The sequence below is a fragment of the Brevundimonas denitrificans genome, assembly GCF_030160755.1.
Lineage (GTDB): Bacteria > Pseudomonadota > Alphaproteobacteria > Caulobacterales > Caulobacteraceae > Brevundimonas > Brevundimonas denitrificans.
In genome coordinates this window covers 1-55,022 of the sequence record NZ_BSOY01000011.1, presented here as the reverse complement: position 1 = coordinate 55,022, position 55,022 = coordinate 1, and the positions used below count along the sequence as shown (strand labels likewise).

The window sequence follows — 55,022 nt, the reverse complement described above, 5'->3', positions numbered from 1 at the left end:
CGGGTGCGGCGCTCGGAGAGCAGGTCGGCCTGTTTGAGGCTGAAGTGATCGGCGACGGTCTTCTGGATCTCGTCGACGGTGATGCGGCGCTCGGGCCCGCCGCGCAGGGCCGAGCCGAGCAGGACCTGGGTCTCGTCGACGCTGAGCGAGGACAGACGGGCGCCGGCGACGGCGGCCAGGGTGTTCACGGCGCCCTCGAGCTCGCGCATCGAGCCGGGGGTGCGGTCGACCAGATGCTCGAGCACCTCGGCCTGGGCCTCGCCGGAGACGACGCCGAGGGCGGCGAGGGCGGCGATCCGGTTGCGGGCCACGGCCAGTTTGAGGGCCCGGTCGGCGGGCTCGACCGGGCAGGTCAGGCCCGAGGCCAGATGGCTGCGCAGGCGCGGCTCGACCTCGGTCAGGGCCATGGGCGGGCGGTCGGCCGAGAGGACGATGCGTTTGCCGTCCTCGATCAGGGCGGTCAGGGTCGAGAGCAGCTCTTCCTGGGTGCCGGCCTTGCCGCCGACGAACTGGACGTCGTCGATCAGCAGCATGTCGGCGTTGCGCAGACTGTCCTTGAAGGCCGCCATGGTGCGGTCCTGGGCGGCGCGGACGAAGGTCGAGAGGAAGCGTTCGGCGGTCAGATAGACGACCCGGGCGTCCGGTCGGAGGCGCTGGGCCTCCCAGGCGATGGCGTTGAGCAGGTGGGTCTTGCCGTAGCCATAGGGGCCGCAGAAGAAGATCGGGTTGAAATGGCCGTCGGCCCAGGCCGCGGCCTGTCTGGCGATGGCCAGGGCGAAGGCGTTGCCCTGCCCTTCCACGAAACTGTCGAAGGTCAGGCGGTCCTGCAGGCCGGCGGCGCGCACGGCGCGGGCCCCGTCGGCGACGGGCGGCACGGTGGCCATGGGGATCGGCTGGAGCGGAATGACGGCGGCGCCCTCGGCGCGGCCGGCGGCGACCTGGGAGGCCGAGGGGGTCGAGCCCATCTCGGCGCGGCAGCGGACGTCAAGGCGGCGCGACAGCCCGTCGAGACCCAGCCACAGCTCATTCATGCGGCGCAGGGCGTTCTTGCGCACCCAGTCGCGGGCGTAGGCGGTGGGGGTGACGAGGATCAGCTGGCCGGCGCCGTCGGCGCGCACGGCCGAGGGGGCGATATAGGAGCTGAAGGGCCCCTCGCCGATCTCGCTGCGCAGACGGCCCGCCGCCTCGGTCCAGATGCGATCCGGATCCGTCATCCCCGCCATTTGCGCGCTCCCCGTCATCGTCAAAGCCACCCTTGGAAACCATCAACCGACGCCCTTCTGAGACGCCTGGAACCGGGACGACTTCTCCTGTCCCGCGTAGCTGGCGCCGCGCGGGTGGGGTCGAACTCTTGAACAGGCGTCTCACGCCGACACGAAAACACGTTCCGCGCCGTCTTCATTCCGTATGGGAATGGAAGTGCGTCAGCGCCCCGAACTTACCCCCGGCGAGGGGGGCGTCAACGCTGATTCGCGACTCGATTTGCAGTTAAAATTGTTGACTCCGCTAAAGCCAAACACAGTCAACGAAAAACCGTATTTCGCCACAGACGCGAGCGCTGATCGGCCTCACAGAGGTTACCGGCGCACGTGCAAACGGCGAGGGAGCCTTCGCGCCCTCGCCGTTGGAATCGCTGATATTTACCATGACAGCCCTGTGAAAGGCCGTCCGGGGTCCGAAAAATCAGGCCGCCGCCATCTTCTTCAGCTGGGCGGCCAGGCGGCCCACTTTCCGCGAACCCGTGTTCTTGTGAACCACGCCCTTGGAGACGGCGCGCATCAGCTCGGACTGGGCCTCGATGAAGGCCGTCTTCGCCGCACCGGCGTCGCCGCCCGTGACGGCTTCCTGGAATTTGCGCAGGAAGGTGCGGACGCGCGTGCGGCGCGCCTTGTTCACTTCGGTGCGGGCAGCGATCTTGCGGATCGCTTTCTTGGCGCCGGCATTGTTGGCCATCAGTCAAACCTTACGAACGGAAACGCCGCGGAGCACGGTCCACGGCGGGGAAATCTCGAAGAGCGCGCGGCTATAGCGGAAAGGGCTTGGGGGGTCAACGCGGAGTCAACGCCAATGCGTCCTTGAGCAAGGAGAAGCAATCCGCGCACATCCACTCGTAGTCCGCGCCCTTGTCGTAGTCTGAGGTAACGGCCCAGCCGGTATGCAGGGCGCCAGATGAGACCGCCGCCTCGGCGAACGTGTCCCCGCAGCCGGCGCAGTGATCGTGATCCCACCCTTCCCGGTATCGTGTGTAGGGCTTGAAGACGAAGGCCTGGCCCCGCAGGTGCGCGGCGCTCTGGTAGCGCCAGTCGTCCTCGATCGCAGTCATTTCCCCCTGAACACCGGCTTCCGCTTCTCCACGAAGGCCGCCATGCCCTCCTTCTGGTCCTCGAAGGCGAACAGGCTGTGGAACAGGCGGCGTTCGAACTGGACGCCCTGGGTCAGGGTGGTCTCCAGCGCGGCGTTGACCATTTCCTTGTTGGCCATGACGGCGAGCGGGCTTTGCGCGGCGATCTTCGCGGCGATCTTGCGGACTTCGTCCAGCAGGGTCTCGTGCGGGACGACGCGGGAGGCGAGGCCGGCGCGTTCGGCCTCGGCGGCGTCCATCATCCGGGCGGTCAGGACCATGTCCATCGCCTTGGCCTTGCCGACGAGGCGGGTCAGGCGCTGGGAGCCGCCGATGCCGGGGGCGACGCCGAGGTTGATCTCCGGCTGGCCGAATTTGGCCTTCTCCGAGGCGACGATGAAGTCGCACAGCATGGCCAGTTCGCAGCCGCCGCCGAGGGCGAAGCCGTTGACCGCGGCGATGATGGGCTTGCGGAAGCGGGTGATGCGGTCGTGGCCGAGGGCGAAGAAATTGCCCGTGTACATCTGGGCGTAGGTCTGGTCCGCCATCTCCTTGATGTCGGCGCCGGCGGCGAAGGCCTTGTCGCCCGAGCCGGTCAGGATCAGGCAGCGGACGCTGTCGTCATGCTCGACCGCGTCGAGAAAGGCGGCCAGATCCTTGAAGAGCTGGGAGTTGAGCGCGTTCAGGGCTTCGGGCCGGTTCAGGGTCACCACCGCATAGCCGTCGGCGTGGCGTTCGATGAGCAGGGTGGAGAAGGTGTCAGACATGGGGGCGCTCCGCGTTCGGGGACTGTCTATCCGTCCCGGCCCTTCGGCGGAAGATCAGCGGCGCGGGATCAGCGCCAGCGTCAGGCCTGCCCGCAGCAGTTCCGCGCTCACCACCATGGCCAGCAGGGCGTTGGCGGCGATGACCTGGCCGCGCGCGCCGGACAGGTCGAGGCTCCAGCCGAACAGGGCGGCGAAGGCGAGAGCCGCCGCCGCCGACAGGGCCAGGCCGATCAGCAGCATAAGGGCGACATGGCTGGCCTTCAGCGCCGCGTCCAGGGTCGGGCCCTCGTCCAGCACGCGGGCGCGGCGGCGGAAGAGCCAGGCGATCAGGCCGGTGGCCACGGTCTCGGCGAGGACGATCACGGCGAGGGCGCCGAGGAACCACAGGGCCAGGCCGCCGGTCTCGCCGCGACGCATCTGCTGCAGGAAATGGCCGAAATAGACGCCCCAGACGGCGAGGCCGACGAGGAGGCTGATCCAGAGGTGGGTGCGGCGGTGGGTCATGGCCCGCTCCTTACCGCGTCAGCCCGACCATGTCCGCCAGCTTGAGGACGGTGTTCCAGTTTCGGCCGGTGCCCATGCCGAGCAGGCGGGGCGTGGCCTTCTTGAAGATGCCGCTTTCGCCCTGTCCGTTCGGAAACCAGAACCAGAGGACGTCATCGATGGCCTCGACGCATTCGCCGCCCTCCGCCAGTTCGCGGCAGGCGTCGAGGGCGCCGGCCCTGATCCCGTCCTTCATGACCATGGCCACCACCCTGGCCGGATGCGCGGCGGCCTCGTCGGGAAAGGGATTGGCGGCGACCAGGCTCGCCCACTGGTCGGGCGTGCGGACCATGGCGGCGACCTTGAGGCCGAAGGTCTTCTCCATGGCGGCTTCGATGTCGTGCTCGAGGGCGTCCGTCGCCTTGCCGCTCTCGACGACGAGGTTGCCGCTGGCGAGGAGGGTGCAGGGATTCTTCAGCCCCATGTCGGCGGCCATGGCGCGCAGGTCGGAGACCGGGGCGCGGACGCCGCCGGTGTTCATGCCGCGGAACAGGATGATGCGGTGGGTCAAGGAGGAGTGGCTAGTGGCGAGTGGCTAGTGGCTAGTGGCTAGTGGTTGGTGGAGCCGGGGTAGTGGATCAGGCTACTCTCCACTAGCCACTCGCCACTAGCCACTAGCCACTAGCCACTAGCCACTAGCCACTAACCACCAAGCGTCACCGTCGCTGACACCCTGGGCACCAGAAGGTCGAGCGGCCGCCCTGCACGGTGCGTTTGATCACGCCCGAACAACCCTCCGCGAGACAGGGCTGGCCCTCGCGGCCGTAGACGTCGAAGCGGTGCTGGAAATAGCCCTGGCCGCCGTCGGCGTTGGCGAAATCCTTGAGCGTCGAGCCCCCGGCGAGGATGGCCTCGTTGAGCACGTCGCGGACCACGGCAGCGAGGGTTTCGAGGCGGGGCTTCGAGACCTTGCCTGCGGCGACCAGCGGAGAGACGCGGGCGCGGTAGAGGGCCTCGCAGACATAGATGTTGCCGAGGCCGGCGACGTTGCGCTGGTCGAGCAGGCTGACCTTGATGTTCTGCTTCCTGCCCGCAAAGGCCTCGGCGAGGCGGGCGCCGGAGAAGCCGTTGCCGAGCGGCTCGGGTCCGAGGGCGGCGAACCATGGATGGGCCTCGACTTCGGCGGTGGGGATCAGGCCCATGAAGCCGAAGCGGCGGGCGTCGGCGAAACCGACGCGGGTGGTGACGGCGTCGCGCACGGCGCAAAGGCTCATGTGTTCATGCTTGCCGGCGATGGGCGCGGCCTCCTCGAACTCGCCAAGTTGTTCGCCGTCGAGGGTGAAACGGCCGGTCATGCCGAGATGGCTGACCCATGTCTCGCCGGTCGAGAGCGGCATCAGCAGGTATTTGGCGCGGCGGTCGATCCGCTCGACGGTCGCCCCCTCCAGCCGTTCGACGAACCGGTCGGGGAAAGGAAACCGCAGGTCGGGCCGGTTCTGGCGCACGCGGGTCAGGCGCGCGCCGGTGAGCACGGGCTCAAGGCCGCGACGGACGGTTTCGACCTCGGGGAGTTCGGGCATGGGAGGGACCAGGCAGTAGGCAGTAGGCAGTAGGCAGTAGGAGCGATGAAGCAGAAACCGGTCGGAGGGAAGCTGCCGCGAGCGGGCGGCGCCCCTTCCCGCTTTCCTGCTGCCTAATGCCTACTGCCTGATGCCTGACCTTCAGGTCTTGTACCGATCATGGCACGACTGGCAGCTGGCGCGGACGACGGCCCATTGGGCGGCGAAGGCGGCGGCGTCCTCGCCAGCGGCCAGTTCGGCGAGGCGGTCGGCGGCGGCGGCGTAGTCGGCGGCCCTGGCCTCGAAGCCGGCGCGGTCGCTCCAGATTTCAGGTTTGGCGTTGGTCCGGACGCCCGCCTCGGCGCCGCTGCCGGCCGGGAAGGCGCCGGGGACCGCATGGGCCCAGCGCGACAGGGCGCGGGTCGGGAAGCGCTGGCCGGCGATCGGCTGGCCGGCGTCGATCGCCGCCTTGATGGAGCCCATGGCCACGCCCGACAGCATCATCGCCGCCTGACGCGCCTCGACCGTATCCGCCAGGGGCGAACGCGCGTCCTGGGCGCCGGCCGCGCCGCCGAGGCACAGCAGGCCGATCACGGTCGCCGTCATGATCCGCTTCATCTTTGTTCTCCCCGTTTGCGGCGAGGCTCCGCCGGGGCGAGGCGGGTGTCAATGGGAGGGGCTGGGAGGCCAGTGACTGGTGGTTAGCGGCTTGGCCGGCGCCGGTGTCGTGGCGCGGTCCGCGCCGCCCTTCCGCCGGCAGAGAAGCTGCAATCACTAACCACTAGCCACTAACCGCTTTTCCGGCTTACCTCCGCCCAAAGAGGGAGAGGAACCCGGATGACCGATACACCCGCGAGGGCGCCCGTGAGCGGCGTCAAGCGTATCGAACTGACCCTGCGCGCCCTTGTGCTGGGCTGTCTGCTGGCCGTCGTGTTCACCGCCGCCAACACCTATCTGGGCCTGAAGGTCGGGCTGACGTTCGCCTCGGCCATCCCGGCGGCCGTCATCTCCATGGCCATCCTGCGGATGTTCAAGGACTCGACCATCTGGGAGAACATGACCGTCCAGACCGTGGCCTCGGTCGGCGGAGCCATGAGCTCCATCATCTTCGTCCTGCCCGGTCTGGTCATGGTCGGCTGGTGGCTGGAGTTCCCGTTCTGGGAGTCGGTGCTGATCTGCGTCTTCGGCGGCGTGCTGGGCGTGACCTTCTCCATCCCTCTGCGCCGCGCCCTCGTGGTCGACGCCGGCCTGCCCTATCCCGAGGGCGTCGCCGCGGCCGAGGTGCTGACCGTCGGCTCGCGCGGGGCCGAACAGACCGAGAGCGCCGTGCGCGAGAACGCCTCCGGACTGTGGGTCGTGATCTGGGGCTCCATCGTTTCGGCCGGCTACGCCCTGCTGGTCGCCGGGCGGGTCTTCGCCGGCGAGGCGGCGCGGTTCGTCAAACTGCCGGCCTCGCTGGGCGGCGGCGCCACGGGCATCGGCTTCGGCATGCAGTTCGCCCTGCTGGGCGCCGGGCATCTGATCGGCCTGAGCGTGGGCCTGGCCCAGCTGTTCGGCCTGATTCTGGCCTGGGGGATCGCGGTGCCGATCCTGACCTCGCCCGAAACCATCGCCTGGCTGACGGCCAACGGCATCCCGTCCATCGCGACGACCCTGCCCGCCGGCGTGGGCGCCGAGGAGCTCGCCACCACGGTCTGGCGGCGCGAGGTGCGATTCATGGGCGCCGGCGTCATCGGCGTCGCCGCCATCTGGACCCTGATCAAGCTGTCGGGGCCGCTGATCGGCGGCCTGACCTCGGCCCTGGCCGCCAACCGCCGCCGCCAGAGCGGAGAGGTGCTGGACCGGACCGAGCAGGACATTCCGATCAATATCGTGGCCGGCCTGTCGGTCGCCTGCCTGATCGGCATCGGCTTCATCCTGGCCTGGTTCGCCCAGGGCAATCCGACCCTGGCGAGCTCGACGGCCCTGCTGGTCGGCGGCGGCCTGATCTATGTGGTCTTCATCGGCTTCGCCGTGGCGGCCATCTGCGGCTATATGGCCGGCCTGATCGGCTCGTCCAACAGCCCGGTGTCGGGCGTGGGCATCCTCGCCATCGTCATCGCCTCGGTGCTGATGCTGGGCGTGCTGGCCCTGGCCGGCCTGCCCGCCGATCCGTCGGTGGTGGCCTTCGCCCTGATCGTGACCTCGGTCGTCTTCGCCGTGGCCGTCATCGCCAATGACAACCTGCAGGACCTCAAGACCGGCCAGCTGGTCCAGGCCACGCCATGGCGGCAGCAGACCGCCCTGATCGTCGGCGTCGTCGCCGGCGCCGTGGTCATCCCGCTGATCCTGAACCTGCTGAACAAGGCCTTCGGCTTCGAGGGCGGACCGGTCGGCATCGCCGACGAACCGCTGGCGGCGCCCCAGGCGACCCTGATCTCGGCCCTCGCGAGAGGGGTGATCGGCGGCGACCTGCGCTGGGACCTGATCGGGCTCGGCGCGGCGATCGGCGTGGTCATCATCGTGCTGGACGCGGTGCTGAACGGCGCCACCAGGGGCAGGATGAAACTGCCGCCGCTGGCTGTCGGCATCGGCTTCTACCTGCCGGCCGCCGTGACCACGATGCTGGTCGTCGGAGCGGTCTGCGGCTGGGTCTACGACAAGGCGATCAAGAACACCCGGTTCGCCGACGTGGGCCGCCGGATGGGCGTGCTGCTGGCGTCCGGCCTGATCGTCGGCGAGAGCCTGTTCCTGGTCATGACGGCGGGGGTGATCGTGTCGACCGGCAATGACGCGCCGTTCGCCATGCTGCCCGAGGGTTCGACCTGGCCGGCGATGCTGGCGGGGATCGCGGCCTTCGCGGTGCTGACCCTCATGCTCTACGGCTGGGTGCGGAACCGGTCGGCGAAGGTCTGATCGCCTTCGCGCCGCCCTTTTCCTGAGGCATAGAGCCGCCGTTACGCCGGTGCGTGTTCGTCACGCACTGGCGTTTCCGCGTGCGCCCCTGTAAGAGGCGCGCGCTCCCCGCACCGTCGCCTGAACCCAGCGGCCGCCCCAACGTTTCGACCGGGCCGGCCGCCTTGCACGTCTGATAGTCAAATGAATCTGCGCAACGTCGCCATCATCGCCCACGTCGACCACGGCAAGACCACGCTGGTGGACCAGCTTCTGGCCCAGTCGGGCGTCTTCCGAGCCAATGAGGCCCAGTCCGAGCGGGCGATGGACTCCAACGACCAGGAAAAGGAACGCGGGATCACCATCCTGGCCAAATGCACCTCGGTGCTGTGGCACGGCGAGACGGGCGACACCCGCATCAACATCATCGACACCCCCGGCCACGCCGACTTCGGCGGCGAGGTCGAGCGCATCCTGGGCATGGTGGACGGCTGCGTCCTGCTGGTGGACGCCGAAGAGGGCGTCATGCCCCAGACCAAATTCGTGCTGACCAAGGCGCTGAAGATGGGCCTCAAGCCGATCCTCTGCATCAACAAGGTCGACCGGCCCCACGCCGATCCCGACAAGGTCCACAACGCCGCCTTCGATCTGTTCGCCGCCATCGGCGCGACCGATGAGCAGCTGGACTTCCCGCACATCTACGCCTCGGGCCGCGCCGGCTGGGCGACGATGGATCTGGACAAGCCCAGCGACAATCTGAACGCGCTGTTCGAGCTGATCGTCAAACACGTGCCCGAGCCCAAGGTCGTCGAGAACAAGGACAAGCCGTTCCAGATCCTGAACGTGCTGATCGAGAGCGACCCCTTCCTGGGCCGCCTGCTGACCGGCCGGATCGAGAGCGGCAAGGCCGTTCCGGGCATGGCCATCAAGGCCCTGTCGCGCGACGGCAAGATCATCGAACAGGGCCGCATCACCAAGGTGCTGGCCTTCCGCGGCCTGAAGCGCCAGCCGGTGGACAGCGCCGAGGCCGGCGACATCGTCGCCATCGCCGGCATGTCCAAGGCCACGGTGGCCGACACCCTGTGCGCCCTGGAAGTCACCGACGCCCTGCCCGCCCAGCCGATCGATCCGCCGACCATCTCCATGACCGTCTCGGTCAACGACAGCCCGCTGGCCGGCCGCGAGGGCGACAAGGTCCAGTCGCGCGTCATCCGCGACCGCCTGCTGAAGGAGGCTGAGGCCAACGTCGCCATCCGCGTCACCGAGACCGGCGGCAAGGACGCCTTCGAGGTCGCCGGCCGCGGCGAACTGCAGCTGGGCGTGCTGATCGAGAACATGCGCCGCGAAGGCTTCGAACTGTCGATCTCGCGCCCCCGCGTGGTCTATCAAACCGGCGAGAACGGCGAGCGGCTGGAGCCGATCGAGGACGTCGTCATCGACGTCGACGACGAATACACCGGCGTGGTCATCGAGAAGCTGTCGGCCCGCAAGGCCGAGCTGAAGGACATGGGCCCGTCGGGCGCCGGCAAGACGCGCCTGACGCTGAAGTCGCCGTCGCGCTCGCTGATCGGCTACCAGGGCGAATTCCTGACCGACACGCGCGGGTCGGGCGTGCTGAACCGCGTGTTCAGCCACTATGAGCCGCACAAGGGCGCCATCGAGGGCCGTCTGAAGGGCGTGCTGGTCTCGAACGGCGACGGCGAGACCGCCGCCTTCGCGCTGTGGAACCTCGAGGACCGCGGCATCATGTTTGTCGGCGGCGGCGAGAAGACCTACCAGGGCATGATCATCGGCGAGAACGCCCGCTGGGACGACCTCGACGTCAATCCGATGAAGGCCAAGCAGCTGAACAACATCCGCGCCGCCGGCAAGGATGAGGCCGTGCGCCTGACGCCGCCCCGCCGTCCGTCGCTGGAACAGGCCATCGCCTATATCGAGGAGGACGAACTGGTCGAGGTCACGCCCAAGTCGATCCGCCTGCGCAAGGCCGTGCTGAACCCCTCGTTCCGCAAGAAGCGCGTCCGCGAGGAATAGGGCAGTCTCGCTGGGCCGCCGATGTGGCGGTCCGCGAGCGGGAATCGGCCAAACCGGGCAGACCCAAGGTCATTTCGGGGCGGACGAAACAACGCCCCGCTCATGGTGTTAGCCATTCGGTGCGAGCCCTCCCCGCTCGCGTAGACAAGGCAGACATCATGCGAAAGACCGCGCTCCTTACTGGCGTCGCCGGCCTGCTCCTCATGACCGCTCCCGCGTTCGCCCAGGACGGCACGGCCCCGCAAACCCAGGAACCCGCCCCGGCCGCCGCCGCCCAGCCCGCCGCTGAGCAGCCCACCCTGACCCTTCAGCCCGGCTCCGACGTCAAGGGTTCGGACGGGACGGTGCTGGGCCAGCTGGAAGGCGCCCGCAACACTGAAGCCGGCCAGGAACTGACCGTGCGCGGGGCCGACGGCGTTCTGCGCGGCGTCCCGGTCTCCGGCGGCGTGCGCCAGGACGGCGAAGGCGTCGCGGTCGGCTGGACCAGCGCCCAGTTCACCGCCGCCCCGTCGATCACCGACTCGGCCGCGGACGTGGCTGAACCGGCCGCTCCGCCCATGCCGGAAGAGCCGGCCGTGACGCCGTCGACCCCGACGCCGTCGATTCCGGCCGCGCCGGACGCAGCTTCGAAAGCGGCCGCTGCGCCGGCCCCCGGTGAAGGCGAAACGACCACGCCGGACAAGCCCGGCGCCTGATACCGGCGCACCGGACAAGAAAAAGGGCGGCTCCGCGAGGAGCCGCCCTTCGTCGTTTCAGGCGTTGTGTCGCTTAGGCGCGACGCTTCACCAGACCCAGCAGGAACAGCAGCAGACAGGCGCCGAGGAAGGCGACCAGCAGGGTCACGACGTTGAAGCCGCCGACCGGTTGTCCCAGCAGATTCTCGGCGATGAAGCCGCCGATCAGGGCGCCGACGATGCCCACGATCAGGTTCGTGACCAGGCCGTGGCTGCGGCCCATGACTTTTTCAGCCAGCCAGCCGGCCACAATACCGATGACGATCCAGCCAATGATTCCCAAGCCCATAGTGTCTCTCCTGACATTCCCAAGCGCGATCGCTCTGTCGCGGTAATGCGCTGGTGCGGCAACGGTTGCGCGTCCGGTCGCAAAACGCTGCTCATTGACAATCCCCCGTCACGCGAGCGCGGCATGGTGCTTGCCACTTGAAGGGCGAGCCGTCCCGCTTCGGGACAGCCCGCCAACAAGGGGAAATGGGGCCATGGCCACCGATATCGACCTTCACCTGGGCCGCCGCCTGCGCCGTCGCCGGCGTCTGCTGGGCCTGACGCAACAGCAGCTGGCCACCCAGGTCGGCATCCGCTTTCAGCAGATCCAGAAATACGAGTGCGGCGCCAATCGCATCTCGGCCGCGCGTCTGTGGCAGTTGTCCGAGGCGCTGGAATCGCCCGTCAGCTACTTTTACGACGGTCTGGAAGAAGCCATCGAGCGCCGGGAGGCGGCCAACCAGGGCGGCGAGATGTTTTCCCGCAAAGAAACCCTCGACCTGATCCAGGCCTATTATCAACTGGGCGAGCGCCCGCGCCGCCGCCTGCTCGACCTCGCCAAGTCGCTGCACGCCGAGGGCGACGCTGCGTGAAGAAGTGGCGAGTGATTAGTGGCTAGTGGCCAGGAAATGGCGTAGCGGCGCCGGCGGTACGAAGCCGGGGCTGGTCCTGCGCGACCCTAGCCACTAGTCACTGGCCACTAACCACTGGCTTGCCTTCCATGACCGAGTACGAACTGTTCGCCATCGACCTGGCCCGCGAGGCCGCCCGCGTCTCCCTGCCGTATTTCCGCGGCGCGTATGAGGAGGCGGACAAGGGCGGCCCCGGCGCCTTCGATCCGGTGACCCAGGCCGACCACGAGGCCGAGGCGGCGATCCGCAGACTGATCGCGGCCCGCTATCCCGACCATGGCGTCATCGGCGAGGAATATGGCGAGGACCGGCCGGACGCCGATCACGTCTGGATTCTCGACCCCATCGACGGCACCCGCGCCTTCATCGCCGGCCTGCCGCTGTGGACCAATCTGATCGCCCTGCGCAGCGAGGGCCGGCCGGCCGTCGGAATCATCGGTCAGCCGTATCTGGATGAAATCTTCCTGGGCGGTCCCTCGGGCGCGCGCCTGCTCAAGGGCGGGACGGAGACGCCTCTGGCCGTGCGGTCCTGCGCTCGCCTGACCGAGGCGCTCATCGCCACCACCGATCCCGACCTGTTCACCGGCGCCGAACTGGGCGCCTGGACCCAGGTGCGGGCCGCCGCGCGCCTCGCCCGTCTCGGCTGCGACGCCTATGCCTACGCCATGCTGGCCGCGGGCCGGATCGACCTGGTGGTCGAGAGCGGGCTCAAGGTCTGGGACTGGTCGGCCCTGGCGCCGGTGATCGAGGCGGCGGGCGGCGCGGTCTCCAACTGGCGCGGCGAGACGCCGGACGGAAGCGGCCAGATTCTGGCCGTGGGCGATGTCGGCATCCGCGAGCAGGCCCTGGTGACGCTGAGGCGCGCGGCGCTGTAAAATTCCGTTGGGTCCCGGCTTTCGCCGGGATGAGCGGAATTCAGGAATCAGGCCGCTTCGTTCGGCTCGGACGCGCTGACCGGCTCGGGCGCCGGGGGAACCGCCACCGGGGACAGGTCCTCGACCGGCGAGACATAGGCCCCCATGGCGTCGAACTCGTCGAGGAAGACCGCGCGCATGTCGTCGGCCTCCATGATGATCTCGTGCTTGGCGCCGGGAATCTCGACGTAGCGGCCCCGGCCAAGGCGTTTGGCGGCCCATTTGTTGGTCTGTTTCCAGACGCGGTCGTCCTCGGCCGCCTGGACGATGGCGACAGGGATGCGCACCGCCTTCAGCGCCTTGGGCTTCAGCGAGCGTTCGCCGGCGTCCAGGGCGAAGGCCAGCCAGCCCCAGGTCGGGCCGCCGACCGCGAGGTGCGGGCAGGCGTACAGCTGCTGCCGCCACTGTTCGTAGCGGCTTTCGTCGGACGTGAGGGCGTCCTTCTCGAAGGTGTGGTCGAACGGATCGTCGGCGTCGTCGAGCACATAGTCCCCGGCCTTGCCGTGGCGCAGGTTCCAGCGAACGGCCAGTTTGACCGACCACATCGACCGCTTGCCGGTCTTGATGCGCAGCATGGGGCTGGACAGGATGGCGCCGGCGAACCGGCTCTCGCCGCCCTCGAGCGTCATGAGGTTCAGCGTCCCGCCCATGGAATGACCGACCATGACCCACGGTTTGGGCGCGCGCGTCTCATAGGCGTCGAGCAGGCGGGCGTAGTCGTCGAGGAATTCCTCGACCGCACGGGCATGGCCCTTCAGCCGATCCGGCAGCAGACGGGCGGAAAGCCCCTGGCCGCGCCAGTCGTGGGCCAGGACGCACCAGCCGCGGGCGAGGAAATTGCCGATGAGCTCATAGTATTTCTCGATCGGCTCTGTGCGGCCGGGGCTGACGACCACGGTCCCCCGCGGCTTTTTCGCAACCAGGGTGGACGGCGTCCAGAAGGCGGCGCGCAGGCGCAGGCCGCCGGCGCCGCGGAACCATTCGCCCACGCCGCCGGGAGGCGCGGACGCGCCCGGGACCCCCATCAGGGGCGCATTGGCGGCATAGGCGGCGGCTCGGTTCACTCTGGCTTCCTGAATCTCAAGGTCATGCGGTCACTCTCGCCGATCTCATCGTATTTCGACCGATCGAAGGCCGGATTCGGCGGCGAACCGCGCGGCGCCGTCAGCCCCATGGGCGGCAGGGTCTCGACGCCGAACGGATGATCCTTGGTATCCCTTTCATTCGCGTTGATTTCCGAGGCGGCGACAAAGGCGAAACCCGCTTCCGCCGCCAACTGCTTCACAAACGCCTCCTGGACGTATCCGTTCGCAGCCGCGGGATCCTGATCCTCTTCCGGGCCCAGGCGATGCTGTTCGATACCCAGCACCCCGCCGGGACGCAGGGCGGCATAGGCGTCGGCGAAGGCCTTTTCGGCGATTCCGGCCGCCATCCACGCATGGATGCTGCGCATGAACAGGACCATGTCCGCCGAGCCCGCCGCCGTCACCGGACCGGAGGTCGGTCCGAAGGCGGAAAGCTCGATTTCGCCGTACAGGCGGCGATCATTGGTGAACCGCTGCTGGAAGGCGGCCATCAACGCCACCTGGGACGGGTCGGCGCCCGGCCCGGTCTGGAAGCCCGCGGCGACGTATTTGCCGGCGCCTTCGGCGAGGTAGGGGGCGAGGATTTCCGTCCACCAGCCGCTGCCCGGCCAGAATTCGACCACCGTCATGCGCGGCTGAAGGCCGAAGAAGCGCAGCGTCTCCATGGGATGCCGGGCGGCGTCGCGAACCTTGTCCTGGGCGCGCCACGGGCCGGCCACGGCCCATTCCAGCGAGCCCTGGGGCGGCCCGTCAGGCGTGGGCGGGGGTTCGGCGGTCTTTTCCTTGCGGCCGCAGGCGGCGAGACCGGTCAGCGTCAAGGCCGCAGCGCCGGACAGTACGCCCCGACGCGACAACGGCAGCCGCCATCCCTGTCTCGAATTAATCATCCAGTTCCCCTGGAGGCCGATCCTGCACGTTTCAGACCAGCCGCCCAACGGCTGGCCTTAACCCTGTTCCCAAGCCCGGTCAAAACGGTTCCCGGCCCGGGCGGACATCATCCCGGCTTGCGAAATCGCAGGGTCATACGGTCGCTTTCGCCAATGGCGTCATACTCGGCGCGTTCAGCCTCCGTCAGGGGCGTGGGCCGGTCGGTGGCGTTGTTGGCGCGTGGGGCGCTGGTGCGGACCGGCGGCAGGGTCCAGACGCCAAAGGGATGGTCGTGATCATCCCTGGGATTGGCGTTCAGCTCGCTGCGGGCCTCGAGCACGAAGCCGGCGGCCTGGGCGGCCCGGATGACATGGCTTTCCGGCATATAGCCGGTCGGGGCGGTGACGTCGGGGTTGAGGCCGTCGACGCTGCGGTGCTGTTCGACGGCCAGCACGCCGCCGGGCTTCAACGCCTTGAAGAAGGCCTCCAGATAGGGGCCGGTCCGCTGCGGATTCGAGCGGTGCCAGTTGTGGAAGGCGCGGGCGACCACGATCATGTCGGCGGTCCCGTCCTCGACGCCCATGCTCTCCAGCGGGCGGCTGACCGCCACATAGGTTCCGCCGGTGGCTTCGGCATAGGGCTGCAGGATGGCGCTCCACCAGCCGCCGCGGCCCGGCTCGATCTCGACAATCGTCGATCCGGGGGTCAGGCCCCAGAAGGTCAGGGTCTCGAACGGGTGGCGATAGACGTCGCGCGCCACATCGGCGGCGGGCCGGGCGGCGGAGCCGATGGCGGCCTGGAGCGCCGTGTCTTCCTGCAGCACCGGCGGCGTCATGGCGGCGCGGCGGACCGTGCGCTGCGCGGGGGATTCATCCAGCGTCGGCATGGCGGGCAGGGTCTGGGCGGCGGCCAGGGCCGGCAGGGCCAGCGCGGTCGTCATGACAAGGGCGAGCAGGCGCATCGATGGTCTCCTGGGCGAATTTCCGGCGAACCCTAAGGCGTCTGGGGCGGGGGGCAAGCCATGACGACCGACCGGCGACAGATTGGCGCGGGGGCGGCGCCCCTTGACGGTTTCACAGCGCTTCCCACATCGGCTTTGAGGCCGCCGATTTCGGGGCCTCCAGACCGGACGGGGCCGATCATCGGGCCGACCGGGCTGAACTCCCACCGCCGTCCCGGGCCAAATCGCTGGGACGGTTCAACCTTGCTGATCCTCAGGAGGATGACCCATGCGTACCTATGATTTCACCCCGCTGTACCGTTCCGCCGTCGGCTTCGACCGTCTGGCGGGCCTGCTGGAAAGCGCCGCGCGCACCAGCCAGGAAAACGGCTGGCCGCCCTACAATATCGAGACAACGGGCGAGAACGCCTACCGCATCGAGATCGCCGTCGCCGGCTTCAAGCCGGATGAGCTGACCCTCGAGGTCAAGGAGAACCTGCTCACCGTCACCGGCCGCAAGACGGCCAATGACGACGCCGGCGCCGGGCGGACCTATCTGCACCGCGGTCTGGCCGAGCGCGACTTCGAGCGCCGGTTCCAGCTGGCCGACTATGTCGTGGTCAAGAGCGCGGACCTGGCCGACGGCCTGCTGTCGATCGAACTGGCCCGCGAACTGCCGGAGGCGCTGAAGCCGCGCCGCATCGAGATCGGCGTTCCGGCCTCGGCCAAGCCGCTGATCGAGGGCAAGAAGTCCAAAGCGGCCTGAGGCCTCACAAGACCCGCCTCAAGAAGCGAGCCTCCGCGAGGCGAGCGTCAGGCGAGCAACCGAGGGGCGGCGTTCGCGTCGCCCCTTTTTCGCGCGCGGGATCAGGCGGCGATGGCGGCCCGCGACGAGAGCGCCATTCGCTGCTCATCGGTCAGTGAGGCGGCGTCGATCCGGGCGCCCGAAACATCGGCGCCGTCCAGCCGGGCCCCTTCGAGATCGGCGCCCTCCAGTCGGGTGAAGCGAAGATTGGCCTCGATCAGCATGACCGGCATCGAGCGGTCCTTGCCGAGCGCCAGGGCCGCCAGATTGGCGCCGCGCAGGTCGGCCTTGTTCAGCAGGACGCCGTTCAGGCGCGCGCCCCTGAGGTCGGCCCCGCGCAGGTCGCAGCCGCGCAGATCCGCCCCTTCCAGCCCCGCGCCCTGAAGGCCGACGCCCCTGAGGTCCATGCCCGCGAGGCAGGCGTGTCGGGCGCTGAGGCCGGGCAGCCGCAAGCCCTTCAGACGGTCGCCCAGCGGACGCAGATCCTCGCCGTCGAACATCGCCGGTTGACCGAATACGCCGCCGCTTTCGGCCCAGGCGTTGGCGTCCAGCGCCCGTTCCGCCAGACCTTCAGCGCGGGCCCGGGCGTCGACGCTCGGACTGCGGAGCACGCCGGTCATGTCTGTGCGCGTGATTTTGGCCCGTTCAAACGCCACCCCGGTCAGGATCGCCCCCGTCAGGCGCGCGCCCTCCAGATTGCAGCCGTCCACCGAGGCGTTTTCCAGCATGGCGCCGGTCAGATTGGCCTCCTTCAGGTTCGCTCCGGTCAGCATGGCGCCGCGCATCGAACAATCGGAGAAGTCCGCCTTGACCGCGTTGAGTCCGTCGAAATGGATCCCGTCGAGGGTGGCGCCGGCGAAGGTCGCGCCGTCGGCGATGCCCTGGCGGGTCTCGTGCCTGACCGCCGCCAATCCCTTGGTCGCGTGGGGCACGGCGATGACGCCCTCGCGGAAGTCGGCCCGGGTGAGGTCGGCGTTCATCAGGCTGGCGCCGCGCAGGCAGGCGCCGCGCAGGTCCGCCCGCACCAGCTGGGCGCCGGTGAAGTCCGAGCCTCGCAGGTCGGCGCAGAACAGCACGGCGCCGTTCATTCGGGCCCCGACGAGTTTGGCGTTTTCCAGCGCGGAGCCGGTGAAGTCGGCCTCGGCCAGGTTGCGTCCCGACAGGTCCAGCCCGTTGAGGTCGACGAATTTCAGCGCCAGCCGGCGCCCCCCGGGGCGGCCCTCGACCAGACGCTCATGCGCCGCCATGAACATATCCAGGTCGCCCTGGGACAGAGACCGGCGAACGAAGGTCATGCAACGGCGTCCATGATCTCGAGGCCTCGCGCCCCGCTGGTGTTGGCGTCGGTCAGGTCGGCCTGGCGCAGACAGGCGCCGAACATCACGGCCCGCGTGAGGTCCGCCCCGGTCATGACCGCGCGATTGAGGTCGGCGCCCGAGAGGTCGGTTCCGCGCAGGCAGGCTCCGGTCAGGTCGGCAGACAGCAGCCGGTCGGCGCCGATCATCAACGGCCCCAGCTGGGCGCCGCGCAGGTCGGCGCCGTTCAGCCGGGCTCTCGTCAGGCGCGCCCCGCGCAGGTCGGCGCCCTTCAGATTGACGGAACGCAGGTCCGCGTCCTCCAGGTGGGCGCCCTGAAGCTGCACCCCCTCCATGTCGAGGCCGTAGAAGACCGCGCCCCGGGCCGACAGAGCCGTCAGATTGTAGCCGTGGATCGAGCGCAGCGCCCGCAGGTCGACGCCGTCAAAGACGGAGGGTCGCCCCTCCAGGCCGCCGGTTTCACACCACTGGGCGTGCTCAGCCAGCATCTCGGCGGCGGGCATCTTGCCGACCGGGCTGCCGGAAGAGCGCTCGTCGGTCAGGGCGCCGGCCATATTGGCCCCGTCCGTCCGCCACATGGCGCTCTTGACGCCGACCAGGACCGCGTCGCGGAGATCCGCGCCGGACAGGTCGGCGCCGGACAGGTCAGCGCCGGACAGGTCGGCGCCGCGGAAGCTGGCCTGTTTCAGGTTGGCCCGGACCATCTTGCAGTCCTTCATGATGGCGTCGGAGAAGTCCGCCGCCACGGCCACGATTCCGGTGAGTTTGGAGCGTTCCAGATTGGCCCCGGCGAGGCAGGCGCCCTGGGCCTCGGTCTCGTTGCGCGACTTGGCCTCGACGATCTTGAAGCCCAGTTTGGCGTCGGCGGCGGCGATCGTGCCCTCGCGCAGGTCGGCCTCGAACAGGTCGGCGCCGGTCAGGTCCGCGCCCCGCAGGCAGGCGCCGCGCAGGTCGGTGCGGCGCAGGCTGGCTTCGACCAGCAGGCAGTCCTGCATGTCGGCGCCGAAGAAGGTGGCGTTGTCGAGCTTGGCGCCCGACAGGTCAGTCCCGATCAGGCTGGCGGCGGCGAAATCCGCGTCGGCCAGGTTGCGGCCCTTGAGCGAGAGACCGGACAGATCGAGCCAGGCGAGGACCGCGCGGGCGCCGCCCGGCTTGGCCTGCCAAAGCCGATCGTGCCGGGCGCAGATGGCGTCCAGCTCGGTCTGGGTGATGCGCCTTCTGGCGGCTGATGGGACGGCGTTCTCCGACATGATCCCGATATGGCACGCCTCCGCTTAAGGAAGCGTTTGTAGGACCGGCCGAATTCGGCGGAACTCAGAGGGTCAGAAGACCTTGCTCGGCCAGGGCGTCGGCCAGTTCGCCGGGACTGACCCAGACGCGGGTGTAGCCGGCCTCGCCCAGGCGCTTCAGCTCGGTGGTCAGGTCGGCCTTGGCCGAGGCGGCGAACCGGGCGTCGAAGCCGGTCCCGTCGGCAGAGATCCGGACCATGGGACGGCCGGTCTCGACCCTGTGAAGATAGCCCTCGTAAAGGACCGCCGCCTCCGCCGAGAGCAGGCCGGTCTCGACCTGCAGCCCGGCCTTGGTCAGGCGATCGACGCCGCGGCCCGAGGCGAAGGGCGAGGGATCGACCGCGGCCACCACGACCCGGCCGATCCCCGCGTCCATCAGGAAATGGGAGCAGGAGGTGCGGCCCGAGGAGCGGGCGCCGCAGGGCTCCATGGTCACATAGGCGGTGGCGCCGCGCGCGCGGTCGCCGGCGGCGGGCACGGCCTGCTCCTCGGCGTGGGGCCGCCCGCCCGGAGCTGTGGCCGCCTCGGAGACGATCTCGCCGTCCCTGACGATCACGCATCCGACCGCCGGATTGGGCCAGGTCTGGCCCATGCGGTCCCGGGCCAGGGCGATGGCCCGGCCCATGAACCTGATATCGTCGGAGACCTGCTGCGGCGTGGTCATGCCCCGGCTCCGAGAGGCGGAAGCTCGGCCGCGCGCGCCGGGTCGAGATACCGCGCGCCGACAGGGTGCAGTCCGGCGTCGAGATCGATCTCCAGCGGATTGCCGGTCGGGATCTCCACCTCGACGATCCGGTCGTCCGGCACGCCGAACAGGTGTTTGACGATAGCGCGCAGGGAGTTGCCGTGGGCGGCGATCAGCACATCCTCGCCGGCTTTCAGGCGCGGGACGATCGCTTCGTCCCAATAGGGCAGGACGCGGTCCAGCGTGGTCTTCAGGCTTTCGGTGTCGGGGATGGCCTGGCCGGCGTAGCGGGGATCGCCGGCGAAATCCCATTCGCCGCCCGGGGCCAGGGGCGGGGGCGGAATGTCATAGCTGCGGCGCCAGATCTTCACCTGGTCCTCGCCGTGGGTCGCCGCCGTCTCGGCCTTGTTGAGGCCGGTCAGGCCGCCGTAGTGGCGCTCGTTCAGCCGCCAGTCGTTGATCACCGGCACATCGCGCAGCCCGGCGGCGTCCAGGGCGAGGGCTCCGGTTCGCGTCGCCCGCTTCAGCACCGAGGTGAACATGACCGAGGGCCGGAAGCCGGCCGCGGCGATCTGTTCGCCGGCGCGCCGCGCCTGGGCCTCGCCCTCGGCGGTCAGGTCGACATCGACCCAGCCGGTGAAGCGGTTGTCCAGGTTCCACTGGCTCTGGCCGTGACGCAGCAGGATCAGACGGGGCATTCGGGTCTCCGGGCGGTTGGTTGGGGGGTAGGACCGGCGGCGGCGCGGGTCAAGACGAGGAGCGGGCGATCCGGCCTCGCAGCCTTGCCGACGGCTGCGCGTTGTTGTCCGCGCGGCGCGCGGCGCCCTATAGCCGAGCTGTAACCCGCTTCTCCCAAGGCTCCCGATGCAAAAGCCCCGCTCCGACCTGCGCCCCAACACGGCCGAATACGAGACCACGCCGCTGGTCAAGGCGACGGGGTTCCGGGAATACGACGCGCGCTGGATCCTGGAGAAGGAGATCAATCTGCTGGGCATCCAGGCCCTGGGTCTGGGCCTGGCCACCTATGTCCACGAAATCCGCCAGACGCCGCGGATCGTCGTCGGCCATGACTTCCGCTCCTATTCGCTGAGCGTGAAACAGGCGCTGATCCTCGGCCTGCTGGAAGGCGGGATGGAGGTGTTGGATATCGGCCTGGCCCTGTCGCCGACGGCCTATTTCGCCCAGTTCGCCCTGGACGCCCCCTGCGTCGCCATGGTCACGGCGAGCCACAATGAGAACGGCTGGACCGGGGTCAAGATGGGCGCCCAGCCGCCCCTGACCTTCGGCCCCGACGAGATCGGGCGGCTGAAGGACATCGTCCTGAACGGCGAAGGGGTCGGCCGCCCCGGCGGCGCCCTGACCCGGGTCGAGGGCTTCCGGGAACGCTATCTGGAAGAGATCACCGCCAAGGTGAAGCTGAGCCGGCCGATCAAGGTCGTGGCCGCCTGCGGCAACGGCACGGCGGGGGCCTTTGCGCCAGAGGCCCTGCGACGGATGGGGGCCGAGGTCATCGAGATGGATACCGACCTCGACTGGACCTTCCCGAAATACAATCCGAACCCGGAAGACCACGCCATGCTGATGCAGATGGCGGCCCGGGTGCGCGAGACGGGGGCCGAACTGGCGCTGGGCTTCGACGGCGACGGCGACCGCTGCGGCGTGGTCGACGACACCGGCGAGGAGATCTACGCCGACAAGATCGGCCTGATGCTGGGCCGCGACCTGTCGGCCCTGCATCCGAACGCCACCTTCGTTGTCGATGTGAAATCGACCGGGCTCTACAAGACCGACGCGGTGCTGAAGTCGAACGGCGCGGACGTCGTCTACTGGAAGACGGGCCACAGCTATATCAAGCGCAAGACCGCAGAACTGGGGGCGCTGGCCGGGTTCGAGAAGTCGGGCCATTTCTTCTTCAACGCCCCGATTGGACGGGGTTATGACGACGGCATCGTCGCCGCCGGCGCCATCCTGGCCATGCTGGATCGCAATCCCGGCAAGACCCTGTCGCAGTTGAAGACCGCCCTGCCCGACGCCTGGACCTCCATGACCATGTCGCCGCACTGCGACGACGAGCTGAAGTATGAGGTGCTGGAGCGGATCGTGGCCGAGTATCAGGCCCTGGCCGACGCGGGCGGCTCGATCCTCGGGCGGAAGATCGTCGAGGCGATCACTGTCAACGGCGTGAGGGTGCACCTCGAAGACGGATCATGGGTGCTGGTCCGCGCCTCATCCAACAAGCCGGAGCTGGTGGTGGTGGTCGAGAGCATGCGCTCGGACGCCGACATGCGCGCACTGTTCCGTGAAGAGGTGAAGCCGCGTCTGGCCAGATACCCCGAGATCGGGGCCTATAATCAGGAGCTCTGAAGCGATCGATGGGGGACGGGTGGTCGAGGACGTGCAGCCGGTCGTGATCGTGGGCGGCGGCTTCTCCGGCGCGATGCTGGCCGCCCGGTTGGCGGAACGCGGCGTCGCCTCCAGCCTGGTCGACCGGACGGGGGCCTTCGGACCGGGACTGGCCTATTCGACGCCGTTCGAGAGGCACCTTCTCAATGTGCGCTCCGACCGGATGAGTGCGGTGGAGGGGAAGCCGGACGATTTCGTCGACTGGCTGAAGGACAACTGCCCGCAGCATGCGGACCCGGACGGGTTCGCGCCGCGCAGGCTGTACGGCGAATATCTGCAGCACCGGCTGAACGCGGCCCGGCTGGCGCATCCCGGGATGATCGAACTCGTCACCGGCGACGTCGCGGCGGTCGAGGACGACGGCGTGCGCCTGGCCGACGGCAGGGTCTTCAGGGCTCGCGCGGTGGTGCTGGCGACCGGCAACCCCGCCCCGAAAACCGTCGGGGCAGGATCGCGCCGCGTCATCACGGACCCCTGGGCCCTGGCGGCGCTGGAACGGATCGGGCCGGAGGATGAGGTGATCATCGTCGGTTCAGGCCTGACGATGGTCGACATGGCCCTTTGGCTCGACGCCAAGGGCCGCAAGGGTCCGATCAAGGTCTTGTCCCGTCGCGGGCTGACGCCCCGGGTCCACGGCGCGGGTCACGACCATCCGCAGCCGCCGACCGGGGCCATGCTGACCGGCCCCCTGTCCAGGCGACTGGCGGAAGCCCGGCGGCTGGCGTCGGACGGCGGATGGCGCGGCGTAATGGAGGGGCTGCGCCCCGTCACAGCGCGCCTCTGGGCCGAGGCGGACGCGAAAACACGCGCGCGCTGGCTAAGGCATCTGCGTCCATGGTGGGATGTTCACCGCCATCGCATTCCCGCCGGAGTCGACGAGACCATGAGCCGGCTGGAGGCCGCCGGCCGTCTCAGCATCACTGCGGGTCGGGTGGAGCGGATCGAGGCCGGGGCCGGCGGCGTGACGCTGCATCTGCGTCCGCGTGCAGGATCAGCCCGGCCCCCGATCACCGGCCAATGGCTTATCGACTGCACCGGTCCCGGCCATGCGGCGCTGGACGATCCCTTGACCGGCGCCCTGATCAGGGCGCGCCGGGCGCGGCTTGATCCCGTGGGCATCGGGCTGGATCTGGACGCGGAAGGCCGGCTCCTGACCGCCGATGGGTCGCCCGACGTCCGCCTGTTCGCCCTCGGTCCTCCCGCTCGCGCCGCCTATTGGGAAACGACCGCCGTGCCGGATATCCGCAAGCGGATCGAGGGGCTGGCGGACCGGCTGGCCCGGGTTCAGACCGGACCTCAGGCCAGCGCCAGCAGGTAGATCAAACCCAGCGCCAGACCCGTCAACGCCAGCAGCGACAGAATCACCACCGAAGCGATGCGGACCCCCGACCGGGCCACCGCCCGTGCGTCGGTGCTGAGCCCGAGGGCCGCCATGGAGAGCACGGTCAGGACGGTGGCGGTCTGCGCCAGCATCGGCAGGATGGCGGCCGGAATCAGGTCCAGCGAGCGTGCGAGCATCATCAGCAGGAAGCCGATGATGAACCACGGGACCAGTTGGTGCGGGGCGACGCCGCGCCTTGGTGACATCGCGACCGCCTCGTTCTCGCGACGGCGAAAGGCTGTGAGGATCGCCAGACCGAGACAGACCGGCCCCAGCATCAGCACCCGCACCAGCTTGATCAACGTCCCGGCCTGGGTCGCCACGGCGCCCACGGGCATGGTCGCGGCCAGGACCTGGGGCACGGCATAGACGGTCAGGCCGGCCAGGACGCCGTAGCGGACGTCGCCGAGTTGCAGCGCCGCTCCCAGCAGGGGCAGCAGCAGGACCACCCCCACGCCCAGCACGGCGGTGAAGGCGATGGCGGCCGAGACGTCCTCGGCGTCGGCGTCGATCACCGGGGCGACCGCGGCGATGGCGGAATTGCCGCAGATGGCGTTGCCGCAGGCGATCAGCACCGCCATCCGGTGCGGCAGACGCAGCAGTCGCCCGATCGCGTAGCTGACGGCCAGCGCCAGCACCACGACCACCGCCGTCCCCGCCAGCAGGCCGGGGCCGATGGCCATGACGGTGGCGGCGCTGACCGAGGCGCCGAGCAGGACCACGGCGATCTCGAGCAGGGTGCGGGCGCTGAACTCGACGCCGGGGCGGAAAGCCGCGGGCGGCGTCCAGACGCTGCGGATCGCCGCGCCGATCAGGATGGCGAGGACGATGGCGTCGATCCAGCCGCGGCCCAGCAGCCGCAGCTCCAGCGCCTGGATGGCGACAGCGGCCAAGGCGACCGCGGCGCAGGCGGCGAGGCCGGGGATCAGGGTCAGGACGCCGGGGCGGCGGGCGGGAATCATCGGGCCAGACTGCGCCGGACGGGCGGCGGGTTCCATCGCTGAGTTTGACGGCGACGTCAGCCCACGATTGGCGGGGCCTCGCGCCAGCATGGCTCAAGATCGACTTGCAGGCTGTCGGCCCACGCCGCGAGCGGCGTGTTCACATTGCCGCTGAAGCTGAGCGAATACCCGGTCGCTCCCCGCCACGCCGGCCAGCGGGTCCAGAGTTCGTAGTTCACGCCGTCCAGCACCATGTTCAGGCCGCCATCTTCACCGACGCCCCAGAGGTCGATGCGGGGTGGCGGCACCGCCTCCATCCGAAGGAGTGCGGGCTCCAGCGCCTCGCAGGTGGAGGACGTCGCCCATTGCGCACCGTCCACGGTTCGACTGGCCTTGCGGATCGCATAGCCGCGCCGTCGGCCCGCGACGCCGTGAGGTTTGTCCCAGAAGCTGTAGACGCTGTAGCTGTCGGCCGGGCGCCCGAAGGCTCCGCTCACGAAGAGCACCGCCACGGGATCGTTGGAAGACAGCCTGGTCTCGCGCGCCGCCCGTCGAAACGCGTCCTCTTCCTGCGCCGCCGCCGGCGTCGCCAGCACCACGGCGCCGGCGAGGGCGATCGGCCAGGACATGCCCCTAACCCGCCGCCTTCACCGCCGCGACCACATCCGCGACGACCGACTTGACCAGTTTGGCGTCGTCGCCCTCGGCCATGACGCGGATCAGCTTTTCGGTCCCCGACGGCCGGACCAGCAACCGCCCCACGCCCGCGAGCCGGGCCTCGGCGTCGGCGATCGCGGCCTTGACCCCCGCGTTCTCCAGCGGCTTGCCCGAGGTGTAGCGGACGTTTTCCAGCTTCTGCGGCACGGTCTCGAACTGTTTGGCCAGGTCGCTCATCGGGCGGCCGCTCTCGACCAGAACCGCCAGCACCTGCAGCGCCGACATCAGGCCATCGCCGGTGGTGGCGTGGTCATGCAGGATGATGTGGCCCGACTGTTCACCGCCGAGGTTGAAGCCGCCCTCGCGCATCCGCTCCATGACGTAGCGGTCGCCGACCTTGGTCCGCTCCAGCGTCAGCCCGGCGGCGTTCAGGGCGCGCTCCAGGCCCAGATTCGACATGACGGTGGCGACCACGCCGCCGCCGACCAGCTGGCCGCGACGCGCCCAGTCCAGGGCGACCATGGCCATGATCTGGTCGCCATCGACGACCTTGCCCTTCTCGTCGCAAATGATCACCCGGTCAGCGTCGCCGTCGAGGGCGATGCCGATGTCGGCGCGGTAGCGTTTGACCGCCTCGGCCAGGGTCTCGGGATGGGTCGAACCGCAGTCGGCGTTGATATTCAGGCCGTTGGGCTCGACGCCCACGGCGCAGACTTCCGCCCCCAGTTCGTACAGCGTGGTCGGCGCGACCCGGTAGCCGGCGCCGTTGGCGCAATCGACGGCGATGCGCAGGCCCTGCAGGCTGAGACCCTTGGGGAAGCTGGCCTTGGCGATCTCGACGTAGCGGGCCTGGGCGTCGTCGATCCGCTTGACCCGGCCGAGGGCGTCGGGCGGCGCCAGATCCGCGTCAAGCGCCTGATCCATCATCGATTCAATCTTCAGCTCGACCGCATCCGACAGCTTGTAGCCGTCCGGGCCGAACAGCTTGATGCCGTTGTCGAGGTAGGAGTTGTGCGAGGCCGAGATCATCACCCCGATGTCAGCCCGCATCGAGCGGGTCATCATCGCCACGCCGGGCGTCGGCAGCGGCCCGAAGGTGCGCACGTCCATACCCGCCGACGAAAAGCCCGCGACCAGCGCCGGCTCGATCATATAGCCTGACAGGCGCGTGTCCTTGCCGATCACCACCAGGTGACGGCGATTGTCGGCCGACATGAACAGACGGCCGGCCGCAAGACCGACGCGCAACGCCACTTCCGGCGTCATCGGCCAGGTGTTGGCGCGACCGCGAATGCCGTCGGTTCCGAAATATCTGCGTTCGCCCAAGACGTACTTCCTTTTGGGGAGCGGGGCCGCAGAAACGTTGCGAAACCGCTTTTCAAGTGTAATTCCCGGACATTCTCGCATACATCGCGCCCGGCGGGACGGTGACTTAGACTGTCCGGGGGACGTGCGCAAAGCACGTGGATTCAGTTTTCAGGGATATTAGTCCATGTGCGGCATCATTGGTGTGACGGGCGTCGGTCCGGCGGTTCCCCGCCTGATCGACAGTCTGAAACGGCTGGAATACCGGGGCTATGACTCGGCCGGCGTCGCGGTGCTTGTGGACGGGCGCATCGAGCGCCGTCGGGCCAAGGGCAAGATCAGGGAACTGGAGGCGGTGTTGCTGGCCGAGCCGCTGGCCGCCACGATCGGCATCGGTCACACCCGCTGGGCCACCCACGGGGCCCCGACCACGGCCAACGCCCATCCGCACAAGGCCGGGCGCGTGGTCCTGGTTCACAACGGCATTATCGAGAATTTCGCCGAACTGAAGGCCGAACTGGCCCTCGAGGGCCGCATCTTCGAAAGCCAGACGGACACCGAAGTGGTGGCCCATCTGCTGGACCGCGCGCTCGAGAGCGCCAATGATCCGCTGGTCGCCTTCAAGGGCGTGCTGGACCGGCTGACCGGCGCCTATGCGCTGGCCGTCCTGATCGAGGGCGAGGACGGACTGATCCTCGGCGCCCGACGGGGCAGCCCGCTGGTGGTCGGCTGGGGCGAGGGAGAGATGTACCTCGGCTCGGACGCCCTGGCCGTCGGACCGTTCACGACCCAGATTTCGTATCTCGAGGAAGGGGACTACGTCGGTATCGACCGGACCGGCGCCCGTATGTTCGACGTCGATGGCCATGCGGTCGAACGAGCGATTGTCCAGGTCTCCGCTTCCTCGGCCATGGTCGAGAAGGGCGAGTACCGGCATTTCATGGAAAAGGAGATCCATGAACAGCCCGACAGCGTCCAGCGCACCCTGTCGCACTACCTCGATTTCGTGAACGGCAAGGCCAAGACCGATTCCGCGGATTTCGCCGCCATCGACCGGTTGCAGATCATCGCCTGCGGCACCGCCTTCTACGCCGGCCAGATCGGCCGCTATGCGTTCGAGAAGCTGGCGAACCTGCCCTGCGACGTCGAGATCGCTTCGGAGTTCCGCTATCGCCAGCCGGCGCTGACGCCGGGGACGCTGGCCGTGGCGGTCAGCCAGTCGGGCGAAACCGCCGACACCCTGGCCAGCCTGTCATGGTGCAAGGCCAAGGGTCTGCGGACCGCCGCCCTGGTCAATGTCCATTCCTCGTCGATGGCGCGCGAGGCCGAGACCCTGTGGCCGACCCATGCCGGGCCCGAGATCGGCGTGGCGTCGACCAAGGCGTTCACCGCCCAGGTCGCGGCCCTGCTGGCGCTGGCCGTGGCGGCGGGCGTGCAACGCGGCGTGATCGACGCCGGGCGCGAGGCCGAGCTGGTCAGGGCCCTGTTCGAGTCGCCGCGCCTGATCGCGGAAGCCATGTCGATGGAGGACGACCTGAAGGCCGTCGCCGCCGATATCTCGAAGGCCACAGACGTGCTGTTCCTCGGCCGTGGGGCCATGTTCCCGCTGGCCATGGAAGGCGCGCTGAAGCTGAAGGAGATCAGCTACATCCACGCCGAGGGCTATGCCGCCGGCGAGCTGAAGCACGGGCCGATCGCCCTGGTCGACGAAAAGACGCCCATTGTCGCGCTCGCCCCGCTGGACGACGTGTTCGAAAAGACCGCTTCCAACCTGCAGGAGGTCGCCGCCCGCGGCGGGCCGGTGATCATGATCGCGCCGAAGTCCGCGCCCGATCCGCATGGCGCCGGCATCCGCCGCGTCGATGCGCCCGAGTGCCACCCGCTGATCGCGCCGCTGGTCTATGCCATCCCGGTGCAGCTGCTGGCCTATTATACAGCGGTCCAGAAGGGCACGGACGTCGATCAGCCGCGCAACCTGGCCAAGTCGGTGACAGTGGAGTGATCGCATCCGGACGCGAATGCGTTACGCTGCGGCGTCTCGCTGTTCAGGATCGCCCATGACCGTTTCCGCCCGCCGCCTTCGCAAGGCCGTCCTGCCCGTTGCGGGTCTGGGCACCCGGGTCCTGCCCGGCACCAAGACCACGCCGAAGGAACTGCTGAACGTCGTCGACCGGCCGATCCTCAGCTACATCGTGGAAGAGGCGCGCGAGGCCGGGATCGAGCACATCGTCTTCGTCACCGGCCGCTCCAAGGGGGCGATCGAGGACTATTTCGACCACCAGATCGAACTCGAGGCCCAGCTGCTGGCCAAGGGCAAGACCGACATCCTCGACGCCATGATCGCCGAGCTGGCGACGGCGGGCGAGATGAGCTTCACCCGGCAGATGCAGCCGCTGGGCCTGGGCCACGCGGTCTGGTGCGCCCGCGACATCATCGGCGACGAACCCTTCGCCGTCCTGCTGCCCGATGTGATCGTGGATTCCCAGCCAGGCGCCCTGAAACAGCTGGCCGAGGTCTATGCCGAGGTCGGGGGCAATGTCATCGGCGTCGAGGCCGTGCCCGAGAGCGAGACCCACAAATACGGCATCGTCGATCCCGAGACCCGCGACGGCCGCCACATCCGCATGAAGGGGATGGTCGAGAAGCCGCCCCGCGGCGAGGCGCCGTCCAACCTGTCGATCTCGGGCCGCTACATCCTGCAGCCGGAGATCTTCGGCATCCTGGAGACCCAGCCCCGCGGCGCCGGCGGCGAGATCCAGCTGACCGACGGCATGGCCCGGCTGATGAAGGACCAGACCTTCACAGCGGTCGAATACGAGGGCGTGACCCACGACTGCGGCGACAAGATCGGCCTGTTGCGGGCCAATGTCGCCCTGGCGCTGAAGCGGCCGGATCTCGGAGAGGCGGCCCGCGCGGCCATCACCGCCCTGCTGTAGTCACCCGTCGTTGGGCAGGCGCGTCGCGCCGCCGGAGATGCGGCAGACGTGGTCATTCTGCGGACGGCCGCTCTGCTGGCCGGTCGGGACGAGGATGCCGCCACGCGCCTCGCAGCTGTCTGACAGCCGGCGCAGTTCGTCAGCATAGTGGCTGGGGCCCGTGGTCGGGGCGCAGGCGGCGAGGGCGAGCAGAAGGGCGACGGGGGCGGCGACGGTCAGGGGACGCATGGCGGGGGCTTCCTTGCGATGGAGTCCCTCAAGTAAACGCCTGAAGCCGCATCCGTTCAACCGCCTCGATCAGACGCTCCAGATCATCGGGCGCAGACAGGCGATGGTCGCCGCCCTCGATCAGGTCGAGACGGACGTCCCCCCCGGTCAGACGCTCGACCAGGGCCGTGGCGTGCCTCCAGGGCACCACGTCGTCAGCCCGGCCCTGAAGGATATGAACCGGCGCGGCGATCGGCAGGGGCGCGCCCAGCAGCAACCAGTCCCGACCTTCCTCGAACATGGCGAGCGTGAGGACGTATTCGCCGAACCCCTCCTCAACGATGGTGATTTCGCCGTCGCGCAGGATGGTTTGGCGCTCGTGGTCGGCAAGGCCGGGCCACATCAGCCGTTCGGTGAAATCCTGGGCCGGATTGATCAGAACCAGGCCGGCCATCCGCCCCGGTCGCGCCAGGGCCGCCAGCAAGGCGACCCAGCCGCCCATGGAAGAGCCGACCAGAACCACCGGTCCTTTAAGGCTGTCGATCATGCAGATCGCATCCTCGCGCCAGCGCCCGATCGTCGCCTTGCGCCAGTCGCCGGACGACCGGCCGTGGGCGAAATGGTCGTAGCGGACATAGTCCCAGCCGCGTTCACGGGCCGCGGCGTCCAGCGCCATGGCCTTGGTTCCCTCCATGTCGGAACGGAAGCCGCCGATCCAGACCACGGTCGGGCCTTCGCCGTCGACCCGGCGGTACGCCAGGGTCTCGCCCCCCCGGCAGGTCAGATGCTGGATGTCGTCCAATCGCGGCTCCTCTCGCGAAAGTCCTCATGGACTGATAGCGAACCGGGGAAAGCGAAGCGAAGGCCAAAAACGCGTGACAGATACCAGAACTGCCAGGAAGGTCCTGTTCGTCACTTCTAACCGCATCGGCGACTGCGTCATATCCTCCGGCGTGATCCGCGAGATCGCCCGGCAGGTTCCGGGCGCCCGGATCACCGTCGCCTGCGGCCGGCCGCCGGCCCCCTTCTTCCGCTCCGCGCCGGACGTCGAGCGGGTCATCATCCTCGACAAGAAGAAGCTGGCCGGACACTGGTTCGACCTTTGGCGTCAGGTCGTGGGCACGCGCTGGGACCTGGTCATCGACATCCGCGGCTCGGCGCTGAGCTGGCTGATCCCGGCGAAACGGCGCGTGGTCTACAATCGCGGCTGGGAGACGGGGCTGCGCAAGGTCGAGATGGTGTCGCGCATGATGGGCGCGCCGGACCCGCTGGATCCCGAAATCTTCCTCGACGCACAGGCTGTCGCCGACCGGCAGGCGGTGCTTGATCCGCAGCTGGCCGGCGGAAGCGGTCCCGGTCCGATCATCGCCCTGGCCCCGATCGCCCACCAGCCGGGCAAGAGCTGGCCGGCCGAGCGCTGGGGCCAGCTGGTCGAGAAGCTCAAGGCCGAGCCCCGGTTCGACGGCTGGCGCTTCATGGCCGTGGGCGGACCGGGCGACCGGCCGCCGGCGACCCCGGCGCTGGAGGCCGCCGGCCCCCGCGGCATCGACTTCATCGGCAAGGGCGACATCCTGGCCTCGGCCGCCGCCATCGACGTCGCCGACCTGTTCGTGGGCAATGATTCCGGCCTGATGCATGTCGCCGCCGCCCTGGGCCGCCCGACGCTGGGCCTGTTCGGCCCGACCGAGTGGTGGCTGTACGGCCCGTGGGGTCCGCGGACCCGCACCGCCGCCTCCAACGAGACCCGCGGCGAGTTCGCGCCCATCGAGGCGCTGACAGTCGACCGTGTCTTTGAGGCCGTCCTCGACCTTCACGACGCCTACATCGGCGGCCGCGCGCCGCTCAAACCTTGAAGACCGGGGCTTTCGCGGTCATATAGGCCCGGTAAGGGGAACGCCGCGATCCGTCGCGCGCTCATCCTCGTCAGAACTCCGCCTCTTCGTCCACACAAGGAACCGACGCTCATTCGCCGTCCGATGAACCAGCCGCCCGTCAAGGATGGGCCGCCCATGAACCAAGATATCCGCGCGCCGCGCGTTCTGCTCATCGATCAGAACGGCGAGAAACAGGGCGTCATGCCGACGTCAGCCGCGCTGGAAGCCGCCGAAGAGGCCGGCATGGATCTGGTTCAGATCGTCTCCACGTCCGAGCCGCCGGTCTGCAAGATCCTCGACTACGGCAAATTCCGCTTCCAGGAGCAGAAGAAGAAGGCCGAGGCGCGCAAGCGCCAGAAGGTCGTCGAGCTGAAAGAGATCAAGCTCCGCCCCAACATCGACGTCCACGACTATGAGGTGAAGGCCAAGGCCATGCACCGCTTCTTCGACGAGGGCGACAAGGTCAAGGTGACGCTGCGCTTCCGCGGTCGCGAGATGGCTCACCCGGAACTGGGCATGAAGCTGCTCAACAAGGTCCAGGCCGATTTCGAGGAGATCGCCAAGGTCGAATATGCGCCGCGCATGGAAGGCCGCCAGATGATCATGATCCTCGCGCCGAAATAACGGTCGCGCGCCTCCGACTTCGAAAAGCCCCGACCGGAAACGGCCGGGGCTTTTTCTTTTGGTCGCGCCCCCTTGCAACCGCAGTACAGGGCGATGGAAAAGGATACCCGGCAAAGGGGAGTATCCGCCGTGTTCAAGCTTGGGATGAGGGCGTTCGCTCTCGCGGTCGCCGCGCTGTGCTACGCGGCCAATGCGGGCGCCTGGGCCCAGAGCCCGGCACCAGCGCCCCTTGAGGCCTATGGCGCGACCCCCGCCATCGAACTCATCCAGCTGTCGCCCAGCGGCGAGCTGATCGCCCGCATCACGGTCACCGGCGAAACGCGCTCTCTCGCGGTCACCCGGATATCGACGCGTGAGGACCTGTTCGTCGGCGATATCAGCGTCATCAAGGTGCGCGACCTGCGCTGGATCGGCGAAGGCCGGGTCCTGGTGGTGACCTCGCAGACGCGCAACATCGCCTCGCTGGGCGTGCCGCGGTCAGAACTGTTCTTCGGCCAGGTGCTCGACCTGGAGACACGGAGGGTGGTGCAGGTGCTGGACCGCACGCTGGATGTGCTGCCGGTGCTATACGGGCCCGCCTCGGTCCGCAACACCAGCGACGGCGACACCCTGTTCGTGCGCGGCGTCAGCACCACCAATGACCAGGCCAACCTACACCGCGTCGACCCCAGAACCGGACGCGGCCGCTCGGTGGCCTATATGGACAGCACGACCGACGACTATGTGCTGGACGGCGAAGGCGAGATCATCGCCCTGTCGCGCTATGATGAGCGCACCGGCCGCTGGTCGCTGCGCCTGCCCCAGGGGTCGGGTCACCGCGAGGTCTGGACGGTCGATGCCCCGGTCGACGTTCCGGCGCTGCTGGGCTTGGGCCGCACGCCCCGCACCATCGTCGTCAGCGCCGACCGGCCGGACCTCGCGCCCGACGACGCCGGGTCCGGGCCCTCCGAGGTCCTGTTCGAGGTCAATGTGGACACAGGCGAGTGGAGCCGCCTGCCGTTCGAGCACGACCCGGACTTCCTGGTGCACCACCCGAGGACCCGTCTGCTGGTCGGCGGCGGCCGCGATGAAGAGGCGGGCGTCCAGTACGAGTTTCTGGATCCGCAGGCCTCGCGGCGGTGGTCGTCCGTCGAAAGGGCCTTCAGGGGCAAGGCTCCGCGACTGGTGTCCTGGAACGACGCGCTGAGCCGGGTTGTCGTCTTCACCGACACGGGCGAGGCGGGCCAGTATCAGCTGGTCGATTTCGATCTTCGCACCGCCGACATCGTGGCGGACGCCTATCCGGCCATCGCGCCCGAACAGGTGGGCGCGGTGCGGTCGATCCACTACGCCGCCCGGGACGGGCTGGACATTCCAGGATACCTGACCCTGCCGCCGGGCGTGACCGACCCGTCGGGCCTGCCGCTGGTGGTGCTGGCCCACGGCGGACCGGCGTCGCGGGACGTGGCGGGTTTCGACTGGTGGGCCCAAGCGCTGGCCTCGCGCGGCTATGCGGTGCTGCAGGCCAATTTCCGGGGTTCGACCGGCTACGGCCGCGCCTTCCTTGAGGCGGGGTATGGCGAATGGGGCCGCAAGATGCAGACGGACCTGTCCGACGGGGTGCGCTGGCTGGCGGCCGAGGGCGTCATCGACCCCGACCGCGTCTGCATCGTCGGCGCCAGCTACGGCGGCTATGCGGCGATGGCGGGCCTGACCCTCGACAGCGAGGTCTATCGCTGCGGCGTAGCCGTCGCCGGCGTGTCGGACCTGCGCCGGATGGTCAACTGGGAGGCGGAGCAATCGCGCCACAGGAACAATCAGACCGTCCGCTACTGGAACCGGTTCATGGGGGCGGCGCGGCTCAATGACCGGACCCTGGACGACCTGTCCCCGGCCTTTCTCGCGGCCTCGGTCGACAGCCCCCTGCTGCTGATCCACGGCAGGGACGATACGGTGGTGCCCATTGAACAGAGCCGGGTCATGGCCGAGGCTCTGCGTCGGGCCGGCAAGCCGGTCGAGTTCGTGGAGCTGCCGGGCGAGGATCACTGGCTGTCGCGGTCCGCGACCCGCCGGCAGATGCTGGCCGAGACGGTTCGCTTCCTCGAGGCGAACAATCCGGCGCGCCGTGCGGACTGACCGGCGACCAGGGCGAAGATCGCGTTTGCGAGCTCCGCCTTGCGCCCCCGCGCGATCTGTCTGACACAGGGGTCGCCTCCCGCCCGAGTATGCCCCTGTGACGTCAGCCGCCCTGCCCCAGCCTCCGTCTCGATCGGCGCTGTTCGTCCTGTTCGGGGTGGTGTTCATCAATCTGGTGGGGTTCGGCATCGTCATCCCGCTGCTGCCCTTCTACGGCCAGACGCTGGACGCGCCGCCGTGGCAGGTCGCCCTGATGTTCTCGGCCTATTCGCTGGGTCAGTTCGTGGCCGAGCCCTTCTGGGGGCGGCTGTCGGACCGCATCGGCCGCAAGCCGGTGCTGATGATCACCATCCTGTGCAACGCGGCCGGCTATCTGGCCCTGGCCTTCGTGCCCAACATCTGGCTGGCCATCGTGGTGCGGCTGTTCACGGGCATGGGCGCGGGCAATGTCTCGACCGCCCAGGGCTATGTCGCCGACGTCACCCCGCCCGAGCTGCGCGCCGGCCGGATGGGACTGATCGGCGCCGCCTTCGGTCTCGGCTTCATCTTCGGCCCCGCGATCGGCGGCCTGCTGACCCGACCGGACCTGGGCGCGCTGGGCTACCAGCTGCCGATCTTCACCGCCTCCGGACTGTGCGTCCTGGCCGCCATCGGGGTCGCCGTCCTGCTGAAGGAGAGCCGGGTCAAGGCGGATCCCGCCGTGGCCCGCCCGGCCTTCCTCGGCGGGGTGCATGACGCCGTATCCAACCCGGTGGTGTCGCGCGTGCTGCTGGTCACCCTGATCTATATGGCCGGCTTCTCCGGCATGGAGTCGACCTTCGGCTTCTGGACCGAGGCGCGCTACGGCTGGACCGCGCGCGAGGTCGGCCTGTGCTTCATGGCCGTGGGGATCGTCTCGGTCATCTGCCAGGGCTTTCTGGCCGGACGTCTGGCCCGGCGCTTCGGCGAGGCGCGGGTTCTCGCCGTCGGCTGCCTGGTCTTCGGCGCCGGTCTGGTGGGTCAGGTCGTCGCCAGCCGCCTGCTGCCCGACTCCGACTGGCTGGTGCCGGTGATCATGGCGGCGGGCGCCTTCGGCATGGCGGTGACCATGCCCAACATCTCGGCCCTGATCTCGCGCTCGGTCGATGCGGACCGGCAGGGCGCCATGCTGGGGCTGAACATGGCCTCCAGTTCGATCGCGCGCATCTTCGGGCCGATGATCGCCGGCGCCATTTTCTCGCAGATCGGCCACGACTGGCCCTTCCTGATCGGCGCGGCCCTGACCATTCCGGCGGCGGTGATGGCGATCAACGCCGGGCGGGCCTTCCGCAAGCGGCAGGCGGCGACGGCGGTCCCGGTCGCCGCGGAGTAGCGGACAGCCTTGCTTTCCCGCGCTGGCTGGCCTAGAAGCCGCGCCTTCGCGTACCGAACCGCCGGGCTAAAAGGCATGCCTGGGCGGTTCTCATCAGGGTTTCCAATCCGACGGCTCCAAAGGCCCAAAGAACCGGCAACCCACTCAAAAAGAGAGTGAAAATGCCCAAACTGAAGACAAAGTCTGGCGCCAAGAAGCGCTTCAAATTCACGGCGACTGGCAAGGTCAAGGCCGGCGTGGCAGGCAAGCGGCACCGCTTGATCAGCCACAACAGCAAATACATCCGCCAGAACCGCGGCACCTCGGTCATGGCCGACGCCGACGCCAAGAAGATCAAATCCTACATGCCGTACGCCTGATCGGCGCGCGCTGTTCGACTGATCTCCACGCATTGAATTTGAAAGGATAGCGACATGGCTCGCGTCAAACGGGGCGTAGTTTCCCACGCCAAACACAAGAAGGTTCTGAAGCAGGCCAAGGGTTTCTACGGCCGCCGCAAGAACACCATCCGCACCGCCAAGGCCGCGGTCGACCGCGCCGGGCAATACGCCTACCGCGACCGCCGCAACAAGAAGCGCTCGTTCCGCGCCCTGTGGATCCAGCGCATCAACGCCGCCGCGCGTCTGGAAGGCTTCACCTATTCGCAATTCATGCACGGCCTCGGCGAAGCCGGCATCGAGCTGGACCGCAAGGTTCTGGCCGCGATGGCCGCTGACGAAGCCGCCTTCAAGGCCGTGGCCGACAAGGTCCGCGACGCGCTGAAGGCCTAGGCTGACGCACCGAACCGATGAACGCCCGCTCCGGTCTCCGGGGCGGGCGTCGTCATGAGCGGACCCACGCAACCCCCGCCGCCCCGTCCCGTTGAGAAACCGTGGCCGCAAATTCCTGCGCGCCATCATCTCGGGGAATCCCATGTCCATCGCCAAGGTCACCGAAGTCACCGCCTCGTCCACCGTCAGCTTCGAGGACGCGCTGAAGCGGGGCATCGCCCGCGCCGACAAGACCCTCAACAACGTCGCGGGCGCCTGGGTCCAGGAGCAGAAGGTCGTGGTCAAGGGCGGCGAGATCGTCGAATACCGCGTCAATATGAAGGTCTCCTTCGTCCTCGAGGACTGAACCGTCACGCTTCCGTCCGGCGGGCGGGGTGACGAAACCGTCCGCGCCCGCTAGACGACGGTCGCAATGACCGATCTCGCCCAACTCGAACTCGACCTGATCAACGCCATCGGCTCGGCGGAGACCGCCGCCGCCGTCGAGGACCTGCGCGTCGCCGCCCTTGGAAAGTCCGGATCGATCTCCGGCCTGCTGAAGGGCATGGGCGCGCTGAGCCCCGATGAACGGCGCGAGCAGGGCCCGATGATCAACGGCCTGCGTGACCGGGTGTCCTCCGCCCTGGCCGCCCGCAAGGCCGAGCTGGAAGGCGCCGAGCTGGACGCCCGGCTGAAGGCGGAGCACGTCGACCTGACCCTGCCGTCGCGGCCGCGCCGCTCCGGTTCGGTCCATCCGACCATGCAGGTGATGGACGAGATGATCGCCCTGTTCGCCGAGATGGGCTTCGCGGTCGCCGAGGGGCCAGACATCGAGGACGATTTCCACAATTTCACCGCCCTGAATTTCCCGCCGAAACATCCGGCGCGGGAGATGCACGACACCTTCTTCCTGCGACCCGATCCGGAGACGGGCGAGCGCAAGGTGCTGCGCACCCACACCAGCCCGGTGCAGGTGCGGACCATGATGACGCAGAAGCCGCCGATCCGGATCATCGCTCCGGGCCGGACCTTTCGGAAGGACTCGGACGCCACCCACACGCCGATGTTCCACCAGGTCGAGGGGCTGGTCATCGACCGCGACATCCACATGGGTCATCTGAAGTGGACGCTGGAGACCTTCGTCGCACGCTTCTTCGAGGTCGACGGCGTCGACGCCCGCTTCCGGCCGCACCATTTCCCCTTCACCGAGCCCTCGGCCGAGATGGACATCCGCTGCGACCGTTCGGGCGGCGAGCTGAAGCTCAACCAGGGCGACAGCTGGATGGAGATCCTCGGCTGCGGGATGGTGCATCCCAATGTGCTGCGGAACTGCGGCATCAATCCCGACGAGTTTCAGGGCTTCGCCTTCGGCATGGGCGTCGATCGTCTGGCCATGCTGAAATACGGCATTCCGGACCTGCGCCCCATGTTCGACGCCGACACCCGCTGGCTGGCCCACTACGGTTTCTCCGCCTTCGCCGCCCCCAATTCCGCCTCTGGCCTGAGCTGATCCCATGACTGAAGACACCCCGAAAATGTCCCCCGCCGAGGCCGCCGGGCGCGCCATGGTCGCGCGCACCAGCTTTGAGAAGGAGGCCGTCTGGCTTCCGGTGCTGGCCGTGAACCACTGGAACGCGGGCGAGATGGTCATCACCGGCAAGACCTTCACCGACTGCGTCATCGAGGGCCCGGCGGTGATGGCGGTGATGAACGGCACGACGTTCGACGGCTGCAACATGGGCGCGGCCGCCAATCCCCGGAACCTGCTGCTCAAGCCGCTGGGCGACAAGATCGTCGGGGCGATCGGCATGGCCGACTGCCGCTTCGTGCGTTGCCGCTTCGCCCAGGTGGCGTTCACCGGCGATGACGCGCTGCTGGCGGAGCTGGAGTCCGGCATCAGCGCCGGCAACAGCGCGATGGAGCAGGCCGGGGGCGACGCGGCGTGAAATTCACCCTCTCCTGGCTGAAGGAGCATCTCGACACGGACGCCGACGTGGCGGTCGTGGCCGACGCCATGACCATGGCCGGTCTGGAGGTCGAGGACGTCCATGACCCGATCGCGGCCCTCGCCCCCTTCACCGTGGCGCGGATCGTCTCGGCCGAACAGCATCCCAACGCCGATCGCCTGCGCGTCTGCCAGGTCGATACGGTGGATGGGCCGAAAGAGATCGTCTGCGGCGCGCCCAACGCCCGCGCGGGCCTGACCACCATCTATGCGCCGATCGGCGCCTTCGTCCCCGGACTGGGCGTGACCCTGGTCGAGAAGCCGGTGCGCGGCGTGGTCTCGCACGGCATGCTGTGCTCGGCCTCGGAGCTGGAGCTGGCCGGCGAGAGCGACGGCATTCTCGAACTGGCCGACGATCTGGCCGTGGGAACCCCGGCGGCGGGCGTCTTCGGCGCCGAGCCTGTCATCGATTTCGAGGTGACCCCCAACCGGCCCGACTGGCTGGGCGTGGCGGGGATCGCGCGCGATCTGGCGGCGGCGGGCCTCGGCCAGCTGAAGACGCCCCCGATCCTGCCGGTCCCCGGAACCTTCCCCTCGCCGATCACGGTGCGGATCGAGGCGCCGGAGATGTGTCCGGTCTTCGCCGGACGGCTGATCCGCGGCGTGAAGAACGGCCCCTCGCCCGAGTGGCTGCAACGGCGGCTGACGGCCATCGGCCTGCGCTCGATCAGCCGGCTGGTCGATGTCACCAATCTGATCGCCTACGACCGCTGCCGGCCCGCCCACGTCTATGACGCGGCCAAGCTGGTCGGGACTGAGATCGTGGTGCGCGGCGGTCACCTCGCCGAGAGCACGACTGCGGTTCATCTGAAACTTCGTGATGACACTCCATTCGACAAAGGTGACGGTCCCCACCGCGAGCATTTGATCGCGCTCGACGGCAAGACCTATGCCGTGGACCCGACCATGTGCGTCATCGCGGATGCGGGCGGCGAGCGGCCCATCGGCCTCGGCGGCGTCATGGGCGGCGAGTCGACCGGCTGTTCGGACGAGACCGTCGACGTCTTCGTCGAGTGCGCCTGGTTCGATCCCATTGTCACGGCCCAGACCGGCCGGACCCTGGCGCTCAACTCGGACGCCCAGTACCGGTTCGCGCGCGGCGTCGACCCCGCCTCCGTCGCGGCCGGCGTCGAGCTGGCCACCCGCATGATCCTGGACCTGTGCGGGGGCGAGCCGTCCGAGCTGGTGGTGACGGGTCAGACCCCGGCCGCCCCGGCCGCCTTCGCCTTCGACCCGGCCCGCGTGGCCTCGCTCACCGGCCTGTCGCTGGACGACGACCGGATCGCTGAAATTCTGAGCCGCCTCGGTTTCGAGGTGGCCCGCGGGACCCCGTGGACCGTCACGCCGCCGTCTTGGCGCCGCGACGTCGAGGGCACGGCCGATCTGGTCGAGGAAGTCGCCCGGATCGAGGGCTACGGCGCCCTGCCGTCCACGCCCCTGCCTGACCTCGGCGCCCCGTCGCGGGGCGTGCTCAATCCGCGCCAGGCGCGGGTGCGGCTGGCGCGGCGCGCGCTGGCGGCCATGGGCTACGCCGAGGCGGTCACCTGGTCGTTCACCAAACAGTCGACGGCCGCCCTGTTCGGCGGCGGGGACGACGCCCTGCGCGTCGAGAACCCGATCGCCGCGGATCTCGACTGCATGCGGCCCTCGGCCCTGCCCAACCTGATCCAGGCGGCGGCGCGCAACGCCGCGCGCGGCCATGCCGACGCCGCCCTGTTCGAGATCGGCCCCATCTATCTGGACGACAGCCCGACCGGACAGCGCACGGTCATCGCCGGTCTGGTGGCCCCGCGCGCCGCGCGCCACTGGGGCGCCGCCCCGGAAGATGCCCTGTTCGGCCTCAAGGGCGACCTGATGGCCCTGCTGGAGGCGCTGGGGGCGCCCGTGGCGTCGCTGCAGCTGGCGCAGGGGCAGAACCGCGACTGGTGGCACCCGGGCCGCTCGGCGCGTCTGCAACTGGGTCCGAAGAACGTCATGGTCGAGTTCGGGGCCCTGCACCCGCGCGTGCTCAAGGCGCTAGACGCCGACGGACCGATGCTGGCCTTCGAGATCGTGCTGGACGCCGTGCCGGAGCCGCGCGGCGCGAAGTCCAAGGCGCGCGGACCCGCCAATCTGGCCAACCTCATGCCCCTGACCCGCGACTTCGCCTTCGTGGTCGAGGACGGCAAGGCCGTGGGAGATCTGGTCCGGGCCGTCGCCGGCGCTGACAAGGCGCTGGTCGCCGGGGTGTCGGTGTTCGACGTCTATCGCGGCGCGGGCGTACCCGAGGGGATGAAGTCGGTGGCGCTGGAGGTTTCGATCCAGCCGGTCGAGGCGACCCTGACCGAGGCCGAGATCGAGGCGTTGTCGGCCAAGGTCGTGGCGGCGGCGCAGAAGCTGGGCGCGACGTTGAGGAGCTGACACGGCGGCGGGGTGATTGGTGGTTGGTGATGGGTGGTTGCGCCGTCACTGCCGGCGGGAGGGCGGCGCGGTCCGCGCGACAGCCGAGGCGTCGGCCAACCACCAATCACCCGCCACTCCGCCCCTCAGGGACGGCCGCCCGGCAACCTCTCGTTAACCTCGCCGCCGCAAGGCTGACTCAAAGAGCGGTGACGGTGCCAGCAAGCGCCCGCGCGAGTCGGGCGAGCCGTCCCCGCCTATCGGAGCCAACTCATGCATCGCCGCCAAATGATCCTGTCGGGCCTCGCCGCCACCGCCGGCGTCTCCGGCCTGTCCGCCTGCGCCACCGCCGGACAGCAGCCCGGCGACCCCGCCTATCCGATCGCCTCGGACGGGCAGGCGCCGGCCTATACGGCCGATGAACTGATCGCCGCCGGGTCGCGCGAACTGGGCATCGCCGCCGAGGCCCTCGGCGGCGCCATCGAGCGCATCTTCGCCGAACAGGGCGACCGCCCGACCGCCTATATCGCCGGCGAGGAAGCCTCCGGCGCCGTGGGCGTCGGCGCCCGCTACGGCCGCGGGGCCCTGCACATGAAGGACCTGTCGGCTTCGCAGGAAGTATTCTGGCAGGGCATTTCGATCGGCTGGGACGTCGGCGGCAACGCCAGCCGCGTCTTCACCCTGGTGTACGGCCTTTACCACCCCGACATGATCTATCGCCGCTACCCCGGCGTGGAAGGCTCCGCCTATCTGGTCGGCGGTCTGGGCGTGAACTACCAGCGCGCCGACGGCATCGTCCTGGCCCCGATCCGCACCGGCGTCGGCCTGCGACTGGGCGCCAACGTCGGCACCATGGCCTACAGCCGGCAGCGGAATCTGCTGCCGTTCTAGCGAGTGATTGGTGGTTGGTGATTGGTGGCTGGCCGGCGGTTGTTCGACGGCGCGGCCGGCGCCGCCCTTCCGCTGACAGCGGTGCGGCAACCACCAACCACTAACCACTAGCCACCCAGCATCGCCTCGAGCCCGTCCCGCCACGTTGGATACTTCGGCCGCCAGCCGAGCTCGGCCTTGGCGCGGGCGTTCGAGAGGCGTTTGGAGTCGAGATAGAAGCGCCGCATGGCGTCCGACACTGACGGATCGTCGAGGTCGATCTCGGGCGGCGTGGGCAGGCCGAGGCGGCGCGCGGCGCCTTCCATGACCACGTCAGCCGGGGCGGGCTCGTCGTCGCACAGGATGTAGGCGGCGCCGGGCCGGGGGCGGGCCATGGAGGCGAACAGGCCCGAGACGACGTCGTCGACATGGACGCGGTTGAACACCTGTCCGGGCTTGCGCACGATCCGCGCCGTGCCGTCGCGCAGCCGGTCCAGCGGCGAGCGGCCGGGGCCGTAGAGGGCCGGCAGGCGGAACAGCTGCACCGTCAGACCCATGCCCTGCCCGGCGTCCAGCCAGTCGCGCTCGGCCCGCACGCGGCGCGCGCCCTCCAGCGAGGCGGCGTTGAGTTCGCTGTCCTCAAACGCCCAGCCGCCGGCGCGGTCGCCATAGACGGCGGTCGAGGAGACATAGCCGATCCAGTCGGGCCAGACGTCCGTGGCCGCCAGGGCCGGCGACAGGGCCTTCAGTCCCGGACAGCCGTCGGCCACGGGCGGGGCGCAGACCAGGATGGCCGAGGCCCCGGCCACGGCGTCGGCCAGAGCCGGCGCGTCATTCGGGTCGATGGCGGCGAGCCCTTCGGCCGCCAATGCAGCCCGCCGGTCCGCATCGCGGCTGGTCAGGACGGCGCGGCCGCCCCGGCGCACAGCCTCGAGACCGACGGCCCGGCCCAGCCAGCCGCCGCCGTAGACCAGCAGCGAGGGTGAGACGGCCGCGCCAGCCATGGATCAGGCCGAACGCGCCTGTGCGGGGGCGGGCGGCGGCGTGACGACGGTCGGCGAGGCCTTCACCGCCTCGGCCCGTTTGCCGTTCCAGGTCGAGACGCACGGCACCTTCGACAGGTCGGCGCGGTCGGCGTAGCGGCGGGCGATGCCGGTCACATCCTGCATCAGGCCCTCGGCGAGGGTGATGGGTTTGAGCCCCAGTTCGCGGAACTGGTCGTTGGCCACCACCAGTTCGTTCTCGTCTGCCTCCTGACGGGGATTGGGCACATTGTGCACCTCGGCCCCGGTCATACCGGCGATCATGGCCGCCAGGTCGCGCACACGGCGGCTCTCGGTCATCTGGTTGAGGATCTTGACCCGGTCGCCGGTCCCGGGCGGGTTCTTCAGCGCCAGTTCGACGCAACGGACCGTGTCCTGGATGTGGATGAAGGCCCGCGTCTGGCCGCCGGTGCCGTGGACCGTCAGCGGATAGCCGACCGCCGCCTGCATCAGGAAGCGGTTCAGCACCGTGCCGTAGTCGCCGTCATAGTCGAAACGGTTGATCAGCCGCTCGTCCTTGCGGGTTTCCTCGGTCTGGGCGCCCCAGACGATGCCCTGGTGCAGGTCGGTGATCCGGACGCCGTCGTTCTTGGCGTAGAACTGGAACAGCAGGGCGTCCTGGGTCTTGGTCATGTGATAGATCGAGCCGGGGTTCGGCGGGAACAGGATCTCCTGTTCGGTGGGGCCGAAGTCGGTCTGGACGGTGACCTTCAGATAGCCCTCGGGGATGCGCAGGCCGGCGGTGGTGTAGCCATAGACGCCCATGGTGCCGAGGTGGGCCAGATGGACGTCCCGACCGCTCTCGACGATGGCGGCCAGCAGATGGTTGGTGGCGTTGATGTTGTTGTCGACGGTGTAGAGCTTGTGCCGCGCCGACTTCATCGAATAGGGAGCCGCGCGCTGTTCGGCGAAATGGACGACACTGTCGGGCTTCCAGTCGTTGATCAGGGCGACCAGCCGATCAAACTCCTTGCCGACGGTCATGTTGACGAAGTCGATGCTCCGGCCGCTGATTTCCTTCCAGGCGGCGATGCGCTCGCCCATGGTCCGGATCGGGGTCAGGGACTGGACCTCGAGTTCATTGTCGATGTTGCGGCGGCTGAGGTTGTCGACGATGCAGACGTCCCAGCCCTGCGCCGACAGATGCAGCGCGGTCGGCCAGCCGCAGAAGCCGTCGCCGCCCAGAACCAGAACCCGCATACGCTCACCCTCGTCGTTTCCTGCCCCCCTGACTAGCGGAACGCGCCAGCCGGTCAAAGCGTCAGTGTTTCGCAGAATTCGGCGTCAGCGCGGTCGGGCGCGCCATTCCGCGCGGCTCTGACCCCAGCGGTCGATGGACAGTTCGTGGAAGGGCGGCGGCAGGCGGGTGGGGCCGAGATTGCGCGAGCCGATCCGCTCCGCCAGCCGCTGCGACGGTGTGTTGTCCGGATCGATGCAGTGGATGACATCGGTCCAGCCCAGAACGTCGAAGGCGTAGTCGATGGTCGCCGTCGCCGCCTCGACGCCATAGCCCTTGCCCTGGGCGTCCGGATGCAGGCCCCAGCCGACTTCCGTGCCGGGCCAGCCGTGCGGGGTCCATGGACCGATCCGGCCCAGCCACAGGCCGGTGTCGCGCTCGACCAGCGAGAACATGGAGATTCCGGTCAGGCTCCATGCCCCGGCCATGGTCATGAATCCTCGCCAGGCGACCGCCGCGGGCTGGGCCCCGCCGAGGAATTTCGCCGCCTCGGGATCGCCCATCATCTCAGCCCAGCGGGGGAAGTCCTCCATGGCGATGGGCCGCAGGGTCAGGCGTTCGGTTTCCAGCACGGGTCCGGTCAAAGGACATACTCCCTCTCGAGGTCATAGCGGCTGCCGTCATGGGTCAGGACGCTGGAATACAGGCCGAACCGGTCGATCCGGATCGGCGGAGACTGCAGCAGGTTGTGTTCGGCGATCCAGGCCCCGATGCGGGCGGGATCGGCATGGGGCTTCAGATAGGCCAGGGTCAGGTGCGGGCGGTAGTCGCGGCGCTCGATGCTGATGGCGGCGCGCTCGGCGGCGCTGCGGCACCGCCCGGCGAGGACCGACAGCCGTTCGTTCGCCTCGACTCCGGCCCAGATGGCGTGGGTGCGGTGACCGTCGCCGAAGGCGCCGACGCCGGACAGGGCGATCTCGAACGGGCCGCCGGTCGCCGCCCGCTCCAGTTCGATCGACAGGTCGTCCGCCCGGCGCTCGTCGATCTCGCCATAGAAGGCCAGGGTGATGTGCAGCTGATCGACGGTGCGCCAGTTCGCGCCCGGCAGGCCGGTCTGGCGGCGGGCGAGCGCCTCCGCGACGTCATCAGGGACAGACAGGGCGGTGAACAGCCGGATCATGCGACCCTTGGTAGCGGCTGGAAACGCGCGACCCAAGTCCGGTTTTCCTTGCGGAAGGACGAGGTGCGCCCGATATTTGCGCAAAGGCCGGGATCGCCCGGCCCAATGGAGGACCGATCTCGCCATGAGCGATTTCAGAAACGGCTACACTACCGCGCCCGCCACCGCCGACATGTCGGTGGACGCAGGCCTGCGCGGCTTCATGCTGGGCGTCTACAACAAGGTCGCCCTTGGCCTGCTTGTCTCGGCCGCCCTGGCCTGGCTGACGGGCTCCTATCCTCCGGTCCGTGACCTGATGTTCGCGACCGCTGTCTTCCCGGACGGCGTCGAACGCCTGACCGGCTTCACCCTGCTGGGCATGATCGTGGCCTTCTCGCCGCTGGTCATCCTGCTGGGCTCCAACTTCCTGATGAAAAACCCGAGCCCGTCCGCGGCGGGCGGCCTGTACTGGCTGATCGTGGCCCTGATCGGCGCCTCGATGGGCACGGTGGTGCTGGTCTATACCGGCGCTTCGGTGATCCAGACCTTCCTGATCACGGCCGCCGCCTTCGGCGCGTTGAGCCTGTTCGGCTACACGACCAAGAAGGACCTGACCGGCATCGGCAGCTTCCTGATCATGGGCGTGATCGGCCTGATCATCGCCTCGGTGGTGAACATCTTCCTGCAGAACACCATGATGCAGATGATCATCAGCATCGCCGGCGTCCTGATCTTCGCCGGCCTGACCGCCTATGACACCCAGCGGCTGAAGATGACCTACTACGCCCTCGGCGGGAACCAGACCGCCATGAGCGTGGCCACCAGCTACGGTGCGCTGAGCCTGTACATCAACTTCATCAACATGTTCCAATTCCTGCTGATGCTGTTCGGCGGACGCAGGTAGGTTGCGCTAACGCTCGCCGCGCGGCGGCTCGCTGCTTGTGCGCGTTTCGCCTCAAGTCGTGCGAAGCACGGCAGGCCAAAAAAAGAAGTGGGGCCCCGGTGGAAACGCCGGGGCCTTTTCTATTCGACGACCGTGAATTTCCGGCTGTCGAAGACCCGCAGCACCTGGGCCAGGTCGCGGCCCCGGCGCAGCACGACGCCGCCCTCGCCGATCACCGCCCACTGCCCCTGTTTGAGGCGCAGGGCCGGGCGTTTCTCGATGCGGTAGAGGGGGGCGTCGCCAGAGCGGCGGAAGACGGCGAACTCGGCGACATCCCTGTGCCCGACCATGGCGTAGTCGCGCCACTCGGACGCCGCGACCATCCGGCCATAGACCCGCAGGATCAGGTCGAGTTCGCGCCGGTCGAAGAAGACCGGGCCGGGAACGGACTGCAAATCAGCGGCGTCGCTCATCTTGGGAAGGTTACGCCGCCATGGTGAAAACGCCAGTGGGGCGGCGTGCATTCCAAGCAGTGGCGTCGGCGAACACTGTGTCTGGAACGCCGCGACGCAAACAATTCGTGACGAACATGAAATAGCCTCGCTTCCGCCCAGCGCCCGCCCCCTTGGGGGGCGACACGGAAGTCATCGGCCTGTTGGAGTTCGGAGCGTTTCCGGATCCTGAACAGCCCCCCCAGCCCCTCCTGGATCACTCCACCAAGGGCTCCGGCGGGCCGATGCTTCCTCCAAAGCGAGACGCCCGCTCCGCCACCCTCCCCCCTCCGGCAGAGCGGGCGTTTTGCTGTCCGGGGGTCAGCGGGCGGTCAGCCCCGGCCGGTCAGGGCAGGATGATCTCGACCGGCTCGCCGCCCCGCACCACCGACAGGACCCGCCGGCCCTCGCCGCCCAGCGACGCGGCCAGCGCATCGAGACCCGTGATCGGCGTGTCGTCGATCAGCGGGATCAGGTCGCCCGCCTGCAGCCCCGCGGCCGCGGCCGCCGAACCGCCCTCGACCGCAAACACCTGCAAGCCCTCGGAAGCGAGCCGCACGGATGCGCCCCGCGCCATGACCACATCGGCGCCGGTGATGGAGGTGCGTTCCGATGGCGTTTCGACGGTCAGGGTGGTTCGCCCCTCATGCCCTTCCCGCAGATAGACGACGTCAAGCCGGGTCCCGCGCTCGGCGATTCCGATCGTGGCGGCGACGGTGCCCGCATTGGAGACCGGACGGTTCTGGATCCGGGTGATGACGTCGCCGCGCTGGAGGCCCGCGGCCTCGGCCGAAGAGCCGGGCGCGACGTCCTCGATCACCGCGCCGCGCACGATGCCGAGGCCGAGATCACGGGAGCGCTGGGCGTTAAGCGAGCCGAAGATGGCGCCGGTGGTCCCGCGCTTGACCTCGCCGCTCTCGCGCAGCTGGGCGACGACATACATCAGGATGCGGCTGGGCACGGCGAAGGCGATGCCGTCATTGCCGCCGCCGCCTCCGGACAGGATGGAGGTGTTGATGCCGATCAACCGCCCGCGGCTGTCCAGCAGCGGACCGCCGGAGTTGCCCGAGTTCACGGCCGCGTCGGTCTGGATATAGTCCTCGATCCGGTCGCCCATGCCCGAGCGGCCCATGCCCGAGATCACGCCCATGGTCAGGGTCTGGTCCAGGCCAAGCGGATAGCCGACCGCGAAGGCCAGATCGCCGGTGCGCAGGGCATCGGAATTGACCACCTCGATCTGCGACAGGCCGAGTCCCGAAACGGATGGCGCCTCGATCTTCAGCACGGCCAGGTCCGTGGCCTTGTCGGTGCCGATCAGCACCGCGTCGAAGATGCGGCCGTCGGTCATGTCGACGGTGAATTTCCGCCCGCCCTCGACGACGTGGTTGTTGGTGACGACGATGCCCTCGCGGGCGTCGATGATGGCGCCCGAGCCGCTGGAGATCGGCCGGGGTTCGTTCTCGCCGGAACTGGGGCCCTCGGACTGGCCCAGGGTGGTGACCTGGACGACGGCCGGCAGGGCGCGTTCAAGACCGGTGGCGAAGGTGAAGACGCCCCGCTGGGCGTCGAACGGCACCGGCGACTGCTGCGCGGCGGCCGGCGTGGCCGCCAGCAGAGGGACCGCGACGACAAGCGCCAGCACGGACAGACCGCCGGCCCGGATGATGGAACGCATCGCCAATCCCCTGTTGTTCCACTGACCCTAGCGCGAGAAACGCGCCGTGACGACAGCCCCCGGACCGGCGTCATCAATCGTCATGGCTGCGCCGTGCCGCTTGAGGATGGCGCGTACAAACGCCAGCCCCATGCCATGGCTCTCGCGCCCCTCGTCGGCGGCCTCGGAAACCGCCCGGGCGGGGTCGTCGAGCAGGTCGGGATCGAACCCCGGCCCCTGATCGGCGACCGACAGGACGGGCTTGCCGTCGTCGAGCCGCACAGTGAGGGTCACCACACCGCTCCCGGGTGAGAATTTCACCGCATTGTCCACCAGATTGGTCACGGCCCGCTGCAAGAGCGACCGCACCCCGAGGACGGAGACCGGCGAGACTTCGATCTGGATCACCACGCCGCGCTCCTCGGCCAGGGGCTGGTAGAGGTCCGCCGCCGAGGCCGCCAGCCGATCCAGCCGCACCGTCTCGAAGACCCATGCCTCGCCGTCGCGCAGGGTCATGGCCTCGTTCATCGCCCGGGTCAGCCGGGTCAGGTCGGCGCGCGCCTCCTCGGCCAGGGCGCGCGCCTCGGGCGTGGCCGAAACCTCCTTCAGCCGGTCCAGCCGGGCCGAAGCGCGCGCCAGCGGCGTGCGGAAGTCATGGGCCAGCTGATCGGCCGAATCCCGCAGCCAGCTCAACAGCTCCTCCAGCCGATCGAGGGTCAGGTTCACCTGGCCGGTCAATTCGGTCAGCTCGGGCGCCACCGCCGTCTCGGGCGCCCGGACCGAGAAGTCTCCGACGGACGCGAGATCCAGCGCCCGGCTGACGTCGGCCACGGCGTTGGTGAGGCGGCGGCGCGCGAAGGTCGCCGCCGTCAGACCGAAGGCCAGCAGCAGGACTCCGGCGGCGGCCACCGCCGCCACGGCCCAGCCCCAGGCCTGTCCCGACCGGTCGACGACCCGCCCGACGGCGATGTCGAGCGCCCCCACCGACTGGCGCACCACCACGACTTCCACGGCGCGCGAGCGGCACAGCACCCCGCGCTCGAGCTGGACGACATAGACGCCGTCACCGAGCCGCGGCGCGCGCTCCCCCCGGATGGTCTCAAGCGCCGCCAGGCCTGCGGGCTTGCCGACCGGCGCGCGGATGAACCGCACCCCGGCCCCACCCTGGCCGGTGCGGCAGGTCGCCTCCAGACTGCCGGCCTCGCGCGCCGGACCGGCCTGGAAGGCGCTCAGCCAGGCCGACAGATAGGCGGCGTCGGCCGCGGTGATGTTGGCGGCGGTCAGCGACGATTCCACCCCAAGCTTGCCGACCATGGAGCTGTAGTCGTTCAGCGCCGCGAGAGCCGCCTTCTCGCGTTGGTCCATCCTGACGGCCGCGCTGGTGACCATCAGCGAACCGGTCAACGCCAGGGCGGCCATGACGGCGATGCCCGCGGCCAGCTGGGTCGAGGTGCGTCGCGCCAGCCAGGCCCGCAGGCGAAGGAAGCGGAAGGGCACCGCGACCTCAGCCCGTCCAGGCGGACAGGTCGCGGAAGATCAGGCTCTGGCTGCGGGCCGAGACGATCAGGGGGTGCAGGTCCTCGCCCAGTTCGGGCGCCTGTTCCTTGAGCCGGCGGCGCAGGGCGCTGATCCGGGCGTCGATGATGTTGACGAAATTGTCCGGCAGGAAACGCCATTCGACCCAGCAGCGGTCCCACAGCATGGTCTTGGTCACCGGTTGGCCGCGCGCGGTCATCAGTTCACAGACGATCGCGAATTCCAGCGGCGACAGGTCGATCAACCGCGCACCGCCGGGGGCGTCGAACTTCAGCGTCCGGGCGCCGAAGGCCAGCCGGAAGGGGCCGTTGACCAGATCGCTCCCGACCGGGCCCGCCCGCCGCGCGGCGCGGCGCAGCTGGGCGGCGATCCGGGCCAGCAGCTCCTCGTCGCCGACCGGCTTGGACAGATAGTCGTCGGCGCCGCCCAGCAGGCCCTCGACCTTCTGCCGCTCGCCGCCGAGGGCGGTCAGCATCAGGGCCGGGGCGTCGGCGCAGGGCCCGCCGCCCGCGCGCACCCGCTTGAGCGTCTCCAGCCCGTCCAGTCCGGCGGTCAGGCGATCAAGGATGAGGACGTCAAAGGGCGCGGCCGCGGCGGCGATGGCGGCCTCGCCGCTGTCGACCCGTTCCACGGACCCGAATCCGGCCCGCAACAGCCGCTCGGCGACGTGTTCCGACAGGGCCGGGTCGTCTTCCAGCAGGAGGGCGCGGCGACCGGCGAAGACATCGCGCAACTGGGCGAACGGATCGTCGCCGTCGATGCCTGCCACTTCCCCGTCCATCGCGCCACTCCCGCCTTCACCGACGATACGGCGTTGAAGCGGAATGACAATGCTCAACGGACCGCGTTCGCGCAGACTAGGACCAGCGCCCTTGCGCAAGGGATGACGGTTCCTGACGCAGGCGTGCCGGCCGCCGCCGCCGGATGCATCCGAATCGGCTCCCGGCACGTAGCTTGAGGCCAAGGAGCCTCAATGACCTTCAGATCCCTGCTTCCCGCCGGCCTTCTGGCCGTTTGCGGCCTCGCCGCCTGTCAGACCGCGCCGACCGCGGACAGCGGATTCCTGTCCGCCTATGACCGGCTTGAGGCGCAGGAAGGAACCGTGCGCGCCTCGATCCGGCAGCACCGGGACGAGACGCGGGCCTCCGGGATCGAGCAGGTCTGGCTTGAGCCGGCGGTCCTGGTCGGCCCGGTCGGCGGCAGCCTCACCGACGAGGATCGCGCCCTGATCCTGCGCGAGGTCGACCGGCAGGTCTGCTATGAAATCAGCGAGCGCTTCACCCTCGCTGCCTCCCCTGACGGCGCCGCGCGCGTACGAACCGCCGTGGTGCGGATCGACCCGACAGGGCCGGAAGGCTCGGCCGTGGCGGCGGTGGCCAACGCCTTCATCCCCGGTCCGGGCACGGTCCGGGTGCCCGGAACGACCGGCGGGCTGGCGGCCGAGGCGGAGCTGCTGGACGCAGCGGGCGCCCAGGCGGCGGCCCTCGCCTGGGCCCGCAACGCCAATGTGCTCGGGACCGATTCGCCGTCGCTTTCGCGCGTGGGCGACGCCCTGCAGATGGCCGAGCCCTTCGCCGACGCGGTGGGCGACGCCTTCGCGCCTGTGGATCGGCCGGTCCGGGCGATCCCGGACCCGGACCCCTGCGGCCGCTTCGGGCCGCGGAACCAGCCGGGCGGCTTCCTGACGCGGCTGGTCACCGGCCTCTATGTGCCCGAGGTCAATACAGGGACCCGCGAGGACGCCCCCGCCGGAACGCCCCGTCCCTAGAAAGCGCTCTGTCCCGTGATCGCCCGGCCGAGGATCAGGGCGTGGACGTCGTGGGCGCCCTCGTAGGTGTTGACGGTCTCGAGGTTCATGGCGTGACGCATGACGTGCATTTCGCCGGTGATGCCGGCGCCGCCGTGCATGTCGCGGGCCTCGCGGGCGATGGCCAGGGCCTTGCCGCAGTTGTTGCGCTTCATCATCGAGATGGCCTCGGGGACCCAGGCCCCCTGGTCGAGCAGGCGACCCAGCGCGAGCGCCCCCTCGAAGCCGAGGAAGATCTCGGTCTGCATGTCGGCCAGCTTCTTCTGCACCAGCTGGCGCGAGGATAGCGGGCGGCCGAACAGCATGCGCTCGCCGACATAGTCGCGCGTCAGATGGAAACAGGCCTCGGCGGCGCCCATGGCCCCCCAGGCGATGCCGTAGCGGGCCTTGTTCAGGCAGGAAAAGGGACCGCGCAGGCCCTTGACGCCCGGCAGCAGGTTCGCTTCCGGGACGAAGACGTCGTTCAGGCCGATGTCGCCGGTGATGGAGGCGCGCAGGGACAGCTTGTCGCCGATCTTGTCGGTGGTGAAACCGTCCATGCCGCGTTCGACGATGAAGCCTCGGATCACGTCGTCGAGTTTCGCCCAAACGATGGCCAGGTCGCTGATGGGCGAATTGGTGATCCAGTATTTGGCGCCGTTCAGGCGATAGCCGCCGTCCACGGCCACGGCCTTCGTCTTCATCGAGGCCGGGTCGGAGCCGCCGTCCGCCTCGGTCAGGCCGAAGCAGCCGACCAGTTCACCGGCCGCCATGCGCGGCAGGAAGCGCATCTTCTGCTCTTCCGAGCCGAAGGCGTAGATCGGATACATGGCCAGCGACGACTGGACCGACATGGCCGAGCGATAGCCGCTGTCGACCGCCTCGATCTCGCGCGCGATCAGGCCGTAGGCGACGTGGCTGACCGAGGAGCCGCCGTACTGTTCCGGCAGCATGGCGCCGAGAAAGCCCATCTCGCCCAGCTCGGTCATGATGGCGCGGTCGAAGGTCTCGTCGCGGAAGGCCTCGACCACGCGCGGCAGCAGCTTCTCGCGGGCGTAGGACCGGGCCGCGTCCTGGATCATCCGCTCGTCGTCCGTCAGCCGGCCCGACAGGTCCAGCGGGTCGTCCCAGCGAAAGGTCTTGGAGGGAGCGGAGGCGCCGTCGGCCATGGGTCGTCTTTCTCAAGCGTGGCGGAGGCGCGCGGTTTAGGCCAAAATGCACCGGTCGGGTAGAGGGACGGCCCGACGCAGTCTAGACTGGCGCCATGAGCCGCACCTTTCATCGCCTGTTCGTCGAACACCCGCGCGAGGTCGACGAAAGCTATTTCCATCATATGGCCGCCTCGTCGCGGTTCGGATTCCGCCTCCTGAAACTGGCCAGTTGCGCCTTCATGCATGCGCTGGTGCCGGGCGTGCACAAGGCGACGGTGTCCAAGGCCGTCTGCTGCATGGCCGAAGAGATGGACGGCCGGGCCCGGGAGGCGCGCGAATGCCGGATGCGCGACGCAGGGGTGTGGGACCCGGGGCTTTGAGCGCAGCGAGCGGCCCCCTCGCGGGCGTCCGCGTCCTCGATCTCAGCCGCGTCCTGGCCGGGCCGTGGGCGACGCAGATGCTGGCCGATCTGGGCGCCGAGGTGATCAAGATCGAACGCCCCGGCGTCGGCGACGACACCCGGGCCTGGGGCCCGCCCTTCACGACAAAGGCGGACGGGTCGAAGGGCGACGCGGCCTATTTCCTGTGCGCCAACCGGGGCAAGAAGTCGGTCGAACTGGACCTCGCCACGCCCGCGGGGGCGGAGATCGTCCGGGAACTGAGCAAGACCTGCGACGTCGTGGTCGAGAATTTCAAGACCGGCGGGCTGAAGAAATACGGCCTCGACCACGCCTCGCTCGCGGCGCTCAATCCGAAGCTGGTCTACTGCTCCATCACCGGCTTCGGCCAGGACGGACCGGACGCGCACCGGGCCGGCTATGACTATATGATCCAGGCCATGGGCGGACTCATGTCCATCACCGGTCAGCCCGACGGCGCGCCGGGGGCCGAGCCGATGAAGGTCGGGGTCGCGGTCGTCGACCTGTTCACCGGCCTGTACGCCTCCAACGCCATCCTCGCGGCGCTGATGCACGCGCGGGCCACGGGACAGGGGCAGTCTATCGACATCGCCCTGTTCGACGTCCAGGCCGCCATGCTGGCCAATCAGGCGACCAACTGGTTCGTCTCGGGCAAGGCCCCGACCCGGATGGGCAACGCCCACCCGAACCTGGCCCCCTATCAGCCTTTTCCGTGTACGGACGGAATGGTTGTCATCGCGGTCGGCAATGACGGCCAGTTCCGGGCGCTGGCGGCGGCGCTGGGCGCTCCCGGCCTCGGCGCCGATCCTCGCTTCCTGACCAACGCCCTGCGCATCGAGCATCGCGCGGTGATGACGGCGGAGTTGTCGGCCCTGACCGCGGGCCAGACCATGCATGGGCTGCTGGCGGCGCTGGAAGCCGCGGGCGTGCCCTGCGGGCCGGTCAATACGATCGATCAGGTCTTCGACGAGCCGCAGGCGAGACACCGCGGGCTGGAGGTGACGCAGGATCGCGCCGACCTGTCGGCCCCCGTGCGGACGGTGGCCTCGCCGATCCGGATGTCGCTGACGCCCGTGGCCTACGACCGGCCGCCGCCGGCCTTGGGGGCGGATACGGATGAGGTGCTGGGCGGGCTGGGCTGAGCCGGTTCAGGCTTCGAAAGCCATGAAGGCGCAGTCGGCGAGCACGAGCAGCAGGACGAAGATGAGGATGGGCGCCGCCCACCGCTTCGCGCCGCCGACCGCTCCGTGCACCTCGGCCTCGTCGAGTTCGCCGACCTTGCCCGGCAAGGCATCCGCTTCCCAGTCGCTGGACGCTTCGACCTCGCGGGCGAACTCGCCGGACCGCATGCGGTCCATCAGATTTCGGGCCTCGGTGATCTGACGTGCGGGCGCGATGACCCGGACTCCGCCGATCGCATACAGCAGGTCGGGGTTCATGGTCGCCATGTCCCGATCAGGCAGCCGCGCCGCGATATTGTGTCGCCGGAGAAGCGCGACGGCGAGTTCACCTTCGGGAACGGTGACGAAGCGGGCCACCTCCAGCTCGTCATCCCGCCAGGACACAGGCGCGGCTCAGAGGTCCAGCAGCGCCCGGGCCGGATCTTCCAGCAGCTCCTTGACGCGGACGAGGAAGGTCACCGCCTCCTTGCCGTCGACGATGCGGTGGTCGTAGCTGAGGGCCAGATACATCATCGGCCGGATCGCCACCTCGCCGTTCACCGCCATCGGGCGCTGCACGATGTTGTGCATGCCCAGAATGCCCGACTGCGGCGCGTTCAGGATCGGCGTCGACATCAGCGAGCCATAGGTGCCGCCGTTGGTGATGGTGAAGGTGCCGCCCTGCAGCTGATCCAGGGTCAGGGCGCCGTCGCGGGCCGCCTTGCCGAGGGCGGCGATGCCCTTTTCGATGCCCGCCAGCGACAGCTGGTCGGCGTCGCGCAGGACCGGCACGACCAGCCCCTTTTCGGTGCCGACGGCGACGCCGATGTCATAGTGGTTCTTGTAGATGATGTCCGTGCCGTCGATCTCGGCGTTGACGGCCGGGATCTCCTTCAGGGCCGCGACCACCGCGCGGGTGAAGAAGGACATGAAGCCCAGCTTCACGCCATGGGCCTTTTCGAAGGCGTCCTTGTACTGGGTCCGCAGGGCCATGACGTTGGTCATGTCCACCTCGTTGAAGGTGGTCAGCTGGGCGGCGGTGTTCTGGGATTCCTTGAGACGGCGGGCGATGGTCTGGCGCAGCCGGGTCATCTTGACCCGTTCCTCGCGCGGCTGGTCGGCGCGCGGGGCGGCGGGCGCTGCAGCCGGGGCCGGGGCTGAGGCGGCCGGGGCG

At 69.1% G+C, this 55,022-nt stretch carries 57 protein-coding genes (1 of these 57 running past the window's edge); 25 read left to right on the top strand and 32 right to left on the bottom strand.

Annotation, left to right across the window (positions count from 1 at the left end; genetic code table 11):
- From dnaA to QQJ79_RS04315, 8 genes are all read right to left on the bottom strand, one after another.
- A protein-coding gene (gene dnaA, locus QQJ79_RS04350; protein WP_431307569.1) for a chromosomal replication initiator protein DnaA crosses the window boundary here: on the bottom strand, positions 1-1,247 show its 5' portion. Its footprint begins 202 nt before the window's first position; only the first 1,247 of its 1,449 coding nucleotides appear in the window; its start codon is at positions 1,245-1,247; its stop codon lies beyond the left edge, outside the window.
- 436 nt (positions 1,248-1,683) lie between these two features.
- Positions 1,684-1,953, bottom strand: a complete 270-nt coding sequence (gene rpsT, locus QQJ79_RS04345; RefSeq protein WP_284221509.1) for a 30S ribosomal protein S20 — start codon at positions 1,951-1,953, stop codon at positions 1,684-1,686.
- A 94-nt stretch (positions 1,954-2,047) separates the two neighbouring features.
- Complete coding sequence (locus tag QQJ79_RS04340; RefSeq protein ID WP_284221507.1) at positions 2,048-2,323, bottom strand: hypothetical protein; 276 nt, start codon at positions 2,321-2,323, stop codon at positions 2,048-2,050.
- Entirely contained in the window at positions 2,320-3,108 is a 789-nt protein-coding gene (locus QQJ79_RS04335) for an enoyl-CoA hydratase-related protein (RefSeq protein WP_284221505.1), read from the bottom strand. The genes QQJ79_RS04340 and QQJ79_RS04335 overlap by 4 nt, the downstream gene beginning before the upstream one ends.
- A gap of 54 nt (positions 3,109-3,162) precedes the next feature.
- Entirely contained in the window at positions 3,163-3,612 is a 450-nt protein-coding gene (locus QQJ79_RS04330) for a hypothetical protein (RefSeq protein ID WP_284221503.1), read from the bottom strand.
- A 10-nt stretch (positions 3,613-3,622) separates the two neighbouring features.
- Entirely contained in the window at positions 3,623-4,162 is a 540-nt protein-coding gene (locus tag QQJ79_RS04325) for a DUF1697 domain-containing protein (RefSeq protein WP_284221501.1), read from the bottom strand.
- 145 nt (positions 4,163-4,307) lie between these two features.
- Positions 4,308-5,171, bottom strand: a complete 864-nt coding sequence (mutM, locus tag QQJ79_RS04320) for a bifunctional DNA-formamidopyrimidine glycosylase/DNA-(apurinic or apyrimidinic site) lyase (protein WP_284221499.1) — start codon at positions 5,169-5,171, stop codon at positions 4,308-4,310.
- Positions 5,172-5,312: 141 nt separating this feature from the next.
- A complete protein-coding gene (locus tag QQJ79_RS04315; protein ID WP_284221493.1) occupies positions 5,313-5,768 on the bottom strand; it encodes a cytochrome c in 456 nt (151 codons plus the stop codon).
- 219 nt (positions 5,769-5,987) lie between these two features.
- Between QQJ79_RS04315 and QQJ79_RS04310 the strand changes: the two genes are divergently transcribed.
- The 3 genes from QQJ79_RS04310 (at position 5,988) to QQJ79_RS04300 (ending at position 10,753) form a co-directional block, all read left to right on the top strand.
- Positions 5,988-8,045, top strand: a complete 2,058-nt coding sequence (locus QQJ79_RS04310; protein ID WP_284221492.1) for an OPT family oligopeptide transporter — start codon at positions 5,988-5,990, stop codon at positions 8,043-8,045.
- 183 nt (positions 8,046-8,228) lie between these two features.
- The gene (gene typA, locus QQJ79_RS04305; protein WP_284221490.1) at positions 8,229-10,058 is read left to right on the top strand and encodes a translational GTPase TypA; all 1,830 of its coding nucleotides are present in this window, start codon (positions 8,229-8,231) and stop codon (positions 10,056-10,058) included.
- 158 nt (positions 10,059-10,216) lie between these two features.
- A complete protein-coding gene (locus QQJ79_RS04300; RefSeq protein ID WP_284221488.1) occupies positions 10,217-10,753 on the top strand; it encodes a superoxide dismutase in 537 nt (178 codons plus the stop codon).
- A gap of 73 nt (positions 10,754-10,826) precedes the next feature.
- Here the strand turns inward: QQJ79_RS04300 and QQJ79_RS04295 are convergent, their stop codons facing one another.
- Entirely contained in the window at positions 10,827-11,081 is a 255-nt protein-coding gene (locus tag QQJ79_RS04295; RefSeq protein ID WP_284221487.1) for a GlsB/YeaQ/YmgE family stress response membrane protein, read from the bottom strand.
- 193 nt (positions 11,082-11,274) lie between these two features.
- Between QQJ79_RS04295 and QQJ79_RS04290 the strand changes: the two genes are divergently transcribed.
- A complete protein-coding gene (locus QQJ79_RS04290; protein WP_284221484.1) occupies positions 11,275-11,652 on the top strand; it encodes a helix-turn-helix domain-containing protein in 378 nt (125 codons plus the stop codon).
- Positions 11,653-11,780: 128 nt separating this feature from the next.
- Positions 11,781-12,566 carry a histidinol-phosphatase gene (gene hisN / locus QQJ79_RS04285; RefSeq protein WP_284221482.1) on the top strand — a complete coding sequence of 262 codons (786 nt, stop codon included), beginning with the start codon at positions 11,781-11,783 and terminating at the stop codon, positions 12,564-12,566.
- Between the two features lie 47 nt (positions 12,567-12,613).
- Here hisN and QQJ79_RS04280 read toward each other — a convergent pair whose 3' ends face one another.
- The 3 genes from QQJ79_RS04280 to QQJ79_RS04270 form a co-directional block, all read right to left on the bottom strand.
- A complete protein-coding gene (locus QQJ79_RS04280; protein WP_284221480.1) occupies positions 12,614-13,669 on the bottom strand; it encodes an alpha/beta hydrolase in 1,056 nt (351 codons plus the stop codon).
- A complete protein-coding gene (locus QQJ79_RS04275; protein ID WP_284221478.1) occupies positions 13,666-14,577 on the bottom strand; it encodes a class I SAM-dependent methyltransferase in 912 nt (303 codons plus the stop codon). Before QQJ79_RS04275 ends, QQJ79_RS04280 begins: the two co-directional genes overlap by 4 nt.
- 107 nt (positions 14,578-14,684) lie before the next feature.
- Positions 14,685-15,518, bottom strand: coding sequence for a class I SAM-dependent methyltransferase (locus tag QQJ79_RS04270; protein ID WP_284221476.1), 834 nt, complete (start codon positions 15,516-15,518; stop codon positions 14,685-14,687).
- Between the two features lie 268 nt (positions 15,519-15,786).
- Between QQJ79_RS04270 and QQJ79_RS04265 the strand changes: the two genes are divergently transcribed.
- The gene (locus QQJ79_RS04265; RefSeq protein ID WP_284221474.1) at positions 15,787-16,263 is read left to right on the top strand and encodes an Hsp20 family protein; all 477 of its coding nucleotides are present in this window, start codon (positions 15,787-15,789) and stop codon (positions 16,261-16,263) included.
- Between the two features lie 101 nt (positions 16,264-16,364).
- On the opposite strand, the gene QQJ79_RS04260 is transcribed toward QQJ79_RS04265, so the two are convergent.
- The 4 genes from QQJ79_RS04260 to gpmA form a co-directional block, all read right to left on the bottom strand.
- Entirely contained in the window at positions 16,365-17,597 is a 1,233-nt protein-coding gene (locus QQJ79_RS04260; RefSeq protein WP_284221472.1) for a pentapeptide repeat-containing protein, read from the bottom strand.
- Positions 17,594-18,868, bottom strand: coding sequence for a pentapeptide repeat-containing protein (locus tag QQJ79_RS04255; RefSeq protein ID WP_284221470.1), 1,275 nt, complete (start codon positions 18,866-18,868; stop codon positions 17,594-17,596). Before QQJ79_RS04255 ends, QQJ79_RS04260 begins: the two co-directional genes overlap by 4 nt.
- Before the next feature lie 64 nt (positions 18,869-18,932).
- Positions 18,933-19,571: a bifunctional diaminohydroxyphosphoribosylaminopyrimidine deaminase/5-amino-6-(5-phosphoribosylamino)uracil reductase RibD gene (locus QQJ79_RS04250; RefSeq protein WP_284221468.1), complete on the bottom strand. Its 639-nt coding sequence runs from the start codon at positions 19,569-19,571 to the stop codon at positions 18,933-18,935.
- Entirely contained in the window at positions 19,568-20,290 is a 723-nt protein-coding gene (gene gpmA / locus QQJ79_RS04245) for a 2,3-diphosphoglycerate-dependent phosphoglycerate mutase (protein ID WP_284221466.1), read from the bottom strand. Before gpmA ends, QQJ79_RS04250 begins: the two co-directional genes overlap by 4 nt.
- Before the next feature lie 166 nt (positions 20,291-20,456).
- Here gpmA and QQJ79_RS04240 point away from each other — a divergent pair, with 166 nt between their 5' ends.
- Together QQJ79_RS04240 and QQJ79_RS04235 are read left to right on the top strand one after the other, a co-directional pair.
- Positions 20,457-21,956: a phosphomannomutase/phosphoglucomutase gene (locus QQJ79_RS04240; protein WP_284221464.1), complete on the top strand. Its 1,500-nt coding sequence runs from the start codon at positions 20,457-20,459 to the stop codon at positions 21,954-21,956.
- 19 nt (positions 21,957-21,975) lie between these two features.
- Positions 21,976-23,313: an FAD/NAD(P)-binding protein gene (locus tag QQJ79_RS04235; protein ID WP_284221462.1), complete on the top strand. Its 1,338-nt coding sequence runs from the start codon at positions 21,976-21,978 to the stop codon at positions 23,311-23,313.
- On the opposite strand, the gene QQJ79_RS04230 is transcribed toward QQJ79_RS04235, so the two are convergent.
- Genes QQJ79_RS04230 through glmM form a run of 3 tightly spaced genes read right to left on the bottom strand, consistent with a single transcriptional unit; the run spans position 23,292 to position 26,300 of the window.
- On the bottom strand, positions 23,292-24,374 hold the full coding sequence (locus QQJ79_RS04230; protein ID WP_284221460.1) for a YeiH family protein: 1,083 nt from the start codon (positions 24,372-24,374) through the stop codon (positions 23,292-23,294). The two genes, QQJ79_RS04235 and QQJ79_RS04230, sit on opposite strands and share 22 nt — an antisense overlap.
- 20 nt (positions 24,375-24,394) lie before the next feature.
- A complete protein-coding gene (locus tag QQJ79_RS04225; protein ID WP_284221459.1) occupies positions 24,395-24,946 on the bottom strand; it encodes a hypothetical protein in 552 nt (183 codons plus the stop codon).
- A 4-nt stretch (positions 24,947-24,950) separates the two neighbouring features.
- The gene (gene glmM / locus QQJ79_RS04220) at positions 24,951-26,300 is read right to left on the bottom strand and encodes a phosphoglucosamine mutase (protein WP_284221457.1); all 1,350 of its coding nucleotides are present in this window, start codon (positions 26,298-26,300) and stop codon (positions 24,951-24,953) included.
- Positions 26,301-26,466: 166 nt separating this feature from the next.
- Between glmM and glmS the strand changes: the two genes are divergently transcribed.
- Together glmS and galU are read left to right on the top strand one after the other, a co-directional pair.
- Positions 26,467-28,281 (top strand): glutamine--fructose-6-phosphate transaminase (isomerizing), encoded by a 1,815-nt coding sequence (gene glmS, locus QQJ79_RS04215; RefSeq protein ID WP_284221455.1) that lies wholly within the window; start codon positions 26,467-26,469, stop codon positions 28,279-28,281.
- 55 nt (positions 28,282-28,336) lie between these two features.
- A complete protein-coding gene (galU, locus tag QQJ79_RS04210) occupies positions 28,337-29,215 on the top strand; it encodes a UTP--glucose-1-phosphate uridylyltransferase GalU (protein WP_284221453.1) in 879 nt (292 codons plus the stop codon).
- Here the strand turns inward: galU and QQJ79_RS04205 are convergent, their stop codons facing one another.
- Entirely contained in the window at positions 29,216-29,443 is a 228-nt protein-coding gene (locus QQJ79_RS04205) for a hypothetical protein (RefSeq protein ID WP_284221451.1), read from the bottom strand.
- A gap of 28 nt (positions 29,444-29,471) precedes the next feature.
- Positions 29,472-30,224, bottom strand: coding sequence for an alpha/beta fold hydrolase (locus QQJ79_RS04200; protein ID WP_284221449.1), 753 nt, complete (start codon positions 30,222-30,224; stop codon positions 29,472-29,474).
- A gap of 73 nt (positions 30,225-30,297) precedes the next feature.
- Here QQJ79_RS04200 and QQJ79_RS04195 point away from each other — a divergent pair, with 73 nt between their 5' ends.
- From QQJ79_RS04195 to QQJ79_RS04145, 11 genes are all read left to right on the top strand, one after another.
- Positions 30,298-31,275 (top strand): glycosyltransferase family 9 protein, encoded by a 978-nt coding sequence (locus QQJ79_RS04195; protein WP_284221446.1) that lies wholly within the window; start codon positions 30,298-30,300, stop codon positions 31,273-31,275.
- A 123-nt stretch (positions 31,276-31,398) separates the two neighbouring features.
- Positions 31,399-31,920 (top strand): translation initiation factor IF-3, encoded by a 522-nt coding sequence (gene infC / locus QQJ79_RS04190; RefSeq protein WP_284221445.1) that lies wholly within the window; start codon positions 31,399-31,401, stop codon positions 31,918-31,920.
- 144 nt (positions 31,921-32,064) lie between these two features.
- Positions 32,065-34,035, top strand: a complete 1,971-nt coding sequence (locus QQJ79_RS04185; protein ID WP_284221443.1) for an alpha/beta hydrolase family protein — start codon at positions 32,065-32,067, stop codon at positions 34,033-34,035.
- Between the two features lie 97 nt (positions 34,036-34,132).
- Positions 34,133-35,386: an MFS transporter gene (locus tag QQJ79_RS04180; RefSeq protein ID WP_284221441.1), complete on the top strand. Its 1,254-nt coding sequence runs from the start codon at positions 34,133-34,135 to the stop codon at positions 35,384-35,386.
- A 161-nt stretch (positions 35,387-35,547) separates the two neighbouring features.
- Positions 35,548-35,745: a 50S ribosomal protein L35 gene (gene rpmI / locus QQJ79_RS04175; protein ID WP_003166435.1), complete on the top strand. Its 198-nt coding sequence runs from the start codon at positions 35,548-35,550 to the stop codon at positions 35,743-35,745.
- Positions 35,746-35,799: 54 nt separating this feature from the next.
- Complete coding sequence (gene rplT / locus QQJ79_RS04170; protein ID WP_284221408.1) at positions 35,800-36,156, top strand: 50S ribosomal protein L20; 357 nt, start codon at positions 35,800-35,802, stop codon at positions 36,154-36,156.
- Between the two features lie 142 nt (positions 36,157-36,298).
- Positions 36,299-36,502, top strand: coding sequence for a dodecin family protein (locus tag QQJ79_RS04165; protein WP_055827449.1), 204 nt, complete (start codon positions 36,299-36,301; stop codon positions 36,500-36,502).
- 66 nt (positions 36,503-36,568) lie between these two features.
- Positions 36,569-37,645, top strand: coding sequence for a phenylalanine--tRNA ligase subunit alpha (gene pheS / locus QQJ79_RS04160; RefSeq protein ID WP_284221404.1), 1,077 nt, complete (start codon positions 36,569-36,571; stop codon positions 37,643-37,645).
- A 4-nt stretch (positions 37,646-37,649) separates the two neighbouring features.
- Positions 37,650-38,081: a hypothetical protein gene (locus tag QQJ79_RS04155; protein ID WP_284221403.1), complete on the top strand. Its 432-nt coding sequence runs from the start codon at positions 37,650-37,652 to the stop codon at positions 38,079-38,081.
- The gene (gene ytpR, locus QQJ79_RS04150) at positions 38,078-40,540 is read left to right on the top strand and encodes a YtpR family tRNA-binding protein (RefSeq protein WP_284221402.1); all 2,463 of its coding nucleotides are present in this window, start codon (positions 38,078-38,080) and stop codon (positions 40,538-40,540) included. Before QQJ79_RS04155 ends, ytpR begins: the two co-directional genes overlap by 4 nt.
- Positions 40,541-40,792: 252 nt before the next feature.
- Positions 40,793-41,410: a DUF1134 domain-containing protein gene (locus QQJ79_RS04145; protein ID WP_284221401.1), complete on the top strand. Its 618-nt coding sequence runs from the start codon at positions 40,793-40,795 to the stop codon at positions 41,408-41,410.
- Positions 41,411-41,517: 107 nt separating this feature from the next.
- Here QQJ79_RS04145 and QQJ79_RS04140 read toward each other — a convergent pair whose 3' ends face one another.
- The 4 genes from QQJ79_RS04140 to thpR form a co-directional block, all read right to left on the bottom strand.
- Positions 41,518-42,393: a Rossmann-fold NAD(P)-binding domain-containing protein gene (locus tag QQJ79_RS04140; protein ID WP_284221400.1), complete on the bottom strand. Its 876-nt coding sequence runs from the start codon at positions 42,391-42,393 to the stop codon at positions 41,518-41,520.
- Between the two features lie 3 nt (positions 42,394-42,396).
- Positions 42,397-43,632 carry an NAD-dependent epimerase/dehydratase family protein gene (locus QQJ79_RS04135; protein WP_284221399.1) on the bottom strand — a complete coding sequence of 412 codons (1,236 nt, stop codon included), beginning with the start codon at positions 43,630-43,632 and terminating at the stop codon, positions 42,397-42,399.
- 84 nt (positions 43,633-43,716) lie between these two features.
- The gene (locus QQJ79_RS04130) at positions 43,717-44,253 is read right to left on the bottom strand and encodes a GNAT family N-acetyltransferase (RefSeq protein ID WP_284221398.1); all 537 of its coding nucleotides are present in this window, start codon (positions 44,251-44,253) and stop codon (positions 43,717-43,719) included.
- On the bottom strand, positions 44,250-44,789 hold the full coding sequence (thpR, locus tag QQJ79_RS04125; RefSeq protein WP_284221397.1) for an RNA 2',3'-cyclic phosphodiesterase: 540 nt from the start codon (positions 44,787-44,789) through the stop codon (positions 44,250-44,252). Before thpR ends, QQJ79_RS04130 begins: the two co-directional genes overlap by 4 nt.
- A 124-nt stretch (positions 44,790-44,913) precedes the next feature.
- On the opposite strand from thpR, the gene QQJ79_RS04120 reads away from it, so the two are divergent.
- Positions 44,914-45,672 carry a Bax inhibitor-1/YccA family protein gene (locus tag QQJ79_RS04120; RefSeq protein WP_284221396.1) on the top strand — a complete coding sequence of 253 codons (759 nt, stop codon included), beginning with the start codon at positions 44,914-44,916 and terminating at the stop codon, positions 45,670-45,672.
- 119 nt (positions 45,673-45,791) lie between these two features.
- On the opposite strand, the gene QQJ79_RS04115 is transcribed toward QQJ79_RS04120, so the two are convergent.
- From QQJ79_RS04115 to QQJ79_RS04100, 4 genes are all read right to left on the bottom strand, one after another.
- Positions 45,792-46,124, bottom strand: a complete 333-nt coding sequence (locus tag QQJ79_RS04115) for a DUF2794 domain-containing protein (protein ID WP_284221395.1) — start codon at positions 46,122-46,124, stop codon at positions 45,792-45,794.
- Positions 46,125-46,488: 364 nt separating this feature from the next.
- Positions 46,489-47,817 (bottom strand): S1C family serine protease, encoded by a 1,329-nt coding sequence (locus tag QQJ79_RS04110; RefSeq protein ID WP_284221394.1) that lies wholly within the window; start codon positions 47,815-47,817, stop codon positions 46,489-46,491.
- A 27-nt stretch (positions 47,818-47,844) separates the two neighbouring features.
- Positions 47,845-49,293 (bottom strand): sensor histidine kinase, encoded by a 1,449-nt coding sequence (locus QQJ79_RS04105; RefSeq protein WP_284221393.1) that lies wholly within the window; start codon positions 49,291-49,293, stop codon positions 47,845-47,847.
- A gap of 7 nt (positions 49,294-49,300) precedes the next feature.
- The gene (locus QQJ79_RS04100; protein ID WP_284221391.1) at positions 49,301-50,113 is read right to left on the bottom strand and encodes a response regulator transcription factor; all 813 of its coding nucleotides are present in this window, start codon (positions 50,111-50,113) and stop codon (positions 49,301-49,303) included.
- Positions 50,114-50,305: 192 nt separating this feature from the next.
- Between QQJ79_RS04100 and QQJ79_RS04095 the strand changes: the two genes are divergently transcribed.
- Positions 50,306-51,100 carry a DUF3313 family protein gene (locus tag QQJ79_RS04095; RefSeq protein ID WP_284221389.1) on the top strand — a complete coding sequence of 265 codons (795 nt, stop codon included), beginning with the start codon at positions 50,306-50,308 and terminating at the stop codon, positions 51,098-51,100.
- Here the strand turns inward: QQJ79_RS04095 and QQJ79_RS04090 are convergent.
- The gene (locus tag QQJ79_RS04090) at positions 51,097-52,287 is read right to left on the bottom strand and encodes an acyl-CoA dehydrogenase (RefSeq protein WP_284221386.1); all 1,191 of its coding nucleotides are present in this window, start codon (positions 52,285-52,287) and stop codon (positions 51,097-51,099) included. The genes QQJ79_RS04095 and QQJ79_RS04090 overlap by 4 nt on opposite strands.
- A gap of 95 nt (positions 52,288-52,382) precedes the next feature.
- On the opposite strand from QQJ79_RS04090, the gene QQJ79_RS04085 reads away from it, so the two are divergent.
- Together QQJ79_RS04085 and QQJ79_RS04080 are read left to right on the top strand one after the other, a co-directional pair.
- Positions 52,383-52,649 (top strand): DUF6356 family protein, encoded by a 267-nt coding sequence (locus QQJ79_RS04085; protein ID WP_284221385.1) that lies wholly within the window; start codon positions 52,383-52,385, stop codon positions 52,647-52,649.
- Positions 52,646-53,830, top strand: a complete 1,185-nt coding sequence (locus QQJ79_RS04080; RefSeq protein WP_284221383.1) for a CaiB/BaiF CoA transferase family protein — start codon at positions 52,646-52,648, stop codon at positions 53,828-53,830. Before QQJ79_RS04085 ends, QQJ79_RS04080 begins: the two co-directional genes overlap by 4 nt.
- 6 nt (positions 53,831-53,836) lie before the next feature.
- On the opposite strand, the gene QQJ79_RS04075 is transcribed toward QQJ79_RS04080, so the two are convergent.
- Together QQJ79_RS04075 and odhB are read right to left on the bottom strand one after the other, a co-directional pair.
- Positions 53,837-54,226 carry a hypothetical protein gene (locus QQJ79_RS04075; RefSeq protein WP_284221382.1) on the bottom strand — a complete coding sequence of 130 codons (390 nt, stop codon included), beginning with the start codon at positions 54,224-54,226 and terminating at the stop codon, positions 53,837-53,839.
- Positions 54,227-54,262: 36 nt separating this feature from the next.
- Positions 54,263-55,022: 2-oxoglutarate dehydrogenase complex dihydrolipoyllysine-residue succinyltransferase (gene odhB / locus QQJ79_RS04070; protein WP_284221381.1), on the bottom strand; the 760-nt coding region annotated here is incomplete at its 5' end.

What these genes read in the sequence shown, in the direction of transcription:
- glmS (WP_284221455.1), top strand. Translation starts at nt 26,467, where the DNA reads ATGTGCGGCATCATTGGTGTGACGGGCGTCGGTCCGGCGGTTCCCCGC.
- QQJ79_RS04295 (WP_284221487.1), bottom strand. Translation starts at nt 11,081, where the DNA reads ATGGGCTTGGGAATCATTGGCTGGATCGTCATCGGTATTGTGGCCGGC.
- QQJ79_RS04315 (WP_284221493.1), bottom strand. Translation starts at nt 5,768, where the DNA reads ATGAAGCGGATCATGACGGCGACCGTGATCGGCCTGCTGTGCCTCGGC.
- QQJ79_RS04165 (WP_055827449.1), top strand. Translation starts at nt 36,299, where the DNA reads ATGTCCATCGCCAAGGTCACCGAAGTCACCGCCTCGTCCACCGTCAGC.
- QQJ79_RS04330 (WP_284221503.1), bottom strand. Translation starts at nt 3,612, where the DNA reads ATGACCCACCGCCGCACCCACCTCTGGATCAGCCTCCTCGTCGGCCTC.
- QQJ79_RS04340 (WP_284221507.1), bottom strand. Translation starts at nt 2,323, where the DNA reads ATGACTGCGATCGAGGACGACTGGCGCTACCAGAGCGCCGCGCACCTG.
- QQJ79_RS04145 (WP_284221401.1), top strand. Translation starts at nt 40,793, where the DNA reads ATGCATCGCCGCCAAATGATCCTGTCGGGCCTCGCCGCCACCGCCGGC.
- pheS (WP_284221404.1), top strand. Translation starts at nt 36,569, where the DNA reads ATGACCGATCTCGCCCAACTCGAACTCGACCTGATCAACGCCATCGGC.
- QQJ79_RS04100 (WP_284221391.1), bottom strand. Translation starts at nt 50,113, where the DNA reads ATGGACGGGGAAGTGGCAGGCATCGACGGCGACGATCCGTTCGCCCAG.
- QQJ79_RS04135 (WP_284221399.1), bottom strand. Translation starts at nt 43,632, where the DNA reads ATGCGGGTTCTGGTTCTGGGCGGCGACGGCTTCTGCGGCTGGCCGACC.
- gpmA (WP_284221466.1), bottom strand. Translation starts at nt 20,290, where the DNA reads ATGCCCCGTCTGATCCTGCTGCGTCACGGCCAGAGCCAGTGGAACCTG.
- QQJ79_RS04120 (WP_284221396.1), top strand. Translation starts at nt 44,914, where the DNA reads ATGAGCGATTTCAGAAACGGCTACACTACCGCGCCCGCCACCGCCGAC.
- infC (WP_284221445.1), top strand. Translation starts at nt 31,399, where the DNA reads ATGAACCAGCCGCCCGTCAAGGATGGGCCGCCCATGAACCAAGATATC.
- thpR (WP_284221397.1), bottom strand. Translation starts at nt 44,789, where the DNA reads ATGATCCGGCTGTTCACCGCCCTGTCTGTCCCTGATGACGTCGCGGAG.
- typA (WP_284221490.1), top strand. Translation starts at nt 8,229, where the DNA reads ATGAATCTGCGCAACGTCGCCATCATCGCCCACGTCGACCACGGCAAG.
- QQJ79_RS04155 (WP_284221403.1), top strand. Translation starts at nt 37,650, where the DNA reads ATGACTGAAGACACCCCGAAAATGTCCCCCGCCGAGGCCGCCGGGCGC.
- QQJ79_RS04140 (WP_284221400.1), bottom strand. Translation starts at nt 42,393, where the DNA reads ATGGCTGGCGCGGCCGTCTCACCCTCGCTGCTGGTCTACGGCGGCGGC.
- QQJ79_RS04275 (WP_284221478.1), bottom strand. Translation starts at nt 14,577, where the DNA reads ATGATTAATTCGAGACAGGGATGGCGGCTGCCGTTGTCGCGTCGGGGC.
- QQJ79_RS04110 (WP_284221394.1), bottom strand. Translation starts at nt 47,817, where the DNA reads ATGCGTTCCATCATCCGGGCCGGCGGTCTGTCCGTGCTGGCGCTTGTC.
- QQJ79_RS04095 (WP_284221389.1), top strand. Translation starts at nt 50,306, where the DNA reads ATGACCTTCAGATCCCTGCTTCCCGCCGGCCTTCTGGCCGTTTGCGGC.
- QQJ79_RS04090 (WP_284221386.1), bottom strand. Translation starts at nt 52,287, where the DNA reads ATGGCCGACGGCGCCTCCGCTCCCTCCAAGACCTTTCGCTGGGACGAC.
- QQJ79_RS04185 (WP_284221443.1), top strand. Translation starts at nt 32,065, where the DNA reads ATGAGGGCGTTCGCTCTCGCGGTCGCCGCGCTGTGCTACGCGGCCAAT.
- hisN (WP_284221482.1), top strand. Translation starts at nt 11,781, where the DNA reads ATGACCGAGTACGAACTGTTCGCCATCGACCTGGCCCGCGAGGCCGCC.
- mutM (WP_284221499.1), bottom strand. Translation starts at nt 5,171, where the DNA reads ATGCCCGAACTCCCCGAGGTCGAAACCGTCCGTCGCGGCCTTGAGCCC.
- QQJ79_RS04230 (WP_284221460.1), bottom strand. Translation starts at nt 24,374, where the DNA reads ATGGAACCCGCCGCCCGTCCGGCGCAGTCTGGCCCGATGATTCCCGCC.
- QQJ79_RS04310 (WP_284221492.1), top strand. Translation starts at nt 5,988, where the DNA reads ATGACCGATACACCCGCGAGGGCGCCCGTGAGCGGCGTCAAGCGTATC.
- QQJ79_RS04250 (WP_284221468.1), bottom strand. Translation starts at nt 19,571, where the DNA reads ATGACCACGCCGCAGCAGGTCTCCGACGATATCAGGTTCATGGGCCGG.
- QQJ79_RS04225 (WP_284221459.1), bottom strand. Translation starts at nt 24,946, where the DNA reads ATGTCCTGGCCGATCGCCCTCGCCGGCGCCGTGGTGCTGGCGACGCCG.
- QQJ79_RS04085 (WP_284221385.1), top strand. Translation starts at nt 52,383, where the DNA reads ATGAGCCGCACCTTTCATCGCCTGTTCGTCGAACACCCGCGCGAGGTC.
- QQJ79_RS04255 (WP_284221470.1), bottom strand. Translation starts at nt 18,868, where the DNA reads ATGTCGGAGAACGCCGTCCCATCAGCCGCCAGAAGGCGCATCACCCAG.
- QQJ79_RS04300 (WP_284221488.1), top strand. Translation starts at nt 10,217, where the DNA reads ATGCGAAAGACCGCGCTCCTTACTGGCGTCGCCGGCCTGCTCCTCATG.
- QQJ79_RS04205 (WP_284221451.1), bottom strand. Translation starts at nt 29,443, where the DNA reads ATGCGTCCCCTGACCGTCGCCGCCCCCGTCGCCCTTCTGCTCGCCCTC.
- QQJ79_RS04290 (WP_284221484.1), top strand. Translation starts at nt 11,275, where the DNA reads ATGGCCACCGATATCGACCTTCACCTGGGCCGCCGCCTGCGCCGTCGC.
- QQJ79_RS04260 (WP_284221472.1), bottom strand. Translation starts at nt 17,597, where the DNA reads ATGACCTTCGTTCGCCGGTCTCTGTCCCAGGGCGACCTGGATATGTTC.
- QQJ79_RS04115 (WP_284221395.1), bottom strand. Translation starts at nt 46,124, where the DNA reads ATGAGCGACGCCGCTGATTTGCAGTCCGTTCCCGGCCCGGTCTTCTTC.
- QQJ79_RS04270 (WP_284221476.1), bottom strand. Translation starts at nt 15,518, where the DNA reads ATGCGCCTGCTCGCCCTTGTCATGACGACCGCGCTGGCCCTGCCGGCC.
- QQJ79_RS04240 (WP_284221464.1), top strand. Translation starts at nt 20,457, where the DNA reads ATGCAAAAGCCCCGCTCCGACCTGCGCCCCAACACGGCCGAATACGAG.
- galU (WP_284221453.1), top strand. Translation starts at nt 28,337, where the DNA reads ATGACCGTTTCCGCCCGCCGCCTTCGCAAGGCCGTCCTGCCCGTTGCG.
- rpsT (WP_284221509.1), bottom strand. Translation starts at nt 1,953, where the DNA reads ATGGCCAACAATGCCGGCGCCAAGAAAGCGATCCGCAAGATCGCTGCC.
- rpmI (WP_003166435.1), top strand. Translation starts at nt 35,548, where the DNA reads ATGCCCAAACTGAAGACAAAGTCTGGCGCCAAGAAGCGCTTCAAATTC.
- rplT (WP_284221408.1), top strand. Translation starts at nt 35,800, where the DNA reads ATGGCTCGCGTCAAACGGGGCGTAGTTTCCCACGCCAAACACAAGAAG.
- QQJ79_RS04335 (WP_284221505.1), bottom strand. Translation starts at nt 3,108, where the DNA reads ATGTCTGACACCTTCTCCACCCTGCTCATCGAACGCCACGCCGACGGC.
- QQJ79_RS04265 (WP_284221474.1), top strand. Translation starts at nt 15,787, where the DNA reads ATGCGTACCTATGATTTCACCCCGCTGTACCGTTCCGCCGTCGGCTTC.